This window comes from Nonomuraea sp. NPDC050451 (genome assembly GCF_044458585.1).
Map to the genome: position 1 here is coordinate 340,580 of NZ_JBITHZ010000003.1, position 56,537 is coordinate 397,116.

The window sequence follows — 56,537 nt, forward strand, 5'->3', positions numbered from 1 at the left end:
TCCAGCGCCGCCGACCACCCAGCGCCGCCGACCACCCAGCGCCGCCGACCACCCAGCGCCGCCGACCACCCAGCGCCGCCGACCACCCAGCGCCGCCGACCACCCAGCGCCGCAATCCGACCAGCCCCGGCCTATCAGCTCTCGGCACCTCGGCAGCCCCCCGGCTTCCGTCGGCCCGGCAGCCCATCAGCTCTCGGCAACCCGGTCGGCGCCCCGGCTTCCGGCAACCCGCAGCCCATCAGCTCTGGCAACCCGGCCAGCCCCCGCTCCCGGCCGGCCCCGGCAGCCCATCCAGCCCCCTGGCTCCCGATCGGCCCGCGAGCCCTCCATCCCCCGCGAGCCCTCCATGCCCCGCTAACCCGGCCAGCCCCCTGCTCTCTGAATGCCTACAGCGTCGCCCCAGCACGGCCCCCGCGAACCAACGCTCCGCCCACTGCCTCCAGCCTCACCGACCGCCTTGCCGCTCTTGAACCAGCGCCGTCCAGCCAACCGCGCCTCCCATGACTCAGGTCGCCTTTCCGCGCCCCTCATACGTCAGGTCACGCGAACACCGCTCCATGAGGCCCAAGCCGCGCCCCACCGCCCGCCGACTATGGGAGGAGCAACCCCCAGTACAGCGCCCACGGGACGAACACGACGCCGCCCACCATCAGCAACCCGATCCGCACCCTTTCGCCGGCCGGAGCGGACCGGCGCCACCGTACGCCCGTCAAGACGGTCCCCACGACGGTCGCGATCGCGAGAGCCTGGAGCGCCAGCCAGATGAGGGGCCGCTCCGCCACCAGAGGCCCCGGCGAGGCCAGCTTCCCCCCAGTCATGATCGAGTAGAACAGGTAGAAGAACCCGCCGACGACCACCGTGAACCCACCGGCACTGACCAGCCACGCCCCCTTGACGGGTGCCGCCTCGCCCCGCCCCGCCCGGTTGACGGGCTGCACCCCGCCGCGCCGCCGGACCCGGCGTACCAGGGCCACCACCGGATACCCTCCGAACGCGACCAGGAACAACACCAGCGCCGCCCCCTGAACGCCCGCTGACTCCCACCACCCGGCAGGCGGCACCGCCACAGTGTCGTCCGCCTGGACCGGCGCAGGACCTGTCACCTGCGCTACGGGCGCCCGCCCCGAGGTCGCCTCTCCCACCCAGCTGCCGACCAGCTCCGCATAACCAGGAGCGAGCTCGGGCAGTCGCGTGACACCACCATCAGGCGTCCGATGAGCCGCATGATCGGCATCCGCGAAGAACCGGAACGTGTACTGCCGGTTTCCTCCCTTCTCCAAGGCTTTGGCGAAGATGGGCGGCGTCTCCCGGGGCGGCGTCAGAAGGTCGTGTACGCCCCAGATCCCGAGCACGGGCTGCCGTACGCTCGCGATGACCGGTTCCGGATCGTAGTAGGGCTCGGGAAACATCCCGCCATCCGCGATCATCCGGTACATCGTGGGCTCGGCCCGATCGACGAAGGACCCGCGCACCCCCGCCTTCCGCAACCCGGCCGCCACCGCCCAGGTCTGCTGCCGTAGCGGCTGCAGCGCGTTGGCGCCCACCAGGATCACGAACGAGATGTCCGTGGACCGCGACGCCGCCAGCGGCGCCACCCATCCACCCTCGCTGAGGCCCCAGATCCCGACTTTCGCCGGATCGACCCCCGGTTGCCGCCGCAGCGTCTGCACGGCCCCCAGAGCGTCGTCGGCCAGTTGCGAGTACGACCTCTCGAACAGCGAATACCCCTCGGAACGCTTGTCGTAGATCAGCACCGACAGCCCTTGACGGGCGAACGCCACGGCCTCACCCAGCAGCTTCTCCCGTTTCGTCCCGGTCCCTGCCCCGTGCACCAGCACAACCCCGGCCCGCCCGCTCCGCGCCCGCGCCGGACTGATCACGCTGCCGTGCAGCACCAGCCCGCCACTCCCTCGAAAGCTCACCTCGGCGGCGGCCAGATCGTCGGGCACGTCAAGCCCTCTATCCGGACCAGCGCCGGAGCGCGCTCTGGCGCCACCTCCCAGCTGCCCGGCCCCGAATCCCCGTTGCTGGACCTCCTGTCCGCCGACATGTTCGGCCGACGGTCCGACCGCTAAGCGTTCCGACGGAAAGCTGGAGGGAGCGGGTCCCATGGAAGTGCCGAGCAGTGAAGAACCACCAGTAGGGCCGGCCGCCAGAAGCGTGGCGGCGACGACCGCAAGAATCTTTTCCATACGCCGAACATAGTCTGCAGAGAAACCTCGGCAAAGAGAAGTCTGCAGATATCGTTCGGGAGGACTACCCTCCTCCTCATGAAGGAGGACGAGACGAAGGATGGCGACGAGCCGTTCATCCTCGACGACCCGGCCAGGCTCAAGGCCTTGGCCCACCCCATGCGCCGCCGCATGCTGACCCACCTCAACATCCACGGCCCCGCAACCTCCACCACGTTGGGCGAGTTGCTCGACGCCAAGACCGGCACCACGAGCTACCACCTGCGCCAGCTGGAGAAGTACGGCTTCATCGAGGAGATCCCCGAACGCTCGTCCGGCCGCGAACGCTGGTGGCGCCGCGCCGAGATCCCCAGGGACATGCGCTTCCCCACCCCCGACCAACTGGCCCCGGAGGACCGCGCGGTACTGGGCGAGTTCCTGAGGGTCGGGTTCGAGGAGGACCGCGCCCTCATGGAACGCTTCCCAGCCGCCTACCGCGCCGACCCCGACTGGGCAAAGGGCTCAAGAGGCCTTGCCCGCATGACGAAAGAGGAGCTGAACGAGTTCTACAACGCGTACATCGCGTTGCTCCTGAAATACAGCCACCGACCAGAGGACGCCCCTCCGGACGCCCGCCCCGTCTACGTCCGCCTCTTCACCCTCCCCGCCGACGAGCCCTGACTCACCCCCAAGCCCGCAGTGCCCCATCCGCCGACGAGCCCGACGTATCCGCCCAACCCCACACAACCCCACCGGCCGACGAGCCCTGACTCACCCGCGGGCTTGGACAGCCCCGCTGACCGACGAGTCCTGATCCACGCCCATGCCCGCACAGCCCAACCGGCCGACGAGTCCTGATCCACCCCAGGGCTTGCACAGCCCCGCCAGCCGACAAGCCCTGGCCCACCTCCCATGACCGCACAGCCCCTGCCCGTGAGGGTGCCCTGACAGACCCTCAAGCCCCGCACAGCGCCACCAGCCGACGAGGCCAGACATACCTCCTATGCCGGCACAGCTCACCCGCCGAGGATCCGGGTAAACCCCAACATCACAAGGAGCCCTCTCGCGGAGCACCACCGTCACAGTGGGCACTACGGCAGCGGGCTTTCAAGGCGGATGCCTGTGACGGCAGGTCCCGTTGGGCACGGGGGATCAGTCTCGTAGCCGGCGGTCCCGAGGGGGTGGGGCTGGTTGCCCGGCCCTTGTACGTCAGTCGTTGTCGGGAAGGGCCGCTTGGATGGGGGTGATGTTGCCTGTTCTCACCAGAAAGCCTCGGCCAGGGGGGCCGCCGACCGTTCCGCGGGGTAGGCGGATCGAGAAGATGTCGCCGTCGGCCTGGCTCTGGACGGCCAGGAGCACCCCGGTGCGGGCCTTGCGCGTCTCGGCGACGAATCCGCGATAGGCGACGGCCAGATCCCCGGTCGCGCCGGCGATCAGCAAGCCGTGATCGCCGTCCCGGCCCGATCGGAGCACCTCCTCCAGTGCCATCCCCAGCGGACCGTCCGCGTTGATCAACTCGGCGTCGTCCACCAGCACCACGTACTGCTGTAGCTCCGCGACCAGCTCCGCCAGGTTGGTGGCGTTGCCGTCCAGCACGGCCAGTGCCCCGTCCAGCTCCCTTAACGGGCTGCGTCTGGGGGCGACGGCGATGACGGGTGTGCCCCGGGCGATGAGCGAGCGGGCGGCGGTCAGCAGGACGGACGAGCGGCCGGAGCGGGACGGGCCGGCGATCACGCCGCCGGGCCCGTGGGCCAGCAAGTCGAGCCCGAGCGGCGCCAGGGCGTCGCCGCCGGCACCGATCAGTGCCCACAATGGGGACGGGGGCGCGAATGTCGGGTCCAGGGCGAGCGCCTGGGATGCCGTGATGCGCATGGGGAGGGCGTCCACCCGCAACGGTGACTCGCCTTTCCACTGCCAGCCGCCCTGGCCGGCGCCCGCGGACCGCCCGTGAGCGGGACCCCGCCGAGTGCTCTCCGAACCTGCCGGCGACGTGCGGGCCAGGGATTGGAACGCGGCGACCTGGGCCGGGCCCGAGGGGTCGGGGGAGAGGAGCGCGATGTGGTGTTCCACGATGCCGTGCTCGCCCATCGAGAGGGCTCGGCCGGGCGGCATCGACGCGGGCAGGCCCTTGAGGGGGAAGCCCGCCAGGCCGTAATCGGAGGAGTCCGACAGGCGCAGGAGCAGGCGGTCGTCGAAGACCGTCGAGACCTGGCCGAGCAGGCCCGACCGGTCGCTGGTGACCACGGCCCTGAACCCCACCGCCGGGCCTTCGCGCATGAGCTGGAGCAGCGACTCGATCAGTCGGCCGTAGTCGTAGCTCTCGAAGGCGGCGACGAAGCCCTCCCAGCGATCGAGCATGAACACCAGCCAGGGGAGGCGGTGGCCGGCTTGGCGATATTCGGCCAGGGAGGCGTGCCCGGCCTCGGCCAGGAGCTGCTGACGGCGGCCGACCTCGGCACGCAGGCGGGTGAGCAGGCGTTCGACCCGGTCGATCTGGTCGCGGGTCACGACGGCGCCGCAGTGGGGCATCGCGACCAGGGGCAGGAGCGCCCCGGAGCCGCAGTCGACCGCGTGGACGTGGACGTCTTCCGGGGAGGCGTGGGCCGCGATGGAGCCCGCGATCGTTCGCAGTGCCGTCGATCTGCCGGAGCGGGCGGCCCCCGCAATGAGCAGATGGCCTCCATGGGGCAGGTCCAGCGTCAGAGGGCGCCGGTCCTGTGCCCACGGACGGTCGGTCAGGCCGTAAGGCAGCGGTGGCACCTCGACGAACGCACCCGAGAGGGATGCCGTGCCCTGGAGGTGGTCAGGTTGTGTGCTGCCTGATAGAGGGCCGTTCGCGCCTCCGGAGGAGCGGTGGCTCGATGGTGGATGGAGATGGCCTGGGGTTGCCGGGTGAAGGGGCGTGGGGTGACCCATGGGTGGGTGTCCGGGGAGGCCGAGGGCAGGCTGGACCGAGCCCTTCACGGAGACCTGGATGGGGTCATGGGGGCGGGCGGCGATCCCTGGAATGTGCTTGGAAGTGTCCTTTGGCGGGTTGGGAGCTGTTGTCTGCGGTGCAGGCCCGCCGGAAGGTGAAGAAGTGGTCGCTGGGAAATCTGGGGCGCTGTAAGGCGAGGCTGCGGTTGTCGGGGGTGACGTGGTGAGGGCTGGCAGGTCCAGGACGAGGAGGGTGGGGAGGGGATCGAGCCAAGGGCTGGGCTGGACGGGGACCGCGGCAAGGTGGGTGGCCTCGATGAGGGCGTCGGCGACCAGGGTGAGGTCGGTGACCGTCGAGTCCTCTTCCGGCTCCGGAGGGGGCGGCAGGGGTTTGCCCAACGAGCGCCAGCTCACGTCGAGCACCCTGATGGCGGCGCCCAGCCCGGCGAGCGGGCCCGTCGAACCTGGCGCGGGGCTGCGGCCTCCTACCCTGGCCGTCTGTACGGCGGTCGCGGCCCCCACACCGGAACGGACGTAGCAGCGGCCCGGCGTCGACTTGGAGATGTGGGCGGCGTCCGGGAGGTCGATGACGTCGGAGGACTCGGCGGGCTCGGTCACGCGCAGGGCGATGCGCAACGACGTGTTCGCCTGGATGTCGGCCGTGACCACGCCCGCGGGGCGCTGCGTGGCCAGGATGAGGTGGATGCCCAACGAGCGGCCACGGCGGGCGATGTCGACCAGGCCCGTGACGAAGTCGGGCAGCTCGGCCACCAGAGCGGCGAACTCGTCGATGATCAACACCAGGCGCGGCATGCCCGTGCCCGTGTAGTCCTCGATGTCCTTGGCCCCGGCCGCCGCCAGCAGGCGCTCTCTGCGGCGGATCTCGGCCGCCAGCGAGTCGAGGGCCCGCTGGGTCAGGTGGCCGTCGAGGTCGCTGACCATGCCGACCGTGTGCGGCAGGCGTACACACTCCTTGAAGGCGGCGCCGCCCTTGTAGTCGATCAGTACGAACGTGAGCTGGTCGGGCCGGTTGGCCACCGCCAGCGAGCAGATCAGCGTCTGCAGCAGCTCCGACTTGCCCGCGCCCGTGGTGCCGGCGATCAGGCCGTGGGGGCCGTCGAGCCTGAGGTCGACCGAGAACGGGCCTTCGGGTCCGATGCCGATCAGCGCGCTCGTGGAGCCCTGGGCACGCCATCGCCCGGCCAGCTCCCGTCCGGACGGGCTGGGCAGGCTCATCAGGTCGAGCAGGCGGACGGCGTCGGGGAGATTGCCCGACGGGTCGTCCCTGCTCACGTCGCGGATCGGGGACAGGGCTCTGGCCAGCCGGTCGGACCAGGTGGGGGAGACGAGGTCGCCCAGAATCGGGCCGATGACGTCGAGGCCGCCGCCGCGCAGGCGTACGAGACCGTCGGCGCCGCACGCGGCCACGGTCTGGCACTCCTCGGGCAGCAGGCGCTGGTCGTCGTCGATGGCGAGCGTGAACACCCCTGAACGCGGGCCCTGGCGCAGCACCTGCGGCATGTTGGGCAGGCCGCGCAGCACCTGGGCGCCGTCGAGGATCACCAGGACGTCGTACGGGCGCACGTCGTACGAGGAGAAGGTGGGCTTCTCCGGGCCCCCGAGGTCGTCCCAGCCGGTGGGGATCTTGCCCAGCTCGGGGATCGCGGTGTTCTGGCGTTCGTCGATGAGGGCGGCGAGCTCGGAGACGCGGCGGGCGGCCGACTCGGGGTCGGTGCCGACCAGCGCCACGCACTCCTCGCCGGCGCGCGGCGTACAGTGCGGAAGCCAGCGCATCCAGCCCCAGCGGTGCTCGCCGTCGGCGTGCGCGGAGACGATCACGATGGCCAGGTCACGCGGGCTGTGCAGGGTCGCAGCCTGGGCGATCAGCCAGCTCGCGAGGCTGGTCGCCGCGGCGCGTGGGCCCGTGACGCCCGCCACGCCCAGCCTGCGCATGGGTAGTGCCACAGGAACGGAACGGCACATCGGCGGATCGATGGGCCCGCCCTGCTCCTCCGACAGCTCCAGGTTGGCGGGCAGGTCGGCGAGGCCGACCCTGAGCCGAAGCGAGTCGTTGTCGTGGATCCTGCGCTCCCACAGCCGCCTGCGCGGCCCCGTGGCGGTGAGCAGCACCTGCGCCGGGTCGGGCGCGTCCGACCTGCGGGCCGCCTCGTCCGCCACCCTCGCCTGCTCGACGGCCTCGTCGTACGCCTGGATCTGCTCGTGGTACTCCTTGAGCGCCTTTTTGTGCTGCTTCTTCCCGTGGCGGCGGTCGCTCCACCACTGGCCGATCATGATGACCGGGGTCATGAGGGCGACGAGCAGGTAGTACGGCTGCTTCAGGGCGAACGCGAGCGTCACGCCGAGCACGGCGGGCAGGAGGGCGGCGAGGAGCTGGAGGCGCAGGCCTTCGTTCCTGGAGGGCTCCTTGGGTTTGACGAACTTGCGCTCGGGCTCCGGGCGCCGGAGCCTGGGCGGGCGGTTGTAGGACACGCCGCCCTCGCTCCTGGGTGCCAGGTGGGCGTCCTTGGGCTCGATCGACGTCAGCACGAACACCGACGAACCACACATGAGCACGGCCTGGTCGGGCCATTCGGTCTGCTCCGTGAGCGGACGGCCGTCGAGCTCGGGCACCTCGCCGTAGTCGGCGGCCAGCTCGGCCGCCTCCCGCTCCGCGACCCGGGCCGTGAGCTCGGCGACCTCCTCGGCCCACCTGCCCTTGAGCTTGAGCCTGGGCGCCTCGCCGGGCTGCCGCCAGGCGCGCTCGATGGTGATCGCGTCCGGCGTCACGCGTACGGTCACCGCTTCCGGCGCGAGGGCGGGGTCGGCGGTGGTGATGGCGCACATCGGGTCGGAGCCGATGACGTGCACGCCCAGGCCGAGCCGGTGTACGGCGCCGGCCGCGGGGCCGCCCACCACGCGTACCTCGGCGACGCCGCCCGGCTCCTCGATGAGGGTCTCGCGGGCGAGCGCGGGGTCCAGCGTGACCTTGTCGCCGTCGCGCAGCACGGCGGTGGCCCTGGCGCGGGGGTCGAGCGGGCGGCCGTCACGCCACAAGACCGGCGCCGTCCCTGGGGCGCTCGGCTGCGCTGTGACCGCCTGAGTCGCGGTGCGCTCAGGTCGGCGGGGGTGTGGCACGTGGGCGCCGGTGTCCTGGGGTGCCGACATTCCGTAGGGGGCTCGTGCTCTGGGCAGGCGGACGACCTTCGCCAGCGGCCCGTGATCGTTGAGCGCCTCGCTCACCCTCGCCACTGTGGCGCCGTCGTCGCCGTCGATCACGACGTCACGGTCGCCCTGCCCGCCGAGCACGGTGAGCATGATCCGCATGATGCCGTCTCCTCGCTCGGATCTCGGGCGCCCAAAGGTAGCGCCCGAAGCGAGGCTAGGCGGGTTGGTTGACGGCAATGGCATGGCTGGCTGGGGCTGGGGATGAGGGTGGGCTGGGGCTCCTGATGGTTGTGGATAACCGGTCTCCGCTCTTTGGCGGGGCTGGGTGGCTAATCGGGGGGTGGTGGGTGTGAGGGTGCGGCGTATGGCATTGGTGTCCGTTTGGTTAGGTGGCGGGGCGTTGCGTCCGGCCAGGGCGCGGGTGGGCGGATGGCGGATGTCGGGGCTGGGGCGCACCGGGTGGGTCGAGGGCTGGGGGCACCGGGTGGGGTCGAGGGCGGGGCTTGATGGAGGAGGCGGCGTCAGGGGTGTGGCTGGGCACCGTGGGCGTTGCGCCGGACTGGGCCGTGCGTCGTCTCGCCGACCCGGCGCTGATGGGGGTGGGTGGCGGTGGCGGTGCCGGTGGCGGTGCCGGTGGCGGTGCCGGTGGCGGTGCCGATGGCGGTGCCGATGGCGGTGCCGATGGCGGTGGCGGTGGGCTGCGGGCCGCGTGCCGGCAGAGGCGCCTGCGGTTGAGAGGCGGCTCGGATGAGCGGCTGAGGGTGGGTGGCGGTGCCGGTGAAGGTGGCATATGGCCGGGTGTGGGTGGGAGGGGGGTGGACTGGGGTGAGTGGGTGCGATTTGCGATGGGGCAGATGTTAATGGGTTGAATCGTGGGGCCGGTGTTATTGGGGTGGTGGCTAGCCGGAGAAATGGTTGGTCGTCAACTCGGTAGAAAGAACCGGCATCGATTTTCTGGCATTGGCGTCCCGTCACCTGCGAAACAAGCATGGGTCCTCGCATTCCGCCCCCGCGCGCCCTCCCCGCCCCACATAATGGCGGCAATTCCACGATTCAATTGGGAGCCCCCCACCCATGAGGACCAGTGAAAAGCCTGCCGTCAACGCGGCGGCGGGGTTGTCCGGCCCGGCCTCGCGCAAGCTCCCCGTGCCCCCTCGAGAACGCAAGCCGGCCCTCGCCGCCCTTGCCGTTCTGCTGATTCTGGGCGGCGCGCTGGCCACGACCCTGCTCGTGCTGCGCAGCGGCGACCGCGTCTCCGCGATCCGGGTGACGCAGCAGGTCGGCGCGGGCCAGAAGTTCACTGAGCAGATGCTGGAAGAGGTCCAGATCGCGGCCGACAGCGGCGTCGACTACGTGAGCTGGTCGGAGCGGGGCAAGGTGGAAAACAGCTTCGCGACCGTCACGATCCTGCCCGGCACGCTGTTCACGAGCCGGATGGGAGTCAAGCAGAGCAGCGAGCTCGGCCCGGGAAAGGCGACCGTCGGATTGGCCCTCAAGCCAGGGCAAATGCCGGCCGGTGTGGAGGCGGGCGACCGGGTCCAGGTGATATATGTGCCGAGCCGTTCGAGCCAGGGACAAACGCGGGTACTGGCCGAAAGCGCTCTCGTGTTCTCGGTGGGCGACAAGTCCAGGACGGCGAATTCCGGCCAGATCACGGTAATAGTGGATTCATCAGCGTCGCCGGAAATAGTGGCGTTCGCCTCCAGCGGTGAGATCGCGGTGGCCGAGCTACCGGGGGCACGCTGACGTGGCGCTGATCGTACTGGCCGCTGACAAAGGCGCGCCGGGTGTGACGACCGCGGCGACCGCCCTGGCGGCGGTGTGGCCGCGCCCCGTGCTGCTGGCCGAATGCGACCCGGCGGGCGGTGACCTCGCCTACCGGCTCCCGGCCGCCGACGGCGGCGTGCTGAACCCCGGCAAGGGCCTGCTCACCCTCGGCGCCACGGCGCGGCGCGGGCTCGAGCCCGCCCAGATCCACCAGCACACGCAGAAGATCGTCGGGGGGCTCGACGTGCTGGTCGGGCTCACGCACGGCGAGCAGGCCGCCGGGCTCACCTGGATGTGGGGCCCGCTGGGCAGAGCGCTCGCCGGCATCCCGAACGCCGACGTGATCGCCGACTGCGGCCGCCTCGGCGCGCACGCGCAGCTCGGCGACCTGCTCGCCGAGGCCGAGCAGGTCGTGCTGCTCACCAGGGCCACCCTCGACCACGTCGCCCACCTGCGCGAACGCCTCCAGATCACCAAGGCGCACGGCGTCGCCGTGATCGCCGACCCGCGTAACTACCGCGGCTCCATCGACGACGTACGCAGGATCGTCGGCCCGGCCGTCCAGTACGTCTACGGCCTCGCCCACGACCCCAAGGGCGCCGAGCTGCTGCGCGGCCAGTGGGGCGGGCGGCTCGACCGGTCCCTTCTCATCCGCACCGCGAGAGACCTGGCGGGGAGGCTGGTGAGTCACCGATGATCGATCACTCGCTGGTCAAGCGCTTCCGCCAGGAGGTCGGCGACCGCCTGGCTCACCAGCGCCGGCTCGACCAGGCCAACGGCCTGCCCCCGATGACGGGGGAGGACGAGCGCCAGTTCGCCCGGGCGCTGATCTCCCAGGTCCTGGAGGAGCACGCCCGCAACGAGATCGGCCTCGGCCGCACGCCCCCCACGGTCGAGGAGGAAGAGGCGCTCGCGGCCGGCATCCACGCCGCGCTGTTCGGCGTGGGCAGGCTGCAGCCGCTGCTCGACGACCCCCAGGTCGAGAACATCGACATCAACGGCTGCGACAGGGTGTTCGTCAGCTACGCCGACGGCCAGGAGGTCATGCACGACCCGGTCGCCGAGTCCGACGACGAGCTGATCGAGCTCATCCAGATCCTGGCGGCGTACTCGGGCCTGTCGAGCAGGCCCTTCGACACCGCCAACCCGCAGCTCGACCTGCGCCTGCCCGACGGCTCCCGGCTGAGCGCCGTCATGGACGTCACCGTCAGGCCGGCGGTCTCGATCCGCCGCGCCCGCCTCGGCAAGGTCTTCCTGTCCGACCTGGCGGGCAACGGCACGATAAGTCGGGATGTGGCGCGGTTCCTGACGGCCGCCGTCGCCGCCCGCAAGAACATCATGATCGCCGGATCCACCAACGCCGGCAAGACCACCCTGCTTCGGGCCCTGGCCAACGAGATCCAGCCCAGCGAGCGCCTCATCACCGTCGAACGCGCCCTGGAGCTGGGCCTCGACCAGTTCCCCGAGCTCCACCCCAACGTCGTCGCCTTCGAGCAACGCCTGCCCAACTCCGAGGGCCAGGGCGAGATCTCCATGGCCGAGCTGGTCAGACGCTCCCTCCGCATGAACCCCAGCCGCGTCATCGTCGGCGAGGTCCTCGGCGACGAGATCGTCACCATGCTCAACGCGATGACCCAGGGCAACGACGGCTCCCTGTCGACCATCCACGCCAACTCCAGCATGGAGGTCTTCAACCGCATCTCCACCTACGCCCTGCAGGCCAGCGAGCGCCTGCCCATCGACGCGACCCACATGCTCATCGCGGGCGCCATCGACTTCGTCGTCTTCATCACGAAGCGCAACGACTACAACATCGGCGGCACCCTGCGCCGCTACGTCTCCAGCATCCGCGAGGTCAACGGCTGCGACGGCCGCGTCCTGTCGAGCGAGGTGTTCGTGCCGGGCCCCGACGGCACCGCCGTCCCGCACGCGCCGGTCTCCTGCCTGGACGAGCTCGCCGCCCACGGCTACCTGCCAGGGGGGTGGTGACGAGGTGATCTTCGACCCGTTCGCCCTGCTGGCCGGAGCGGTGGTCGGCGGCGGCCTGTTCCTGTTCTTCGTCTCCCTGTACGGCATGCGCCCCCGCCCGCCCCAGCCCAAGCGCCACCTGCTCAAGATGCTGACCACCCGCACCGCGATAGCCGCGGTGGCGGCCGGACTCGTCCTGATCATCACCGGCTGGCCGGTCATGGCGGTGGGCACGGTGCTGCTCGTGTTCGCCTGGCGCGGCCTGTCGGGCGGGGCGGCCGAGGAGCGCGCCGCCATGCGCCGGCTCGAAGGGCTCGCCGCCTGGACCGAGTCCCTGCGTGACACGATCGCCGGCGCGGCCGGGCTCGAACAGGCCATCCCGTCGTCCATCAGGGCCGCCGCGCCCATGCTCAGGCCCCATCTGCGCGCCATGATCGACCGGCTGCACACGAGGATGGCGCTGCCGGAGGCCCTGGCGTTGTTCGCCGACGAGCTCGACGACCCGTCGGCCGACCTCGTGGTGGCCGCGCTCATCCTCAACTCCCGGCTGCGCGGTCCCGGGCTGCGCGACGTGCTGGGCGCGCTGGCCGTCTCGGCCCGCGAGGAGCTCGACATGCGCCGCCGCGTCGAGGCCGAACGCCGCTCGACCAGGCGCAGCGTCCAGATCGTGGTGATCACCGCGCTCGTCTTCGCCGGGCTCCTCATCCTGTTCAACCCCTCCTACGTGGCCGAGTACGAGGGCCTGCTGGGCCAGGCCGTGCTCGTGGTCGTCGCGGGGCTGTTCGGGGCCGGGTTCGCCTGGATGAGGCGGCTGGCCAGGTTCGACAAGCCGACCCGGCTGCTCATGGGAGGAGGCGGCGGCAATGGTTGAGGGCGCGCTGGGCGGAGCCGTATTAGGGCTCGGCCTGTTCGTACTGCTGCGGGCGCTCTTCCCGGCCCGCCCGGGGCTGGTGGCGCGGCTGCTCGCGCTCGACGCCATGCGCGAGGACGCGGGCGGCCCGAGCATCCAGCTCCTGCTGCCCGAGGAGGAGGTCAGCGCGTTCCGCCGCGGCCTGGGTGCGCGCCTGGCCCGCCTGTACGCCGCCCGCGGCTGGGAGGTCAGGTCGATCAAGGCGGACCTGGCGCTGCTCGGCCGCTCGTTCGAGGCGTTCCTGGCAGGCAAGGTGCTGCTGGCGGCCAGCGGCCTGCTGGCCTTCCCGCTGCTGCTCGGCTGGCTGGTGCTCATGGAGTGGGGCACCTCGCTCGCCATCCCGTTCTGGGCCGCCGTGCTCGTCGCGCTGCTGTTCTTCTTCCTGCCCGACCTCCAGATACGCAAGGACGCGGCCGCCAGGCGGCGCGACTTCCGTCATGTGGTCGGCGCGTTCCTCGACCTCGTCTCCATGAACCTGGCCGGCGGCCGCGGCGTCCCCGAGGCCCTCATGATGGCCGTCTCGGTCAGCGGTGAGCAGCCCAACTGGGCGATGGGCCGCATCCGCGACGCGCTCAGCGGCGCCAGGATCGTCGGCATCACCCCATGGCAGGCGCTCGGCCAGCTCGGCGAGGAGATCAACATCGACGAGCTGCGCGACCTGTCCGCCGCGCTCGGCCTGGTGGCCGACGACGGCGCCAAAGTACGCGCGTCGCTGACGGCGAGGGCCGCGACGCTGCGCCGCCGCGAGCTGGCGGAGATCGAGGGCAGGGCCGGCGAGCGGTCGCAGTCGATGCTCGTGGCCCAGCTGCTGCTCTGCGCCGGTTTCGTGATCTTTCTCAGTTTTCCCGCCGCTATGAAGATGTTGGGGTCCTGATGAACCATCCCTGGATCGTTTACCTCACCGCGTACCTGAGCGTCCGCGTCCATCGCGCCCGCACCGCCCCCACCCGCGGGGCCTCGGCCGTCGAGTGGGTGATCATCACCGCCATCATCGCCGGTGTCGCGCTCGGGTTGGCCACCTTGATCAAGTCGCTGGTCGAAGGAAGGCAGAACGATCTCCAAGGCACCTTCGGCGGTGGCGGTGACACCGGTGGTAATCCGTAGGAGACGCGAGCGGGGCGCGACGGTGATCGAGCTGGCCATCCTCATGCCGGTCATCCTGGCGGTCGCGCTGCTCATCGTGCAGGTCGCGCTCTGGTTCCACGCCCGTCAGGTCGCGGAGGCCGCCGCCCAGGAGGGCGCGCGCGTGGCCAGGGCGGCGCCGTTCGACTCCGGTGACTGGCCGGGCCAGGCCACCGCCAAGGCCACCGACATCATCCGGGCCGTCGGTCCGAAGCTGCTCCAGGGCGCCACGGCCACGACGTCCGAGAAGGAACCGGACGAGCGCTTCGTCACCGTGACCGGCAGCGCCGTACAGGTCATCCCGCTGCTGCCCGAGCTGACGTTCACGATCACCGCCACCGCGGGCGGGCCGGTCGAGTGCTTCCGCCCGGACAACGGCGGCGGGGACTGCTCATGAGGCGGGCAGAGCGCGGCTCCATGGCCGTGGAGACCGTGATGCTGGCCCCGCTCTTCCTGCTGTTCCTCATGTTCCTGGCGGGAGCGGGGGTGCTGGTGGAGTCGCAGGGGCGCGTCAACGGGGCGGCCAGGGACGCGGCCCGGGCCGCGTCGGTGCAGCGCACGCTCGACGACGCCGAGGCCGCCGCCAAGGCCATCGTCGACAGCACGCTGACCGGGCCCTGCGGGTCCCCGTCCGTCTCGCTGGGCGGCTCCGCGTGGGAGCAGGGCGGCCAGGTGCAGGCCGAGGTGAGCTGCGAGCTGGACCTGGGCTTCCTGGGGTTCGGCGGCGTCAAGCGGATGACCGGCACGGCGGTGGTGCCGATCGAGCAGTTCAGGAGGGTCGAATGAGCGAGCGGGGGTCGATGTCGGTGTTCACCGTGCTGTTCTCCGTCGTCGTGTTCCTGCTGGCCGGGCTCCTCGTGGACGGCGGCGCGGCGATCAACGCCCGGCTGCGCGCGGCCGACGTGGCCGAGCAGGCCGCGCGGGCCGGCGCCGACGAGATCGACGTCGACCACCTGCGCTCCACCGGCCAGACCCGGCTGCTGGGCGAGGACCAGGTGTGCGCCAGGGCGGACGAGATCGTCGCCGCGCAGGGCGGCGAGGGCGTGACGCGCGGCGAGTGCGCCGTCGGCCAGGGACAGGCGCAGGTGACGGTCAGCGTGTCGGTGCGCTGGCAGGCGTTCTTCCTGAGCGCGATCGGCTTCCCCGGCGCCGAGATGACCGGGCAGGCCGTCGCCGCACCCGAAGCGAGATAGACCGAAACTCACCGGTCGATGGATCGGCGAGCGTACGAGCACGACCCTGGACGGCGGAAGGGAGAGACGATGCCGACGCGAGAGCCCGCGCGCCCACACGGACGTCACACGCCCGTGCGCGCCAAGGCCAGGCGCAGTGCCGGAGACGTGCTCGCCGGCATCGGATCGCTGATCGTGCTGGTCGCGCTCGTGGGCGGGGTGCCGTACGCGCTGCTCACGTTCGTGGGGCCGCCGATCGCGCCCGAGCTGCTCGACCTCGACCTGCTCACCAGCCGCGTCGGCCCGAGCACCGTCGTGGCCGTGCTGGTGCTGCTGGTGTGGCTGGCCTGGTTCCAGCTGTTCGTGTGCGTGCTGGTCGAGGTGTACGCGGGCGTGCGCAGGGTCGGCATGCCGGCTCGCGTGCCGCTCTCCGGAGGCACGCAGGCGCTGGCCAACAAGCTCGTCGGCGCGGTGCTGCTGCTGTTCACGGCGGGTGCGATGGTCGTGCCGCTGGCCAAGCTGGCACCCACGCCGGCCGCCACGCCCGTGACGGCGGTCGCGTACTCCGCGCCGATCGTCGAGAAGACGACCCTCGACACGCACAAGACCAAGAAAGTGTACGTGGTGCAGCCCCCGCACGGCCGGCACCACGAGAGCCTGTGGGAGATCGCCGAGAAGTGCCTCGGCGACGGTCGCCGATATCCCGAAATTTACCGGCTTAATCAGGCGAAAGAGCAGCCGGACGGCTCCCGCCTGCGCATGGCCGACCTGATCAGGCCCGGCTGGGTGCTCGACATGCCCGACGACGCCAGGCACGCCCACATCGTCCCCGTCGACCAGCCCCGCGAGCAGACCCTGCGCGAGCACCCGGGCAGGGCTTCAGTGGGGCAGCACGCGGACCGGCACGCCGACTCGAAGACCGGCCACGCCGAGAAGAAGGTCGAGGCCAAGCACCGCCAGCCGGATCAGCAGCAGCAACCCGACCGGCCGCAGGCCACCATCCGGCAGAGCCAGACGACCGACCTGACCGACTACCTCGCCACGGCCTCCCTGGCCGCCGCGGGCCTGCTGGTCGTGCTGGCCAGGCGGCGCCGCGAGCAGCTCTGGCGCAGGGTGTTCGGCCGCCGGATCGCACGCCCGCGCGACGACGCCGCCCAGGCCGAGGTCGCGCTGAGGCTGGGCGGCGACGCGCCGGGCGCCCGCATCCTCGACATCGGCTTGCGGCTGCTCGGCGCCGAGCTGGCCGCCCAGAACCGCACGCCGCCCACCGTGTACGGGGCGCACCTGTCGGCCCGCACGCTCGACCTGTGGATCCACCCGCCGGACGGCGACGCGCCGGCGCCGTGGGCGGCCCAGGACGGCGGCCAGGTGTGGCGGTTGCCTGCCCACGAGGGCCGCCTGCTGCCGGAGCGGAGGAGCTCGGGAGGAGAGAGCGGAGCCAACGAGTCCCGAAGCGGCCGCGACCATGAGTACGCGCAGGCAGGTGGGGCGCCGTACCCCGGGCTGGTCTCCATCGGCACGGACGCCGGCGGCCGCGTGCTCATCGACCTGGAAGCCGCGCAGGGCCTGATCAACGTGCGCGGCCCGCAGACCACGGCCGCACTGGCCGCCCTCGCCGTCGAACTGGCCACCAACCGCTGGTCCGACCGCATGCGCATCACGCTCGTCGGCTTCGGCGAGGAGCTGACCGCGATCGCGCCCGACCGCATCAGGGCCGTCGGCGGCCTGGCCGAGGTGCTGCCCGAGCTGGAGGCGATCGCCGCGCCGCGCAGGGAGGTGCTGACCGGGCGCATCACCGGCAGCCCGCGCGACGCCCACTACCTGCTGTCCGCGGTCGCGCCCACGCACGAGGAGGCCCGGCGCCTGGCGCTGCTGGCCCGCAGGGACACCGCCGGTTACGTGCTGGCGGGCGAGGTCCCGCACGCCACCTGGACGCTGGAGATCGGCGACGACGGCCGGGCCAGGATCGCCGAACTGGGCTTCGACGTGCAGGCCCAGCTCCTGCCCCGCCGCCACTACCAGGCCCTGATCGACCTGTTCCGCACGGCCTCCCGGGTCGACGGCGAGGCACTCTCCGAGGCCGAGCCGCTGGCGGGGCTGCACCCGCCCGCCGTCGAGATCAGGATGCTCGGCCCCATCGAGGTCACCGGCCTGCGGCCCCTGGAGGAGGGGCGGCTGGCGCTGGCCGCGGAGCTGCTGGTCTACCTGGCCACGCATCCCGGCGGCGTGCATCCCTCGGTGCTGGGCGGGGTGCTCTGGCCGCGCGGCGTGCAGGACATGGTCAGGGACGCCACGATCGCCAGGGTCGCCGAATGGCTCGGTCCGCAGCACCTGCACACCGACGAGGCCGGCCGGATCAGCCTGGGGCCCGAGGTGCGTACGGACTGGGCGCTGTTCCGCGAGCTCGTACGCCGCTCGCACGGCGATCCGACGGCCAGGGCCGTTCTGCTGGAGAAGGCGCTCGGCCTGGTCAGGGGCCCGCTGCTGAGCGGCCGCCAGCCGGGTAGGTACGCCTGGCTGGCGGCCGAGGACCTGGAGTACGACGTGGCCGCCGAGGTGGCCGACGCGGCCCACCAGCTCTGCGAGCTGCGGCTCGCCCACGGGCAGCCGGACGCCGCGGTGGCCGCCGTACGCGCGGCCCTGCTGCTGGCGGTGGACGACGAGGGCCTCTGGCGCGACCTGCTGCGGGCCACGCACGCCACCGAGGACACCGTACGGCTGCGCGCCGTCGTCGAGGGGCTGACCCGCAGGGCGGCCTCGCACCCGTACGGCGGCGGGATGGCCCCGGAGACCGAGGCACTGATCGAGGAACTGCTGCCCACGTGGCGCATCCATGTGGTGAGGGAGTCGTCGGCATGAGACGAGTCGTGGTGCTGCTGATGATCGTCCTGGCGGGCTGCGGGCAGGCCGAGCGCCCGTACGCGCCCGCGTCGGAGCCCACCCCGGCGAAGCCCTCCGTCGAAGCCACACAGCCGGAGGAGTCGCCGCCGTCCGGCCCCCAGAGCATCGCCATCGGCGACGGCCTGCGCGTGCGGGTGGAGTGGCCGGCGGATCCCGACCCGCTGCTGAAGGTCATCGTCGACCAGTACGTGGGCACCCGCCAGGCGGTCGTCGAAGGGACCCGCGGCTACCGGCGCAATCTCGAGATCCAGGCCGAGGAACAGGCGACGGAGTGGGTGAACCAGTTCATCGACGAGGAACGCTCACTGCGCGGGACCGGCCGGCTCTACAAGCTGCGGGTCAGCGGGCGCATGGGCAAGGGCGCCCAGATCAACGCATGCGTGGACGAGTCGGGGGTGCGGATGATTTCCTCCCGCACCGGCAAGGCGGTCGCCGCTCAACCCGATTGGCTGCGCACCCCTTACAGCCAGAGCGTGGTCGCTCACCGCGGTGACGACGGGGTGTGGCGCATCAGGTCCTACATCACCTCCACAGAGAGATGCACCCGATGAAAGCTTTGCTCGCGGTACTGCTCGCGGTGCCACTGTCGGCCGCTCCGACCCCAGGGCCGCGCGACGTCGATGTCAACGGCAACCAGCGCGGGCGGACGACGACCCTGAGCCTGGAGGCCAGCACCATCAAGATCACCGGTGACGGCAAGGGCGGCTCGGGCGACGGCTATCGCATCCCGCGCCCCTGCTGGTACGAACCCAGCCTGAACGCCGAGGAGATGTACCGGCTGCACACCGAAGGCGTGGGTCCGGCCAGGCGGGCGGGCATCCATGAGGAGAGCCGCCGGGCCTTCATCCAGCAGTTCGAGGAGCAGCGCGGCAAGCCGGGCCGATGGTGGGTGCCGGCGTACAACAAGGCCGATCCGAACGGCGCCGCCTGCTGGGGCGGCCTCGATCTGTTCGTCTTCATGCCCCCGAACACCACGCCGCCGTCCGGGATCACGATCGAGCAGCTGGCGCAGATCGCCAGGGCCGCGCTGACCGTCCCGGAGCCCACGGTCAAGCTGAACCCCGACGCCAAGAGCTTCGTCAACCTCCCGACCTTCGTCTGGCTGGAGAACGTCGGCCAGCCGCGCCGCACGGTCACGGCGTCGATCCCCGGCGTCATGAGCGTGACCCTGGTGGCGACGCTCCAGGACATCAAGATCGACCCGGGCACGACGAAGGACCGGGCCGAGGTGCACGAGGAGGGCTGCGGGCCGTCCGGGAAGCCGTACGAGAAGGGCGCCCAGTTCACCTGCGGCGTGCGTTACCTGCGCTCGGCGATCGACCAGCCGCGCGAGAAGTACACGCTGACCGTCACCACCGTCTGGCCGGTCCAGGTGGCCGACAACGTGGTGCCGTTCCAGTTCGCGCCCGTACAGGTCGGGGCCAGCCGGGACGTGCCGGTCGGCGAGATCCAGAGCAACGTCAGGCCGTGAGCGGGGGTCCGGGGTCGATCAGGACCGGACCACCGCCACCAGCGGGGCCAGCTCGGGCAGCTCCGCCGCCTCGTCGAGCACTTCCTTCAGTACGCCGTCGTGCGTGGGGCGGGCCCGCCCGAGCAGCTCGAACCCGGCCTGCGTGACCTCCGAGTAGATCCCGCGCCGGTCGTCCTCGCACAGGTAGCGCCGGAGCAGGCCGCGGTTCTCCAGGCGCGTCACCAGCCTGGTCGTGGCGCTCTGGCTGAGCACGACGGCCCTGGCGAGCTGCTGCATCCGCATGTGCCAGCCGTCCTGCCGGGCCAGCACGTCCAGCACTGTGTATTCGCTCACACTGAGCGAGTGCTCCTTCTGGAGTGATTTCTCCAGCCTGTCCTCGATTTTCGCGTGCAGCGCCGCGAGGATGCGCCAGCCCTGGGCGCGTGCCTCCACGGCGTCATCGGCTAGGGGCATGTGACAGCCTCCTCGACATCCTTGTATGTTCATGTAGTCGGCGTGTGCAAATAATGTCCACGCTTACTAACGTCGTCTGAGGAGTAGTCTATGCCTCTCGCCCTGTTCGCCCTCGCGATCAGCGCCTTCGGCATCGGAACCACGGAGTTCATCATCAACGGGCTGCTGCCCGAGGTGGCGGCCGACTTCCACGTGACCATCCCGGCCGCCGGCCTGCTCGTGTCCGGCTACGCGCTGGGTGTGGCGGTCGGCGGGCCGCCGCTGACCATGCTCGGCGGGCGCCTGTCGCGCAAGACCATGCTGTTGTCGCTGATGGTGCTGTTCATCGTCGGGAACCTGCTGTCGGCGCTGGCGCCCTCGTACGCGGTGCTGATGGTCGGCCGGTTCCTGTCGGCCTTCGCGCACGGCGCGTACTTCGGGGTCGGCTCGGTGGTGGCCGCCGACCTGGTGGCGCCGCAGAAGCGGGCCAGCGCCATCGCCATGATGTTCACCGGCCTCACGCTCGCCAACGTCCTGGGCGTGCCCCTGGGCACCTGGATCGGTCAGGCGTTCGGCTGGCGGTCCACGTTCTGGGTCGTGGTGGCGATCGGCGTGGCCGGACTCGCCGGCGTCGTCGCCCTCGTCCCCCGGCAGCCGCGCCCGACCGGGAGCGTCGTGCGGGAGCTGGCGACGTTCCGCAAGGCCGGCGTCTGGCTGGCCCTCGGGATGACCGTCTTCGGCTTCGCCCCCGTCTTCGCCGTCATCACGTTCATCGCGCCCATCATGACCGGCGTGGGCGGCTTCTCGCCCGGCGCCGTGCCCGTGGTCATGGCCCTGTTCGGGGTCGGCCTCGTGGTGGGCAACCTGATCGGCGGCAAGCTGGCGGACCGCGCGGTCATGCCCAGCATCTACGGCTCGGTCGCCCTGCTCACCCTGCTGGCCGTGGCGGTGGCCCTGGTGTCGGGCAGCCAAGTGGCCTTCGTGATCACCATCACGCTGTTCGGCGTGGCCGCCTTCGCCACGGTCCCGCCCCTGCAGACCCGCGTCCTGGACGCCGCCGCCGGCGCTCCCACGCTCGCCTCCGCGGCCAACATCGGGGCCTTCAACCTGGGCAACGCGATCGGCTCCTTCGTGGCCGGCCTCACCATCGACGCCGGCTTCGGCTACACGGCACCCGCCTGGACCGCGGCCCTGCTGGGCCTGGCCGGGCTGGCCGTGGCGGGGGCGGCGGGCCTCCAGGCCCGCCGCCTGGTGCCCGCCACCTAGAGAGCGCGGGTTTCGTGGGCGATCAGCCACTCCTTGACCGGCACGCCGTAGTAGTAGCCGCCGTAGCCTCCGCCGCTGGGCAGCACCCGGTGGCAGGGCACGAAGGGCGCGATGAGGTTCTGCGCGCAGGCCGAGCCGGCCGCCCGGGCGGCCGTCCTGGGCATGCCCGCCCGCTCGGCCAGCTCCGCGTACGAGACCGTGGTCCCCGCCTTGACCTCGCGCAACGCGGCATGGAGCCGCTTGCGGGTGGCCGAACCCGGCTGCGAGACCGGAACGGCGTCCAGGGCGTCCAGATCCCCGGCCAGGTACGCCCGGACCGCCGCGGAGGCGTCCCCGAGGTCGTCCACGACCTCCAGGCCCTCCGACTGCAGCTCGGGCGTGAGGCGTACGAACATCTCCGTCGGGTCGGCGGTGAAGCCAGCCGCCACCACCACTCCCTCGCGGGACAGCAGCGACAGCGGCCCCATCGGGGTCGGGATGAGCTGGGCAGCGATCATGATGAGCTCCAGAGGTGCAGGGCGGCGTAGGCCCGCCAGGGCCGCCACCGCTCGATGTGGTCGTCGGGGATGCCCAGGCAGGCCATGCGCTTCTTGAGCACGAGGTCGCCCGTGGGCCACGCGTCCGGGTCGCGCAGCGCCCGGAGCGCGATGTAACTGGCCGTCCACGGGCCGATGCCCGGGACTTCGAGCAGGTCCGACACCGCCTCGGCGGGGTCCTGGCCGCCGTCGAGGTCGAGGCGGCCCTCCACCAGGTGGCCGGCCAGGTGCTTGAGCGTGTCGATCCGGCGGTTGGTCAGGCCCACGCCGGTCAGGTCCGTCTCCAGGAGTTCGGCGGGGGTGGGGAAGAGGGGGCCGGGGGCCTTGGCGACGATGCGGCCGAGGAGGGTGCGGGCGCCGGCCACCGAGATCTGCTGGCCGACCACCGCGCGTACGGCCAGCTCGAAGCCGTCGAACGCGCCCGGCACCCGCAGCCCGGGACGGGCCGTCACCAGGGGCCCGAGCGAGGTCTGCTCAAGGATCTCCGAAATGGCGGACGGGTCGGCGTCGAGGTCGAGGAGGCGGCGGCAGCGCGCCACGACGCGGGCGAGCTGCCGCGTGTCGTCCATCACGACGTCCAGGGCTATGTGGTCCCGTCGTGGTGTGAGCGTGATCGTCCCACCTGGTACGGCTCGCTCGTACGACGTCCGGTCCGCCACCTCCAGCCCCGGAATGGCGCGGGCCGCCAGGAACGCGAAGACCCCCTCCACGTCGTACGGCTCGCGCCGGTGCAGCCGCAGCCGCAGCGTCGCGTCGGAGACCCGCGGGCCCGCCGTGGCCCGCAGCTCGCTGGGCGTGAAGCCGTACGTCTCCCGCATGGTCGCGTTGAACTGCCGCACGCTCCCGAACCCCGCCGCGAACGCCACCTCCGTGACCGGCAGCCCCGTCTCCGTCAGCAGCTGCTTGGCCAGCAGCAGCCGCTTGGTCCGCGCGACCGCCAGCGGCCCGACGCCCAGCTCGGCCACGAACAGCCGGTGCAGGTGCCGCTCGGTGATGTGCAGCCGCTCGGCCAGCCCCGCCACGCCCTGCTCGTCCGCCGCGCCGTCGTCGATCAGCCGCAGCGCCCGGCCGACGAGGTCGCCGCGCACGTCCCAGCCCGGGTCGCCGGGCGAGAGCTCCGGACGGCACCGCTTGCACGGCCGGAACCCCGCGGCCTCGGCCGAGGCCGCGTGCCGGTAGAAGCGCACGTTCCTGGACGATGGCGTACGCGCCGGACAGATCGGACGGCAGTAGATGCGCGTCGTCGTCACCGCCGTGTAGAAGCGCCCGTCGAACCGGGCGTCCCGGGCGGAGACGGCCCGGTAGCAGGAGTCGAAGTCGAGCTGGAGTGGTGACATGCCTCCGACACTAGGCGCTCCCCGACAGCGCTGACTGGCGGAAATCGGACGTGAGCGTCGAACGGCAGGTCAGCAGGCCGAGCCGGGTGACCGGCGGAAATCGGACACCCGGGCCGCGGCTACTTGGACGAGACGCCCACCCCCAGGTCGAACTCCCGGTAGACCCGGGCCCAGAAGCCGTCGCGCAGCCACACCCGGGCCTCCGGGTAGGGGCGCAACGAGTGGCCGAGCTCCTTCTCCGCCTCGATCAGCAGCTCGGTGTCGATCACGGTCGGCAGGATGGGCCCGGGCAGCAGGTCGCGGATGTTGTCGCGGCCACGGGTGAGGATCCACTTCTGTGCCACGTGCTCGCCCACGTCCTCCACGCGCGGGCGGCTCGGGCCGAGCTTGGCCACCTGGCCGGGCTTGGCGTGCGGCTTGACCGGCGTGCGCCCGGCGAAGACCTGGGCGGGCGACGGGGCCGCGGCGGGCGGGGTGACCGGGACGGGCTGGGGAGCACGGCTGAAAAAGGGCCTCAGGAAATCAGCGGAGATCACTTCCACGGTGTCGGACTCCCACACCAGGCGCTCGGCCTGGTTGGTGCCGTACGGCGGCTCGACGCCCCAAAGATGGATCCGCACCCCGTACGCCTGCGCCGCCTCGACCGCCGGAACCATGTCCTCATCGCCTGCGAGCAGGATCGTGTCGGTGACCGCGTGATGCCGGGCCAGCGCCTCCAGATCGCTCCTGATCTGCGCGTCCACGCCTTTCTGCTGGCCGCGGGCGTTCAGGTTGCCAAGCCGCACCTTGACCCAAGGGAGCTGGGCGATGACCCGCTGGTCGACGGTGGGCACACGGTCGCGGGCTGCGTCATACCAATAGATCCGCAGAAGTTCGCCGGAAGTACGTTCCTCTGCATGTTTCTGTAGACTCTGGATGAGCTCATCGGCGGCCACCCGATATTCTTTGCGTTCCTTCGCGCCGAGCAGCACTTCACCCGCCGCCGCGTACAGATAACCGACATCCACTAGGACGGCGTACTTGGCTGCCACAGGATGCGGCATGAGGTCTGGGATGGCCATGTCGTCCTCCAGGCCGCGGTGTTAGTTGATCGGCTGACTATATACGCCTACTTTCTCTAGATAGTCCCAACTCCCGGGGAACTTGACACCCGATTCCCAGGATCTATCTAGGGTAGAGCGCTCATCCGCCAAGCCGACTTCCCTGGGACGACAGGCTTACGCATACCTCTGGCGGGGTTTCGCCACGTTTGGCGACGCGGCTCCGGTGACGCCTCGGGTTCGGCGTGCGAGGTCTGTCGCGCGGCGAGTACGGCAACCAACGCCGCGATCTCCTCGGGCGTGGCGTCCCCCCGGACAATCCGCAGATCCGGCGTCACAGCGGGATGTTCCCATGCTTCTTCGGCGGGAGCGTCGCCCGCTTGTTCCTGAGGGCCCGCAGCGCCCTGACGACCTGGGCCCGGGTCTCGGACGGCCGGATCACCGCGTCCACGTAGCCGCGCTCGGCCGCGATGTACGGATTGGCCAGCGTGTCCTCGTACTCGGTGACGAGCCGGGCGCGTTCGGCCTCGGCGTCGTCGGAGGCGGCGAGTTCGCGCCGGTAGAGGATGTTGACCGCGCCCTGTGCTCCCATGACCGCGATCTGGGCCGTCGGCCAGGCCAGGTTGATGTCCGCGCCGAGGTGCTTGGAGCCCATGACGTCGTACGCGCCGCCGTACGCCTTGCGCGTGATCACCGTGATCAGCGGCACCGTGGCCTCGGCGTAGGCGTACAGGAGCTTGGCGCCCCGGCGGATGATTCCGTTCCATTCCTGATCGGTCCCTGGAAGGAATCCCGGGACATCCACAAATGTCAGTATCGGAATATTAAAGGCATCACATGTTCGAATAAATCGGGCGGCCTTCTCCGATGCGTTGATATCCAGACATCCCGCGAAATGCATGGGCTGGTTGGCCACGACCCCGACCGCCTGGCCGTCCACCCGGCCGTACCCCACCACGATGTTCGGCGCGAACAGCGCGTGGACCTCCAGGAACTCCCCGTCGTCCAGCACGTGTTCGATGACCCGGTGCATGTCGTACGGCTGGTTGGCCGAGTCGGGGATCAGCTCGTCGAGCTCCGGATCGGGCTCCAGGTCGGTGGCGGGCTCGAAGACGGGGGCCTCGTCCAGATTGTTCGACGGCAGGTACGACAGCAGCGCCTTGACGTACTCCAGCGCGTCGTCCTCGTCGGCGGCCTGGTAGTGGGCCACGCCCGACTTCGTGTTGTGCGTGTGCGCCCCGCCGAGCTCCTCGAACGTGACCTCCTCGCCCGTCACGGTCTTGATGACGTCGGGTCCGGTGATGAACATCTGGGACGTCTGGTCCACCATCACCACGAAGTCGGTCAGAGCGGGGGAGTAGACGTGCCCGCCGGCCGCGGCGCCCATGATGAGCGAGATCTGCGGGATCACGCCGGAGGCGTGCACGTTGCGCTTGAAGATCTCCGCGTAGAGGCCGAGCGCGACCACGCCTTCCTGGATGCGCGCGCCGCCGCCCTCGTTGATGCCGATGATCGGGCACCCCGTCTTGATCGCCAGGTCGAGCACCTTGACGATCTTCTCGCCGTACACCTCGCCGAGCGAGCCGCCGAACACCGTCACGTCCTGCGAGAACACGCACACCTGCCGGCCGTCGACCGTGCCGTGCCCGGTGATGACGCCGTCGCCGTACGGCCGCCGCTTCTCCAGCCCGAACATCGTGGACCGGTGCCTGGCGAACTCGTCGAACTCCACGAACGAGCCCTCGTCCAGCAGCGCGAGCACCCGCTCCCTGGCGGTCATCTTGCCCTTGGCGTGCTGCTTGTCCACGGCCGCCGCGGAGCCCGCGTGCGCGGCCTCGTCGAGCCGCCGCTCCAGGTCGGCGATCTTCCCTGCGGTGGTATGGATGTCTGGCTTGTCCGGCATCTCCTCGGCAGCAGTGCTCATGCGCGCAAGGCTAGTCCTTCCTCCTAGAGTGGATCCATGACGGATGCGGTTCGCACGCAGGGGCTGTTCAAGCGCTACGGGCCGCAGATCGCGGTGGCGGGCGTCGACCTCGTGGTCCCGTCGGGGAGCTTCGCGGGCCTGGTCGGGCCCAACGGCGCGGGCAAGACGACCACGCTCAGCATGATCACCGGGCTGCTCCGTCCCGACGGCGGCACGGCCGAGGTCGACGGGTTCCACGTGTGGCGCGACCCCGTGGAGGTCAAGACGCGCATCGGGGTGCTGCCGGAGGGGCTGCGGCTGTTCGAGCGGCTGTCGGGCCGCGAGCTGCTCCTCTACAACGGCCGGCTGCGCGGCATCCCCAAGGCCGACGTCGAGCAGCGCGCGGGCGAGCTGCTGGCCGTGATGGACCTGACCGACGCCGCCGACAAACTCGTCGTCGACTACTCCACCGGCATGCGCAAGAAGATCGGCCTGGCCGCCGCGCTGCTGCACAACCCGTCCGTGCTGTTCCTGGACGAGCCGTTCGAGGGCGTCGACCCGGTCAGCGCCAACACGCTCACCGACGTGCTCCGGCGCTTCACGGCGTCCGGCTCGACGGTGATCTTCTCCAGCCACGTGATGGACCTGGTCGAGCGGCTGTGCGACTGGGTGTCGGTGATGAGCGCGGGCCACATCGTGGCGCAGGGGCCGCTGGCGGACGTACGCGGCGGGCGCAGCCTCAACCAGGCGTTCCTCGAGCTGGTCGGCGGGTCGCGCGACAACGGCGAGGGCCTCACGTGGCTCGGCGCCAACCCCAGGTGACACCCGTGAGCCCCGGAGCACCCGAGGAGTCCCGTTGACCACCGTGGCCCTGTTCGCGCAGCTCAAGCTCCGGCTGCTGGCCGGAAACCTGCGCGGAGACCTCCAGCGCAAGCTCGGCTTCGTCTTCACCCTGCTCATCGCCACCGGCCTGGCCGTGCTCGGCTTCTTCCTGATGAGCCTGCTGCGGCTGGCGCCCCACGACGTCGCCGCCGACCTGGTGATCGTCGCGTTCACGTCCTTCCTCATCGGCTGGATGATCGTGCCGCTGATGGCCTTCGGCCTGGACGACACGCTCGACCCGGCGAAGCTGTCGCTCCTGCCGCTGCGCACCGGGCAGCTCGCGGTCGGCATGTTCACCGCGTCCGTGACCGGGGTCTGGCCGGCCGCCATGCTGATCGTCACGGCCGGCGCGCTGGTGGGGCTTGCGACGGGCGTCGGCGGCGTGCTGCTCGGGGTGCCGGCCGTGCTGCTGCAGGTCGCGCTGTGCGTGGTGACGTCGCGGCTGATCACCACCTCGCTGTCCAGCGCGCTGCGCACCCGGCGGGGTCGTGACGTGCTGGCCGTGGCCGCGCTGCTCGTGGTGGTGCTCGCGCAGCTGCCCAACCTCGTGATGAACCGCGGCCTCGGCGACCCCGGGGCCATGCTGCGCCAGCTGGCGGGCGTGCTCAGGTGGACCCCGCCGGGCATGGCCGCGCACGCGATGGCCGACGGCGGCCTGGCCGGGCTGGCCGAGCTCGCGCTGGTGGCGGTGATCGTGGTGGTGCTCGGCTGGCTGTGGATCAAGGCGCTGGGCCGGGCCCTGGTGACGCCCGACGTCTCCACCCAGGCCGCGTCCGTGCGCAAGGAGAGCGGCCTGGTCGACAGGTTCCTGCCGGACGGGCCGCTGGCGGCCGTGGTGACGAAGGAGCTGAAGTACATCAGGCGCGAGCCCAGGTTCCGCGTCGGCTGGTTCAGCGCGATCGTGGTCACCGCCGTGCTGGCGTTCTCGCTGAGCAGGAGCACGGGCGGCGCGGAGGGCGTGCCGATCGTCCTCACCTGCGTCGGCGCCCTGATGATCGCGCTGCAGTCGGGCAACGCGTTCGGCATCGACGGCCGCTCGTTGTGGATGAACGCCGTGGTGTTCGGCTCCGAGCGCGGGCTGGCCACCGACCTGGCGGGGCGTCATCTGGCCAACGCGCTGATCGCCGTGCCGCTGCTCACCGTGATCGCCGTGGCCACCGGGCTGTTCACCGGCCATCCCGGCATGATCGTCCCGGCGGCGCTGGCCGGGTGGGGCGCGCTCGGCGTCGGGCTCGGCGTCGGGTCGGTGACGAGCGTGGTGGTCCCGTACACCGTGCCCGAGCGGATGAACGCCTTCAGCGGCGCCGCGCCGGGGCAGGGCGGCCAGGCGTTCGCCTCCGCCATGGGCGCCACGCTCGGCATCGCGCTGCTGTCGCTGCCGTTCGTGGTGCCGCTGGCGTTCGGCTGGTTCTGGGTGTGCGCGGTGGCGCCCTTCTACGGGCTGCTGGCGGAGGCGCTCGGCAGGCGCCTGGCCGCCAGGATCGGATTCGCCCGGATGCCGGAGCTGCTGGAGGCTGTTTCCAAAGGTAGTTGAGTGGTCTAGTCCAATTGGCGAGACCGGTCTACGGCTTCCCGGAGCGACTCGATACCCTTCGAAGCATGATTGACCAGGGGCTCGAGCGTCGCAGCGCCGCCGTTACCGAGATGCCGGACGAGCTACGCCACGATGTGCGCCTGCTCGGCAAACTGCTCGGCCAGGTGCTCGCCGAACAGGGTGGCGAAGACCTGCTGGCCGACGTCGAACGGCTGCGCAAGGCCGTCATCGCAGCACGTAAGGGCGAGGTCTCGGCCGACGAGATCACCGCCATGGTCGCCGAATGGGAGATCGAGCGGGCCGTGGCGGTCGCCCGCGCGTTCACCTGCTATTTCCACCTGGCCAACCTGGCCGAGGAACACTACCGGATCCGCACACTACGCGAGCGGGACGCCGAGGGCAGGGTCCAGCGGGAGTCGCTGGCCCAGGCCGTACAGGAGCTGGGTCACGAGCGGGTGACCGAGCTGCTGGGGGGCCTGGAGCTGCACCCGGTGCTCACCGCGCACCCCACCGAGGCACGCAGGCGCGCGGTCGTCACCGCCATCCAGCGCATCAGCGGCCAGCTCACCGAGTACAACATGCCCGGCCGCGGCGCCAGCGAGCGCGCCGAGAACAAGCGCCGCATGCTGGAGGAGATCGACCTCCTGTGGCGCACGGCCCAGCTCCGCTCGACCAAGCTCGACCCGCTCGACGAGGTGCGCACCGCGATGGCCGCCTTCGACGAGACGCTGTTCCGCATGGTGCCGCAGGTCTACCGCTCGCTGGACGCCGCGCTCGACGAGCGCACCGGCACCCGCCCGCCGCAGGCCAGGCCGTTCATCCGGTACGGCAGCTGGATCGGCGGCGACCGCGACGGCAATCCCAACGTCACGGCCAGGGTCACCCGCGAGACCATCCAGATCCAGTCCGAGCACGTGCTGACAGCCCTGGAGACCGCCTGCACGCGCATCGCCCGCACGCTGACCGCCTCCGTCCAGCTGGCCGTGCCCTCGTCCGCGCTCAAGTCGGCGCTGTCCGAGGCCGTGGACGCCTACCCCGACGTGGTCTCCGAGCTGGCCACCCGCTCGCCGCGCGAGCCGCACCGGCAGTGGCTGCTGTTCGTGGCCGCGCGCATCGCCGCGACCCGCCGCCGCGACCTCGACCTGGCCTACCGGGCGCCGGCCGAGCTGCTGGACGACCTCCGCCTGGGGCAGGAGTCGCTGGCCGCCTCGGCGCCGCGGCAGGCGTACGGGGAGCTGCAGCACCTCATCTGGCAGGTCGAGACGTTCGGCTTCCACCTGGCCGAGCTGGAGGTGCGCCAGCACTCCCAGGTCCACGCGGCCGCCCTGGAGGAGATCAGGGCGGGTGGCGAGCTGTCGGAGCGCACCGAGGAGGTGCTGGCCACGATCCGGGTGATCGCCTGGATCCAGGAGCGGTTCGGGACCGCGGCCTGCTCCCGGTACGTGGTCTCCTTCACCCGCTCGGCCGACGACATCGCGGCCGTCTACGAGCTGGCCAGGCACGCGCTCGGCGAGCGGGCGCCGGTGCTCGACGTCGTGCCGCTGTTCGAGTCGGGCCAGGACCTGGCCAATTCGCCGGACGTGCTGACCGGGATGCTCGAGATCCCGGCGATGCGGGAGCGCCTGGAGGCCACCGGGCGGCGCATGGAGATCATGCTGGGCTACTCCGACTCGGCCAAGGAGCTCGGCCCCGCGGCCGCCACGCTCCGGCTCTACGAGGCGCAGGAGGAGCTGACGGCCTGGGCGGCCAAGCACGACGTGAAACTGCGGATGTTCCACGGCCGTGGCGGCGCGCTGGGCCGCGGTGGCGGCCCGGCCAACCGCGCAGTGCTGGCCCAGGCACCAGGTTCGGTCGCCGGCCGGTTCAAGGTCACCGAGCAGGGCGAGGTCATCTTCGCCCGCTACGGCCACATCGCCATCGCCCGCCGCCACCTGGAGCAGGTGGCCAACGCCGTGCTGATGGCCTCCTCGCCCATGGTCGGCGCCCGCACCGCGGCCGCCGCCGAGCGCTTCCGGGGCCTGGCCGAGCAGGTGGCCACGGCGTCGGAGGAGGCCTACCGCGCGCTGACCGAGGCGCCGGGCTTCCCCGAGTGGTTCGGCCTGGTCAGCCCGTTGGAGGAGATCGGCACGCTGCGCCTGGGCTCGCGCCCGGCGCGCCGCGGGCTCGGCGCGCCGCGCTCGCTCGACGACCTGCGGGCGATCCCGTGGGTGTTCGCGTGGGCGCAGACGCGGGTCAACCTGCCCGGCTGGTACGGCCTGGGCACCGGCCTGGCCTCGGTCGGCTCCCTGGAGGAGCTGCGGGCGGCGTACGCGGAGTGGCCGCTGTTCAACGCGATGCTCGACAACGCCGAGATGTCGCTGGCCAAGACCGACCGCTCGATCGCCAAGCGCTACCTGGCGCTGGGCGGCCGGGAGGACTTCGCCCGGCAGGTCATGGAGGAGTACGACCGGACCCGCGACCTGGTGCTGCGGGTCACCGGCCACACGCGGCTGCTGGAGAACCGGAAGGTGCTCTCGCGCGCCGTCCAGCTCCGCGACCCGTACGTGGACGCGCTCTCCCACCTCCAGCTGCGGGCCCTGCGCGCGCTGCGCACCGGAAACCCGTCGGAGCAGGAGCGCGAACGCCTGTCCACGCTCCTGCTCCTGTCGGTCAACGGCGTCGCCGCCGGCCTGCAGAACACCGGCTGAGCCGGTCCGTCGCCGCCCTCGCTCCTCCTCTCCGAGGAGCGCGGGCGGTCTAGCGGAGGCCCTCGAAGAAGGCGATGACGTCGGACGTGAGGGCCTCCGTCGCGGTGTGCGCGGTGTAGTGGCCGTGCGCCGGGGCCGGCAGCGTCTTCCAGGAGACGATGTTGGCGTGGTCGCGCTCGGCGAAGCGGCGGATCGACTTGAAGTCGCCCTCGGCCATCGCCAGCGCGGTCGGCACGGTGGTGGGCTCCTTGGGCTGCTCCATGCGGGCGTTCTCCCAGTACTGCCGGATCGCCGAGCCGGCGGTCCCGGTGAACCAGTAGATCGCGGCGCTGGTGAGCACGAAGTCGTCGTCCAGGTCCTCGTCGAAGAGCTGGGCGAGCCAGCCCAGGAGCCCGGCGGGGGAGTCGGCCAGGGCGTGGGCGAGGGTCTGCGGCTGCTGCGAGTGCAGCACGTTGAACGCGCCCTTCTCCTTCCAGAACCAGTCGAGCACGGCCAGCCCCGCCTGCTCCTCCTCGCTCAGCCCGGCGAACTCGGCCGGGTCGCCGGAGGGGAAGGAGAACAGCTGCGTGACGTGCACGCCCACGACGTGGTCCGGGTCGATCCTGCCGACCTCGGGCGAGATCATCGAGCCGCCGTCGTTGCCGACCGCGCCGTAGCGGGTGTAGCCGAGGCGGGCCATCAGCTCGGCCCACGCCCTGGCGATGCGCTGGTTGTTCCAGCCCAGCTCGTTGGCGGGGCCGGAGAAGCCGTAGCCGGGGACCGACGGGATGACCAGGTGGAAGTGGCGGGACAGGGGCTCGATGGCGTCGAGGTATTCGGCGATCGAGCCGGGCCAGCCGTGGGTGAGGATCAGCGCCAGGGCGTCGGGGTTGTCGTTCCGTACGTGGATGAAGTGGATGTTCTGCCCGTCGATCTCGGTGGTGAACTGCGGGTGGGCGTTGAGCCTGGCCTCCTGCGCGCGCCAGTCGAAGCCGTCACGCCAGTAGCCGACCAGGCGCTTGACCCGCTCGACGCTGACGCCCTGGTCGGAGCCGGGGATCTCGTGGGTGAAGCGGGTCAGGGCGAGGCGGGCCTGGAGGTCGTCGAGGTCGGCCTGGGGGATCTCGACGCGGAAGGGGCTGATGCTCATGACGGACTCCCGGAACAGACGGAACGGTTTGTTCTGTTCCAGAATAGCAGAACGGAATGCTTCATTCCATAGGTACCCGCTCCGGTCCCGCGTAGACGTTGCAGCGCTCTCCGCGCAGGAACCCCACGAGCGTGATGCCGAACTCCCTGGCCAGCTCCACCGCGAGCGACGACGGCGCCGAGACCGCGCACACCGCCGGGATCCCCGCGGCCAGCGCCTTCTGCATGATTTCGTAGCTGGCCCGCCCGCTGACCATGAGCACGTGCTCGGCCAGCGGCAGCCGCTCGCTCAGCCCCGCCCAGCCGACCAGCTTGTCCACCGCGTTGTGGCGCCCCACGTCCTCCCGCACCGCCACCAGCGTGCCCGTGGCCGAGAACAGCCCGGCCGCGTGCAGGCCGCCGGTCTTGCCGAACCCGCCCTGGGCGGCGCGGAGCGCCTCCGGCAGGCCGTACAGGAGCTCGGGGGTGAGGGCGAGCAGGCCCCTGGGGACCGGCTTGCAGCGGTCGTGCAGCGCCTCCAGGCTGGCCGAGCCGCAGACGCCGCACGCGCTGGAGGTGAGGAAGTGGCGATCCAGCGCGGGCAGGTCGGGGATGGGGCCGCGCAGGCGCACGGTCACCGTGTTGTAGCGGGCCTCGGGCGGGAGGTCCTCGTCGGTGCAGTACGCGATGGCGGCGATGTCGCCGGGACCGGCCAGGCCCTCGCCGTGCAGGAACCCGGCGGCCAGCTCGAAGTCGTGCCCGGGGGTGCGCATGGTGATGGCCACGGTCTTGCGCGTGCCGTCGGGCGCGGTGAGCCGGATCTCCAGCGGCTCCTCGGTGGCCAGGTAGTCGCGCCGTTCCCTGGTGGCGGAGCCGGACAGCTCCATGATCCTGATGCGCGTGGTGGGCCCTGGACGCGTGTTCACAGCGGCCGCACGGTGACGAGGGCGTTGTAGTCGGGGATCCGCGCGTCCGGGGAGCGGCGGGACTCGTCCAGCAGGACGTTGCCCTCGGGCCAGTGGATCTGCAGGTTGCCCGGCACGAGCGGGGCCCGCAGGATCTTGCCGCGGTAGGTGCGCTCGCCGGAACGCAGCTCGACCGGGGCGCCGTCGGGCAGGCCCAGGCGGTCGGCGTCGTACTCGCTCATCAGCACGGCCTCGCGCATCGCGCCGTTGAAGCCGTCGCGGCGCTCGTGGACCATGCTGTTGAACTGCTTGCCGCGCCTGGTGGCCACCATGAACGAGCCGTCGGGGCGCTTCAGCGCCGGAGGCCGGACGGCGCTGAAGCGGCCCAGCCCGTCGGGGGTCTGGAAGCGGCCGTCGGCGAACAGGTGGCGGCCGCCGTACTGGACGTTGTCGCCGAACTTCCGCAGGTCCGCGATGCCGCGGTAGAAGGGGACGGCGCGCTCGATCTCGGCCCGGATCTGCGGCGTGCCAGTAAAGGCGATTTTTGCTGAAATTTCGGGGTTTGTGCGGGCGGCCAGCTCCGTGAAGATCTTCCACTCCGGCCACGCCTCGCCGATGCGTGGCCCCTCGACCTCGGGGGAGAAGATGATCCGGCGCTCGGTGGAGGTCTCGGTCACGCCGCCGACCATCTCGTAGCGGGTCTGCGCGGGCAGCAGCAGCACGTCGCCCTCGCTCGGCACCAGCATCTGCGACGACAGCACGATGTCGATGTGCACCCGCAGTCGCAGCCGCGACAGGGCCTCGCGGCAGTAGTCCGGGTCGGGCAGGACCTCCAGGAAGTTGCCGCCGCTCGACACCAGCGCGTCGAGGTCGCCGCGGTGGGCCGCGTCGATCATGTCGGTCGCGGTCAGACCGGGCGTGGCCGGGACCTCGAACCCCCACATCTCCGTAAATTTCGCGGCGTTCTCTGGCGTGATCGGCAGCCCGCCGGGCAGGCCGGTCGCGTACGCGCCCATCTCGGCCCCGCCCTGCACGCCGCTGTGCCCCCGGATCGGCATCAGCCCGCACTTGTCGCGCCCGACGAAGCCCCTGGCCAGCGCCAGGTTCACGATCGAGCGGACGTTGTCCTCACCGTAGGCGTGCTGCGTGATGCCCATCGACCACACGAGCACCGCCGACCTGGCCTCGCCCAGCAGCGTGGCCAGGCGGAGCATGTCGTCGCGGGAGGCCCCGGACAGCGCCTCCAGCTCCTCCCACGACTGCCCCGCGAGCTCCCGCCGCAGCTCCTCGAAGCCCGTGGTCCGCTGGTCGACGAACTCCTTGTCCACCCAGTCGTTCTCGATCAGGTGCTTGAGCACGCCGTTGAGGAAGCCGATGTCGCCGCCCACGTTCACCCCGAAGAACTCGTCGGTGATCTTCGTGCCGAACAGGGCGGACTCGGCGTTCGACGGCACCCAGTACTTGTCCATGCCGGGCTCGCGATAGGCGTTGACCATCGCGATCCGGGTGCCGGCCTTCTTGGCGTGGTAGAGGTACTTCATCGCGACCGGCTGGTTGTTGGACGGGTTCGAGCCGATGAAGACGATCAGGTCGGAGCCGATCCAGTCGGTGTACGAGCAGGTCGTGGCCGCCGCGCCGATGGTCTGCTTGAGCGCCACCGTGGAGGGCGAGTGGCAGATCCTGGCGGCGTTGTCGACACTGTTGGTGCCGAGCGCGCGCACGGCCTTCTGGGCCGCGTAGTAGTTCTCGTTGGGCACGCCGCGGCTGGTCAGGTAGGCGCCGAAGCGGGCGTCACGCAGGCCCTCGGCGGCCACGCCCAGCGCCTCGTCCCACGAGATCCGGGTGAAGCCGGGCTCGCCCGCGCGGCGCAGCATGGGGTACGGTAGCCGCCCCAGCTCGCGGAGCTCGGCGCTCTTCTTGCCGACAAGCCCAGAAATATCCCGCAAAAGTGTGGTGTCCAGGGCGGGCATGGTGTTCAGCGGCAGCAGCCGCAGCCTGATGTTGCACAGATGGATCTCGTCCATCGTCCAGTCGCGCATGCCATGCGTGCCCAGCGCGCACCCGTCACAGGTGCCCTGGTTGAGTATCCGCCACGCGTAACCCCGGTTGCCCTTGACCGACCTGAAAGCCTTCCACAGCTCCAGGTAGTTGTTCGGCTTGCGCAGCCCGATGCCGAACGGTCGCCAAGAGGCCCAGTTACGCGGATCCAGGAGCTTGCTCATCGAAAACCTCCAAGGAGATCCTCACCCTTAGGCGGGGAGAAATCGGACCCCTGCGGGGCAGGACAGGGATAGGCGATTCGCCATCAGGTGGACCGCTGCTTCGAACACACACACGATAATTAGCCGATCTCGCGTTACGATGTGAGGCATGGCGCAGGTCGTGAAGCGGGCCTACAAGTACCGCTTCTACCCGACTCCGGACCAGGCCGACGAGCTTGCCCGGACGTTCGGCTGCGTCCGCCTTGTCTACAACAAGGCGTTGCAGGAGCGCACTCGCGCCCACACCCTGGAAGGGCGTCGTGTCTCCTATGTGGAGTCGTCGGCGCGGCTGACTGAGTGGAAGCGCAGCGGCGACTACGACTTCCTGTCGCAGGTCTCTTGCGTCCCGTTGCAGCAGGCGCTGCGCCACCTTCAGGCGGCGTTCGCGAACTTCTTCGCCAGGCGGGCCAAATACCCCGCTTTCAAGAGTAAGAAGAAGTCGCGGTTGTCGGCGGAGTACACCCGCTCGGCCTTCCGCTGGCGCGATGGCTGGTTGACTCTGGCCAAGATGGACGCTCCGTTGAACATCGTGTGGTCGCGCCCACTGCCGCAAGGTGCGAAGCCGTCCACGGTGACCGTGTCCAGGGACGCGGCTGGGCGCTGGTTCGTGTCCCTGCTGGTGGAGGAGGAGATCGCCCCGCTGGTTCCTGCCGCTCGGTCGGTCGGGGTGGATGCGGGCATCACGGCTCTGGCCACGCTCTCCACCGGCGAGAAGATCGTCAACCCGAGGCATGAGCGGGCCGACCGGCGTAAGCTGGCCACGGCCCAGCGGGCGCTTGCCCGCAAGGTCAAGGGCAGCGCGAACCGGGCCAAAGCTCGCATTCGCGTCGCCCGGGTCTATGCTCGCATCGCCGATCGCAGGCGGGATCACCTGCACAAGGTCACCACACGGCTTGTTCGCGAGAACCAAGTGATCGCCGTAGAAGACCTGACCGTCCGCAACATGGTCAAGAACCGTTCGCTGGCGCGGGCCGTCTCCGACGCCTCGTGGCGGGAGCTGCGTTTCATGCTGGAGTACAAGGCCGCCTGGTATGGGCGCACGCTGGTGGTGGTGGATCGCTGGTTCCCGTCCAGCAAGCTGTGCTCGGTGTGCGGGGCCCTGCAGGACACGATGCCGCTGAACATCCGGGAGTGGGTGTGTGCCTGCGGCGTGGTGCATGACCGGGACGTCAATGCCGCGAAAAACGTGCTCGCCGCCGGGCTGGCGGAGAGCTGAAACGCCTGTGGAGCTGGTGTAAGACCTCAGCGAGAGTCCTCTCGGGCGGGCGACCGGCGGTGAAGCAGGAAGGCCGACTGGTGACGGTTGGAACCCCCTCCCCTTCAGGGAGGGGAAGATGCCAACTCTCCATTTTCCTCCTGGCTGCAAAGATAGAGGGGTGCCCGACTCGCGTTACTCCGACCTCGACCGTCCGCCGCTCTCCGAGGCGGCGCTCAACCGCGCGCTGGTCCGCCCCGGCTCCCTGTGGACCGGCGTCACCGTCGTGGAGAGCACCGGTTCCACCAACGCCGACCTGGCCGAGGCCGCCCATGCCGGAGCCCCGGAGGGGACGGTGCTGGTGGCGGAGTCTCAGCTGGCGGGCCGCGGCCGGCTGGGCCGCATCTGGACGGCGCCGCCGCGCTCGGGCCTGACGTTCTCGATCCTCCTCAAGCCGGACGTGCCGGCCACCGCACAGGGCTGGCTGACACTCCTGTACGGCGTCGCCGCCGCCTCCGCCCTGCGCCGCCTGGCGGAGGTGGACGTACGCGTCAAATGGCCCAACGACCTGCTGATCGGTGAGCGCAAGCTGGCCGGGATCCTGGCCGAGCGGGCGGAGGACGGCGTTGTCGTCGGCATGGGCCTGAACGTGTCGCTCAGGCCGGAAGAGCTGCCCGTCGAGACGGCCACGTCGCTGGGCATCGAGCAGGCGGCCTGCCTCGACCGTGACCCGCTGCTCAGGGCCGTGCTCAGGGAGGTCGAGAGCCACTACAGGGAGTGGACCGACGCGAAGGGCGACGCCGAGGCGTGCGGGCTGCGCCCGGCGTACCTGGCGGCCAGCGCCACGGTCGGGCGGCAGGTCAGGGTGGAGCTGCCGGGCCGGCAGGCGGTCACCGGAACGGCCACGGGGATCGACCCGTTCGGGCACCTGCAGGTGGAGTCGGAGGGCGAGCGCTACACGCTGAGCGCGGGCGACGTGGTGCACGTCCGCCCGGCGGACTGACCTGATCCGCCGGGAGCGTAGCCGCCGCGCGGCGATGGTGGCACGATTTGGCCATGACCCTTCCCGACCATCATCTGACGCAGGGTGAGCGGCGCATCCGGTCCTTCCATCCCCATTGGAAGCGGCTCGTGCTCCCCTTCCTCGCGCTGGTCCTCGTCGTCGCGGCCGCGGGCGCGGCGATGTTCTTAATCCCCGGCGGCTGGGAATACGCGTTCTACGCCAGGATCGCCGTCGTCGTCATCGGCCTCATCCTGCTGACGATCTGGTCGCTCGTCCCCTACCTGCGGTGGGTCAACACCGGCTACGTGCTCACCACCCACCGCTTCACGATCAGCACCGGCGTGCTCAACAAGTCGACCGACGAGATCCCGATCACCAAGGTCAACACGGTCAGCTCCGACCAGACGTTCCCCGAGCGCCTGCTCGGCTGCGGCACGCTGACCGTCGAGTCGGCGGGGGACCGGGGCGAGATCGTGCTGCGCGACATCCCCAAGATCCAGGACGTCCGTACCGACCTGTTCAGGCTCGTCGAGGACGCCTCCGACGGCGAGCTCGACGGCCGCTGACGCGTGAGCCGCCCGCCCAGCCGGCCGACCGCCGAAGAGATCGAACGCCTGCTCGTCGGCTCGCCGGCCCGCTTCACGAACGAGCAGGTCACGGCCAGGGCCGGGGTGTCGCAGGAGCTGGCCGAGCGCATCTGGCGCGCGCTCGGGTTCGCGCAGCGGGCCGACGACGCCGTGGCGTTCACCGAGGCCGACGTGGCGGCGCTGCGCCGGGTGCGCCGGATGCTCGACGGCGGCACGCTCGACGAGCAGACCGTCATCCGCATGGCCCGCGCGCTCGGCCAGACCACCGCCCGGCTGGCGCAGTGGCAGGCCGAGATCATGATCGGCGCGATGCTGCCCCCGGAGCCCTCGGAGGACGACCTGGCCAAGGTGCTCGGGGCGGCGCAGGAGCTGATGCCCGACTTCGAGCAGGTGCTGGTCCACGTCTGGCGGGCCCAGCTCGCCGCCGCCGGCACCCGGCTGCTGGCCATCGCCGACGGCAACGACGAGCTGGTGCCGACCCGGGTGACGATGGCGGTGGGGTTCGCGGACCTGGTCTCGTTCACCAGGCGCAGCCGCGAGCTCGACGAGAAGGAGCTGGCCGAGCTGGTCGAGGGGTTCGAGGCGCGGGCCTCCGACGTGGTGGCCTCCCACGGCGCCCGGCTGGTCAAGACGCTGGGCGACGAGGTGCTGTTCACCGCCCCGAGCCCGGCCCAGGCCGCGGGCATCGCGCTCGACCTGGTCGAGTCGGGCGTCGAGCTGCGCGTCGGCCTGGCGTACGGGCCGGTCCTGCCCACCATGGGCGACGTCTTCGGCACCACCGTCAACCTGGCCGCCAGGCTCACCGCCATCGCCCGGCCGGGCACGATCCTGGTCGATTCCGCGCTGGCCGAAGGGCTCGAAGGGTTCGATCTGCAGAAGATCAGACGCCGGCCCGCGAGAGGGCTCGGCGTGGTCCAGCCCCATCTCTTGCGGAGATCATCCTCCTGACACAAGATGGCTGGCATGCCGTACGAAGTGCAGGGCGTCGTCGCCCGGGCCAAGGGCCAGGAAGTTTCGCTCGAGACGGTCGTGGTGCCGGACCCAGGTCCCGGTGAGGCGGTCGTCAACGTGCAGGCCTGCGGGGTCTGCCACACCGACCTGCACTATCGCGAGGGCGGGATCAACGACGACTTCCCGTTCCTGCTCGGACACGAGGCGGCGGGCGTCGTCGAGGCGGTGGGCCCCGGCGTCACGGAGGTCGCGCCCGGCGACTTCGTGATCCTCAACTGGCGCGCGGTGTGCGGCCAGTGCCGGGCGTGCCTGCGCGGCCGCCCGTGGTACTGCTTCGCCACCCACAACGCCACGCAGAAGATGACGCTCAAGGACGGCACGGTGCTGTCGCCCGCGCTGGGCATCGGCGCGTTCCTGGAGAAGACGCTGGTCGCCGCGGGCCAGTGCACCAAGGTCTCCGCCGAGGCGCCCGCGCAGGTCGCGGGCCTGCTGGGCTGCGGCGTCATGGCGGGCATCGGCGCCGCGATCAACACCGGCGGCGTGACGCGCGGCGACTCGGTCGCCGTCATCGGCTGCGGCGGCGTCGGCGACGCCGCGATCCTCGGCGCCTCGCTGGCCGGGGCCGCGAAGGTCATCGCCGTCGACGTCGACGACCGCAAGCTGGGCTGGGCGCGCGACTTCGGCGCCACCCACACCGTCAACTCCCGCGAGAGCGACCCGGTCGAGGCGATCCGCGACCTGACCGGCGGCTTCGGCGCCGACGTGGTCATCGAGGCGGTGGGCCGCCCCGAGACGTACAAGCAGGCCTTCTACGCCCGCGACCTGGCCGGCACGGTCGTCCTGGTCGGCGTCCCCACCCCTGACATGACGCTGGAGCTGCCGTTCCTCGACGTCTTCGGGCGAGGTGGCGCGCTGAAGTCCTCCTGGTACGGCGACTGCCTGCCCTCCCGAGACTTCCCGATGCTCATCGACCTGTTCCTGCAGAACCGGCTGCCGCTCGACAAGTTCGTCTCGGAGACGATCGGGATCGGGCAGGTCGAGGAGGCGTTCGCGAAGATGCACCGCGGCGAGGTGCTGCGTTCGGTGGTGACGTTCTGATGATCGACAGGGTCATCACCTCGGGCACGTTCTCGCTGGACGGCGGCACCTGGGACGTCGACAACAACGTCTGGCTGATCGGCGACGCCCGCGAGGTCGTCGTCATCGACGCCGCCCACGACGCCGCGCCGATCGCCGAACGGGTGGGCGGGCGCACGGTCAAGGCCATCGTCTGCACGCACGCGCACAACGACCACATCAACGCCGCCAAGCCCCTCGCCGACCGCACCGGGGCGCCCATCCGGCTGCACCCCGCCGACCAGGTGCTGTGGGAGCAGCAGTACGGGGACGCGGTGGCGTACGAGCCGCTGGCCGACGGCGAGAAGATCGAGGTCGGCGGCATCGCGCTGGAGGTCGTCCACACCCCCGGCCACGCGCCCGGCGCGGTGTGCCTGTACGCCCCCGACCTGGGCGCCCTGTTCAGCGGCGACACGCTCTTCAAGGGCGGCCCGGGGGCGACCGGCCGGTCCTACAGCTCGTTCGACACGATCATCGACTCGATCAGGGAGCGGCTGCTGACCCTGCCTCCGGAGACCGTCGTGCACACGGGCCACGGCGACTCCACCACCATCGGCTTGGAGGCGCCCCACCTGGAGGAGTGGATCACCCGAGGTGGATAGCCTGATGTGGCCGACCTAACATAGGCAAGCCTTACCGAAGTGGGGTAGCTTAGGTGTGCCTAACCTAAAGGCGCCCCCAACTTCGCTTGCGAGAGGCCTGTCCCCGGATGTACGTGTGCATTTGTCGTGCCGTGACGGAAAACGAGGTGCACGACTGCATCGCCTCGGGGGCCAAGAGTGCCAAGCAGATCCGCGACACCACTGGTGCCGGTGGTGACTGTGCCCGATGTGTACGGAAGATCTGTGCAATCCTGAAACGGTCTGAAGAACTGACGACCGCATAGCGAGGGGCCCGTTCCATGCAGGGCGACAAGCAGATCATCGAGCTGCTCAACGAGCAGCTGACCGCCGAGCTAACCGCGATCAACCAGTACTTCCTGCATGCCAAGATGCAGGAAAACTGGGGATACACGAAACTCGCCGAGCACACCCGTGCGGAGTCGATCGACGAGATGCGCCACGCGGAGCGTCTGACCGATCGCATCCTCTTCCTGGAGGGTCTGCCCAACTATCAACGCCTGGGCACTCTGCACATCGGGCAGACCGTGGAGGAGCAGCTCAGGGCGGACCTCGAGGTCGAGCTCTCAGTCGTGCAGCGCCTACGCCCGGCGATCGCGCTCATGCGCGAGAAGGGCGACATCACCTCGGCCCGGATCTTCGAGGAGATCCTGGAGGACGAGGAGTCGCACATCGACTATCTGGAGACGGAGCTCAGCCTCATCCGCAGCCTGGGAGAGCAGCTCTACCTGGCCCGCTACGCCGAACCGCCGTCGTCCGACGACTGAGCGGCACTGCGGCACCGAAGGCGCCCCGTCCCCGGATGGGGCGTCTTCGCGTTACCGCCAGAGCCACGCCTGCTCCCCGGTGCCCCTGCACGTCCACTGGATGATCCACTTACCCTTCTTGCGCTCGCCCTTGCCGACCGCCAGGCACAGGCCGGTGGCCCGGTTGCGCAGGCGCTGCATGTCGTCGTAGATCCACTCCTGCTCGATCCCGCCGTCGGTGCACGGCCACTGGATCGCGTACTTGCCCTTGACCGTGGAGCCGTGCGCGATCGCCAGGCACATGCCGGTCTTGGCGTTGATGAGCTTGCGCCCCTTGTAGATCCACTGCTGGTCCTTGTTGCCGGAGCAGGTCCACTGGATCACCTTCTTGCCGGCCTTCACCTCGCTCTTGCCCACGGCCAGGCAGAGGTCGGTGGCGCCGTTCATCAGCCGCCCGCCGGCCCCCGCCGAGGCGGGAGCGGCGGCCAGGGACAGCGCCAGGGCGGCGGTGGCGGCGACGGCGAACATTCTGGTGGGGGTTGCGACCACGTCTGATGACCTTCCTGTGAAGTATTGATCACTGAGACGCGCGCGATTCCCGTTTTGTTGTGATCGGCTGCCGTATGGGCTTCAGCTCTGGGGCGAGCAGTTGGAGGCGGTGGTTTCGGAGATGATGTCCTCGTACACACCGACCTTGTAGCTGATGAGGTCCAGGCAGCGGTTGAGATCGCTCATCTGGCGCAGCACGCGCTCCCGGTGCTCCAGCATGATGGTGAGGCGCTCCGCCTCGTTCCCGGTCCCGTTCCTGACGAGGTCGGTGTACTCCCGGATCGCGGGCAGCGGCATCCCCGAGGCGCGCAGGATGATGCAGGTGGTCAGCCAGTGCGCGTCCGCTTCGCTGTAGATCCGCCGTCCGCCCGGCCCGCGGCGCACGGGATTGAGCAGGAGGCCCTCACGCTCGTAGAAGCGCAGCGTGTGCACGCTCAGCCCGGTGAGTTCGGCGAGTCGGCCGATGCTGATCTCCGATGACATGCCGCCCAGAATACGATTCGAGCTCTAGCCGCCGAGGATGGTGTACGTTGTCCCGGCCTCAGCGTCCCAGCTCAGCGTGTCCCCGGAGCGGCGCGGGCGCACGTCGCCGGAGACCCGGCAGCGTCCGGCGAGGGCCGTCCGTACCGTGAGTGGCCCCGAGCGCCCCACGTGCAGCGTGATCCGCTCGGCGGCGCCGTCCCGCCACGAGACGTCCACGGTCACGTCGCCCCGGGCACGCAGCCCGCGCACCGACCCCGTGGGCCAGGCGGAGGGCAGGGCGGGCAGTACGTGGATCTCGCCGTGCTGGCTCTGCACCAGCATTTCCGCCATGCCGGCTGTAGCCCCGAAATTTCCGTCGATCTGGAACGGCGGGTGCGTGTCCCACAGGTTGTCCAGCGTGGACGTCCTCAGCTGCTCACTCAGCATCCGGTGCGCGTGGTCCCCGTCGAGCAGCCGCGCCCAGAAGTTGATCTTCCATGCCTTGCTCCACCCGGTGCCGCCGTCCCCACGGGCGGTCAGTGACACCTTGGCCGCCTCGCCCTCGCGGCTGCCCGCGGCGATCTGCCGGCCGGGATGCAGGCCGAACAGGTGGGACACGTGCCGATGCGTGTTCTCCGGGTCGTCCCGGTCGGCCTTCCACTCCTGGAGCTGCCCCCAGGACCCGATCCGCAGCCCAGGGTCCAGCTCCGCCAGCGCGTCCCGTACCCGCTTGCCGAACTCGGTGTCGCCCAGGACGTCGGCGGCCTCCGCCACGTTCGTGAACAGGTCCCAAATGATCTGCTGGGACATCGACGCCCCGGCCGAGAAGTCCCCGTGCTCGGGGGAGTAACTGGGCGAAACGACCAGCGTCCCGTCACGGGGGTCGGTGCGCAGCGTGTCCAGCCAGAACTCGGCCGCCCCCTTCATCACCGGATAGGCGGTGTCGCGAAGATACCCGGCGTCCGCGCTGAAGCGATAGCGGTCGTAGAGCTGCTGCGCGAGCCAGGCCCCGGCCTCCGGGAACCAGAACGACGTGGCCCAGTCGTGCACGCCGGTGAAGCCGAACGGGTTCGTCTCGTTGTGCACCAGCCACCCGCGCGCCCCGAACATCTTCCGCGCCGTGATCTCACCCGGCTTCACCAGGCTCTCGACATAGTCGACGTACGGCTGAGCCGTCTCGGCCAGGTTCGTCTGGTCGGCGAGCCAGTAGTTCATCTGCAGGTTGATGTTGACGTGGTAGTCGCCGGCCCAGGGCGGGGTGGTGGAGTCGTTCCAGACGCCCTGCAGGTTCGCGGGCAGCGATCCGGCCCGCGAGGAGGCGATCAGCAGGTAGCGGCCGTAGGAGAAGAAGAGGGCTTCGAGCGCGCGATCGTCGGCGCAGGCGCCCCCGGTGTAGGCCGCCCGGAGCCGGTCCGTGGGGACCGACGGCGCCCGCTGGCCGATGTCCAGCCGTACGCGGTCGAACAGCTCCCGGTGATCGGCCTGGTGGGCGCGGCGCAGGGCCTCGTACCCCTGCGCCACCGCCTTGTCCACGGCGGCGGTGACAGCGGCGTGCGGGTCCTCTCCGCGGTACTCAGGATGGATGGAGGCGTAGTCGGTGCCGGCCGACAGCACGAACACGGCGCTGTCAGCCCCGGTGACCGTGATCCGGTCGACCCCGTCCGTACGGCTGCCGCCCTCGGTGACCACCCGTACCTGGGCCTCGAACGTCATCCCGTTGTCCGCGAGCCGCCCGCGGATCGTCAGCCGCCCGTCCGAGACGCTGATCCGCCCGTCCTCGTGCGGCGAGGACACCCGGAGCGTGAACGACACCCGGCCCGGCCGATCGGCCGTGACACGCCCGGCGATGACGTTCCCGGGGTGACTGGCGAAGTACTCGCGCGAGTGCCGCACCCCGTCCGCCGTGTACGTCACCCTGGCCACGGCCTCGCTCAGGCTCAGCTCCCGGCGGTAGCCGGCGGGGGAGCCGGGCTGCCCGGCCAGGTCCAGCCAGAGGTCGCCGAAGGGCTGGTACGCGCCGAAGCCCGACTTCGGCTGCCCCAGCGCGGCGGCCACGTCCTCCGGCGCGATCCGCCCGTCGCGGTCCAGCGCCTCCTGGACCCCGGCGATCGCGTCCGGCCGGGGAGAGGCCCAGTCGCCGAAGTCGTATCCCTCCCGCGACCCCGGGCCGCCCGTCCACAGGCTCTTCTCGTTGAACTGGAGCCGCTCGGTGTCCGTCCCGCCGAACACCATCGCCCCGAGCGCGCCGTTCCCGATGGGCAACGCCTGCGTCTCCCAGTCGGTGGCCGGCCGGTCGTACCAGAGGGTCAGATCAGTCACGGGGGACAACGTTAACAACATTGTTTATTCCGGACGGCAGGGGGCCAGGGACTCCATTGCTTTTGTTCCCCGGTAATCGCGGTAATTTAATCCCGACTAACCGATATTTAGCCGCGTTTGCCCAGGTCAATGGATAGGTCAACTGCGAGTCAAACCGCGCGCTGTGCCCGGGAAACGATCGCTTAAGGTCCTACGATCGCTTCATGACCTGCGTACTTCTCGCCGAGGATGACACCTCGATCTCCGAGCCGCTCGCGCGTGCATTGCGCCGTGAGGGCTATCAGGTCGAGGTGAGCCCCGACGGCCCGCAAGCCCTGGAAAGGGCGCTGTCGGGCGGCATCGATCTCATCGTTCTTGACCTTGGACTGCCCGAAATGGACGGTTTGGAGGTGGCTCGTCGCATCCGGGCCGAAGGCCACGGCACTCCGGTCCTGATTCTCACCGCTCGCGTCGACGAGGTGGACACCGTCGTCGGCCTCGACGCCGGCGCGGACGACTACGTGACGAAGCCGTTCAGGCTCGCCGAGCTGCTCGCCCGGGTACGGGCGCTGCTCCGGCGCGGCACCTCCGAGACTCCGGTCGTCCAAGGCGTCCGTATAGACGCCGACTCCCGCCGCGCGTGGATGGGGGAAAAGGAGCTGCATCTGACAACGAAGGAATTCGACCTGCTGCGTGTGCTCGTTCGCGACGCCGGAAAGGTGGTCACGCGGGAGCAGATCATGCGCGAGGTCTGGGACACGAACTGGTGGGGTTCGACCAAGACCCTCGACATGCACATCTCCTGGCTACGCCGCAAACTCGGCGACGACGCCGCGAAGCCGCGTTACATCACGACCGTCCGGGGAGTCGGCTTCCGGTTCGAACGCGAGTAGGAGATGCGCCGCCGACTGCTCTCCTCAACCCTGGTCGTCGCGGTCATCGCGGTTCTGCTGCTGGGGGTCCCCCTGGGTGTCGTCGTCAGCCGGCTGATCGTCGACGAGGCGGCTCAGGAGCTCGGGGCGGAGGCCAAGCGCCTCGTGGGAGAGGTCGAGTACGCCCGCGTCCAGGAGACGCCGCTCGACCCCCAGCAACTGGAGCAGAAGTATCCCGGCAGGTACATCCAGATCTGGGAACGCGGAACCCCCTTGCGGGTGACCGTGGTCGGCAGCGCACCGCCGTCCGGTCACCTGATGACCGAGGACGCGCAGACCAACACCGGCGTCTATGTCCGCATAAGTCGCGATCGCGACCAGGTTGAACAGGACGTACGGGCCCGACTCATGCTCATCGTGGCCCTGGCCGTCGCCGCCCTGGCGGTGGCCGTGAGCCTGGCCGTCGTACAGTCCCGGCGGCTGACGCTGCCCCTGCAGGACCTGGCGAAGATCGCCGAGCGGCTGGGCTCCGGAGACGCCCGGCCGAGCAAACACCGTTACGGCATCCCCGAGCTCGACCGGGTGGCCCAAGTGCTCGACCGCAGCGCGACCCGCATCTCCGACCTGCTCACCCGCGAGCGGGAGTTCGCCACCGACGCCTCCCACCAGCTCCGCACCCCGTTGACTGGTCTCACCATGCGCCTGGAGGAGATCGTGTCCGCCGCGGACGAGCCGGAGGTCGTACGGGAGGAGGGAGAAGCGGCGATCGTGCAGGCGGAGCGGCTCACCGCCGTGATCGACGAGCTGCTGGCGGCGGCGCGGCGCCAGCGCCACGCCCAGGCCGAGCCGGTCTCCATCGACGACGTGATCATCCAGCAGATCAGGGAGTGGGAGCCGGTGTTCCGGGAGGCGGGGCGTACCCTGCGGCTCGAAGGCGCCCGCAGCCTGAAGGCGATGGCCACCACCGGCGGCTTCGGCCAGGTGATCGCGTCCCTGCTGGAGAACTCCCTGCGCCACGGCGGCGGCGACGTCACCGTCACGTCCACCAGCGGCGACAACTACGTGGTGATCGAGGTCGCGGACGAGGGCCCGGGCATCGCCGACGAGATCGCCCCCAAGATCTTCGAGCGGAACGTCAGCGGCGGCGGAGGCACCGGCCTCGGGCTGACGCTCGCCCGCGCGCTGGCCGCGGCCGACGGCGGCAGGCTCGAGCTGGTACGGCGCCGCCCGGCGACGTTCGCCATCTTCCTGCGCCCGGCCGAGGACGACGGCGCGAGGACGCGGGTGGTCAGCGGTCCTGCTTGACCCCGGTCTCGGGCAGCTCCATCGGGATCGGCTCGGTGGCCTCCAGGAACACCCACTTCTTGTACGACCAGTAGCGGAACAGCGTGCCGAGCCCGACGCCCACGATGTTGGCGATGTTGATGCTGAGCGCGTCGTGCCGGTCGAGCGTGTAGGTGGTGAAGCCGATCGTCAGCATGCCGAACAGCAGCGCGATGCCGTTGAGCAGGAAGAACAGGAAGTATTCGCGTCCCAGGCCGCTCTGGTCGCGGTGCCGGAACGTCCAGAAGCGGTTGCCGACGTAGGCGAAGGTCGTGGAGATCGTCGTCGCCACGACCTTGGACGTCAGCGGCCCGAGTCCGAGCACCACGTTGCAGAGGTTGAGGAGGCCGAAGTCGATCAGGAAGGCGACGGCGCCGATGCTGCCGAACTTGGCCAGCTCGTGCACAAGTGAGGAGAACCGCTCGTAGAGGCGCTTTGCGAAGTCCACGTCTCTGCTCGGTCCCTTCCCTCGGCGAGCCTGACTCAACTCAGCGTACCGGCCACCATGTAGGCCCGACGTCAGGCTGGTGAACTTACCACTTAGAAATATCGTCCTATGCCCGGCATTTACGACAGTTGGGCATTACGCTGCTCTGCATATCTCTGCACATCGCCCGCGACCCGGCATAGCGGGCGGAGCGGAACGCTGGGCGGTCGTGCCTGCGAAGGCGACCCGGAACGGCCGCCCAGCCCGGGGGAGTCCGGGAAAGTCGTTCCGTCCCGGTAAGCTCACCTGGCGTGAGTTCCTACAGCCCCATCGGGCCGGTCGTCGGCATCGTCGGCGCAGGCCAGCTGGCCAGGATGTCGCAGCCGCCGGCCATCGCGCTCGGCGTCGAGCTGCGGGTGCTGGCCAACTCTCCGGAGGAGAGCGCCGCACGAGTGATCGTCGACACGCGCGTCGGAGACTACCGCGATCTGGACGATCTGCGCGAGTTCGCCAAGGGCTGCGACGCGATCACGTTCGACCACGAACACGTGCCCACCGAGCACATCCGGGCCCTGACCGAGGCCGGCCACGCCGTGCACCCCGGGGCCGACGCCCTCGTGCACGCCCAGGACAAGGCCGTCATGCGCGAGCGGCTGACCGCGATCGGCGTGCCGTGCCCGGCTTGGGCGCGCGTGTCGTCGCCCGAAGAGGCCACGGGCTTCGCGGAGCGGCACGGCTGGCCGATGGTCCTGAAGGCGGTGCGCGGCGGCTACGACGGCCGCGGCGTGTGGGTGTGCCGGTCGGCCGAGGAGGTCGCGGAGGCGTTCGCGACCGGGGTCGAGCTGCTCGCGGAGGCGTTCGTGCCGTTCGAGCGGGAGCTGGCGGTGCTGGTCGCCCGCTCGCCGCACGGGCAGGGCGTCAGCTACCCGGTCGTGGAGACCGTGCAGCAGGACGGCATCTGCGTCGAGGTCATCGCGCCCGCCCCCGGGCTGGACCCCGAATACTCCGCGCAGGCGCAGCGCATCGGCCTGAAGATCGCCCATGAGCTGGGCGTGACCGGGCTGCTCGCGGTCGAGCTCTTCGACACGCCGAACGGGCTCGTGGTCAACGAGCTGGCCATGCGCCCGCACAACAGCGGCCACTGGACCATCGAGGGCTCGACGACGTCGCAGTTCGAGCAGCATCTGAGGGCGGTGCTGGACCTGCCGCTCGGCTCGCCCAAGATGACCGCCCAGGTCGTCGTCATGGCCAACCTGCTCGGCGGCGAAGAGCCCGACCTGTTCAAGCGCTACGAGCACGTGCTGGCCCACGACCCGGGCATCAAGCTGCACTTCTACGGCAAAGAGGTGCGCCCTGGCCGCAAGATCGGCCACGTGACCGCCCTCGGCTCCAACCTCGACGAGGTGCGCGCCCGCGCCCGCCACGCCGCCGTCTACCTCACCACCGGGGAGTACACGTGAGAGAGCGAAGCGAACGAACGATGAGACACAGCACCGTCCCTGCAGTCACGATGCCGACGAAGGCGGCATCGTGACCGTAGGCATTGTGATGGGGAGCGACTCCGACTGGCCGGTCATGAAGGCCGCCGCGGAGGCGGTCGCCGAGTTCGGCGTGCCCTTCGAGGCGGACGTGGTCTCGGCGCACCGCATGCCGACCGAGATGATCGACTACGGCCGCCAGGCCGCCTCCCGAGGCCTCAAGGTGATCATCGCCGGGGCCGGGGGAGCCGCGCACCTGCCCGGCATGCTGGCCTCCGTCACGCCGCTGCCGGTGATCGGGGTGCCGGTGCCGCTGAAGTACCTCGACGGGATGGACTCGCTGCTGTCGATCGTCCAGATGCCCGCCGGGGTGCCGGTGGCGACGGTGGCGGTCGGCGGGGCCCGCAACGCGGGGCTGCTGGCCGTACGCATCCTCGCCGCGTCCGACTCCGGGTTGCGGGAGCGGATGGAGGAGTTCCAGGTGCGGCTGAAGGAGCAGGCGTACGCCAAGGGCGAGAAGCTCCGCGCGGAGGCCGCAAGTCTCGGGTCGTGACGGGGGGTGCGCCTACGGCGGCCGGGGGCTGTCGTAGGCGGGGGATTGATTCGTCAGGGGCGGCCGAGGGCGCGGTAGTGCCATCCGGCGGACCGCCACGTCTCGGCATTCAGGGCATTACGCCCGTCCACGATGCGCCGGGTCGCGACCACGGCCCCCAGCTCCTCGGGGTCGAGCTCCACGAACTCCTGCCACTCGGTGAGCAGGAGCACCACGTGCGCTCCTCGTACCGCGTCGAGGGCTGATTCGCCGTAGTTCAGCTCGGGGTGAGCCTTACGGGCGTTGCCGAGCGCGATGGGGTCGTACACGGTGACCTGTCCGCCCTGGTGGCCGATGGTCACGGCGACGTCCAGCGCGGGGGAGTCGCGGATGTCGTCCGAGTTCGGCTTGAACGCGGCGCCCAGCACGCCCACGGTGCACCCGTGGAACGAGCCTCCGGCCAGCTCCCTGGCCAGATCGACCATGCGGGCGCGCCGCCGCATGTTGATGGCGTCCACCTCGCGCAGGAACGTCAGCGCCTGGTCCGCTCCCAGCTCCCCGGCCCGCGCCATGAAAGCCCTGATGTCCTTGGGCAGGCAGCCGCCGCCGAACCCGAGGCCCGCGTTCAGGAACCGCCCGCCGATCCTGTCGTCGTACGACAGCGCCTCGGACAGCTGCTTGACGTCGGCGTGCGCGGCCTCGCAAACCTCTGCCATCGCGTTGATGAACGAGATCTTGGTGGCCAGGAACGCGTTCGCGGCCGTCTTGACCAGCTCGGACGTGGCGAAATCGGTCACCACGAACGGAACCTCGCCCAGCGGCTCGTACACCTCGCGCAGCACCTTCTCCGCCCGCTCGGTGCGAACGCCGAGCACGATGCGATCCGGGTGCAAGGTGTCCTCGACCGCGTACCCCTCCCGCAGGAACTCGGGGTTCCAGGCCAGCTCGGCCTGTCCTCCGGCGGGCGCGAGGCGGGCGAGCTTATCCGCGAGCCGCTCGGCGGTGCCGACCGGGACGGTGGACTTGCCCACGACCAGGCACTGGCGGTCGAGGAAGGGGGCGAGGGACTCGATCGCGTTGTCCATGTACGTGACGTCCGCGGCATATTCGCCGCGTTTCTGGGGAGTGCCCACGCAGACAAAGTGCACGTCGCCGAAGGCGGCTGCCTCCTCGTACGAGGTGGTGAAGCGAAGGCGGCCGGATTCGAGCCCACGGCGGAGCACGGGCTCGAGCCCGGGCTCGTGGATCGGGAGCTCCCCTTGGTTGAGTCTGCGGATCTTGTCGGCGTCGATATCAAGGCCCAGGACGTCGAATCCGAGGTCAGCCATGCACGCCGCATGGGTGATGCCCAGGTATCCGGTCCCGATCACCGTGAGGCGATATGGCACGAGTGAGCTCCTTTCGATCGCGCAGGCATGCTACCGGCCCTCGCTACCTCGTACGTGCCACCTGCACCTCTTCGCAAACCGTACCGACTAGTAACAAGGAGGTCGGACCTCCTAATATCTGACACATGAGCTTCCCCCTCTACGCCCCCGCCGAAGAGCACGACCTGCTCAGGGAGACGATCCGAGCCCTGGCCGACGAGAAGATCGCCCCGCAGGCCGCGGCGGCCGACGAGAACGAGGAGTTCCCCTGGGAGGTCTACAAGGCGCTCGTCGCGGCCGACTTCCACGCCGTGCACATCCCTGAGCAGTACGGGGGCGCCGGGGCGGACGCGCTGGCCACGGTGATCGTCATCGAGGAGGTCGCCCGCGCCTGCGCCTCGTCCTCCCTCATCCCGGCCGTCAACAAGCTCGGCACGGTCCCGCTCCTGCTGTCGGCCTCGGAGGAGCTGAAGTCCCGCTACTTGTCCGCGGTGGCCGGCGGCGAGGCGATGTTCTCGTACGCGCTGAGCGAGCCGGAGGCGGGCTCGGACGCGGCGTCGATGAAGACCCGGGCGGTCCGGGACGGCGACGACTACGTCCTCAACGGCACCAAAATGTGGATCACCAACGCCGGTGTGTCGGAGTACTACACCGTGATGGCGGTGACGGACCCGTCGGCCGGGGCACGCGGAATCTCCGCCTTCGTCGTCGAAAAGTCCGATGAGGGCGTCTCCTTCGGCCCCAAGGAGAGGAAGCTCGGCATCAAGGGCTCGCCCACCCGCCAGGTGATCCTGGAGGACGTCCGCATCCCCGCCTGGCGCATGATCGGCGCGCCGGGCACCGGCTTCAAGACCGCCCTGGCCACCCTCGACCACACCCGCGTCACCATCGCCGCCCAGGCCCTCGGCATCGCCCAGGGCGCCCTCGACTACGCGATCGGCTACGTCAAGGAACGCCGCCAGTTCGGCCGCCCGATCGCCGACTTCCAGGGCCTGCAGTTCATGATCGCCGACATGGCCATGAAACTGGAGGCGGCCCGGCAGCTCACGTACCACGCGGCCGCGAAGTCGGAGCTCGCCATGAACGGCGAACCCCAGAAGGACCTGACCTTCCTGTCCAGCGCCGCCAAGTGCGCCGCCTCGGACGCGGCCATGGAGATCACCACGGACGCGGTGCAACTGCTGGGCGGCTACGGCTACACGAAGGACTTCCCGGTGGAGCGCATGATGCGCGACGCCAAGATCACCCAGATCTACGAAGGCACCAACCAGATCCAACGCCTGGTCATGGCCCGCCAACTCCTCAAGTAAGGGAGCCAGAGGCACGGTCCTCACGGTAGGGGCGCTTCGCGCCAGGAGGCTCGGGCTGTGACATTGGGGGGCGCGGCCCCCCAAACCCCCAGCCAAGCCCCGCTTCGCCGACTCGTTGAGCACGCGAGCCATAGAGAGAAGCTTGGCCAAGGGGCAAGGCGCTGAGGCCACCCGCGAGGTCCTCTTCGTAAGCTCGGGGAGGTGGGGCCGTCCGGAGCTCAGTCCTTCGCCGCGAGGCCGAGGTCGAACCGCACCTCGACCTCGTCGCTCAGCTTGAGCGCGCCGAACAGCGCCGAATAGGGCCGAATCCCCCACCGGGACTGCACGATGGCCGCCGAGCCCCGTACGCGGTCATTGGCGACCATGCCCTGGACCGTCACCACCCGGGTCATACCGACGATGGTGAGGTCGCCCTCGATGTGGAACGACTCCGCGGTCCCGTCGACCCGGGTCGATCGGAAGGTGATCGCCGGATATCGGCCGGTGCGCAGGATCTTCTCCCGGATGATTCGCTCGATCTCCTCGCGGTCGGAGTTCGTGAGCGGCTTGACGCCGCCCGTCCCCGTCCGGACCTCGAGTGACCCCGCGTCGACCTCGACGGTCAGCGAGGAGTTGGCCGGGGTGGCGGTGTCGATGGTGGCGTCGCCGCTCCAGCGCGTGGCCTCGATGGTGAGATCGTGGCCCGCCTTGGCGCCCAGCCCGGTGCGGGTCGTATGGATGAGGAGCCGGCCGGAATCGGGGCCGAACGTGTAGCTACCAGCGGTAATGCTCACCTTGCCAGGCTAGCTCGCACCACGTGTCCGCCCTGTGGCCAGTGTCCGCCGACGCGGTCGGAACCTACTGGCAGGCGGTGGAGATGCCGCCGCGTCCCCAAGTGCAGCCGTCGACCTTCTTGAGGTCGCTGCTCCGGTAGAGGCCGGCCGTGTCCCCGTCGTTGTTCCAGACGTACCATTTGCGACCCCAGTACAGGGTGGTGGAGGTGTTGGTCCCCTGGCCCGAGCGTACGGTCACTGATTTGCCGGGCTTGAGGGTGAATCTTGGGAATCGGTATTTGTAGCCGGTCGTGTCCCGCAGGATCCAGTTCTCGAGCTGGATGCCTTGCCTGCTCGTGTTGCGCAGCACCGCGTATTCGCCGTTGAGCGAGACGTTGCCGCCCCGGTCGGACCCCGGCGAGTCGTAATACACCTTGACGATCTGCACGACCGGGGTCGCGGCCTGAGCGGGCGTACCGGCTGACGGGAGGACTACGGCCGCGGCGCCGATCGCCGCGAGGAGACGCTTGAGCACTGCGGGCTCCGTATGGCTGGGGATGGAACGTGACATCAGTGGGACGGCTGCTGCGATCGCCGGGTTGGCGATCGCCGGCGTCCGCATCCGGCCATCTTCCGAAAGGCCATCTCCGCGAATGTCCCGTCTGCCCCTATGTCACCATGCGCCACCATTTGCACACAGTTGGCAGATCAACTACGGTCCCTGACTACTGTCAACCCTCTGTGTGCATGTGTGGAGTGATCAAGTGAAGAACCGTAGAGCGGGGACCGGCGTCGCCCTCACCGCAGCCGTGACCGTGGGTGTCCTGGGCTTCACCGCCGTGTCGCCGGCCTACGCGTCCCCCGGCACCCCGACTCCGACGCCGTCCTCCTCCACCACCCCGACACCCAAGGGCCTCTTCACGCCCCTGAAGTACCAGCTCAACCTCAAGGGCCAGCGCCAGGAGACCAACTACTTCTGCGTCCCCGCCTCGTCGTCGATGAGCCTGTCGACCTTCGGCGTCAACGTCAGCCAGTCGACCCTCGCCAAGAAGATGAAGACCACGGCCTCCGCCGGCACCAGGGGCGTGAACGCGCTGCCGGTGGTCAACGCCTACCTCAAGTCGCGCGGCTACAAGGTCACGAGCCCCACCGACGCGGACGGCAACGCGGTCGTGCTCATGAACCGGGTCTCCGGGAACATCGGGGACCTGCGCCGGGCGCCGGTGCTCGCGGTGTGGATGGAGCAGCTGCCCTGGAACAAGGGCAAGATCAAGGGCACCAAGGTGGGTCACGCCATCATCGCCTACGGTTACGACAAGACGGCGGGCACCGTCACCGTGTACGACCCGTGGAAGCCGACCGGCGGCACCCACACCATCAAGGCCTCCGTCCTGGCCGGCATCCTGCAGCCGGGCGGCAACATGTACTACATCTCCAAGCTCTGAGTCGACGCGGGCGGTGCGGCCCGAGGCAGGGAGCGGAAGGGGTACGTACGGGATGAGCGGGGAACCGGCCACCGGGATGCTGCATCACGTCGAGATCTGGGTGCCCGACCTGCCGCGGGCCGTCGCGAGCTGGCAGTGGCTGCTGGAGGCGCTCGGCTACACCCTCCACCAGGACTGGGAGCACGGCCGTAGCTGGCGGCTGGGAGCCACGTACCTGGTGCTGGAGCAGTCGCCCGCCCTCAGCGCCGACCGGCACGACCGCTGCCGCCCCGGGCTGAACCATCTGGCCTTCCACGTGGGAAGCCGCGCCGAGGTCGATGCGCTGGCCGGGCGGGCGCCCGCGAACGGCTGGACGTTGATGTTCCCCGATCGGCACCCGTACGCGGGCGGGGAGCATCACTACGCCGCATACCTGGAGGACGGGGACGGCTTCGAGATCGAGCTGGTCGCGCACGACCCCCAGGGCAACCGTCAGCCTCTTGAGGACCCGTGAACAGGATTACAGAACTATGCGCCGCAACGACCGGCGGCCGCGACGTCCGGTGCGTCGCTCGGCGTGGTCAGTGGGCGGCGCCGGCAGGGGAAGAGTTTTCTCCTGCAGGCGTTGGCCGAGGCGACCGGCGGGATGTATTTCGCTGCCACCGAGGCGACGGAGGCCGAATCGTTGCGGCTCTTCACCGAAGCTCTCACGCGATTCACCCGGCAGGTCGTGGAGATCCCCTTCCGGGACTGGAACGACGCCGTGCCCTATATGTTTCGCGCTTTTCGAGATCGACCCATGCCGCTGATCATCGACGAGTTTCCGTTCCTGTCCAGGGTCTCGCCCGCGCTGCCGTCCATCATTCAACGTGAGCTCGGTCCCGGTGGAAGCGGCCGGGAGAGTGCCACGCGGCTGATTCTCTGCGGATCGGCCATGTCCGTGATGGGTGGGCTTCTTTCCGGGCAGGCACCGCTGCGCGGGCGGGCCGGCCTGGAGCTCATGCTCCACCCGTTTCGATATCGGGACGCGGCGGAGTTCTGGGGGATCACGGATTCCCGGCTGGCCGTGCTGGTGCACGCGATCGTGGGCGGAACACCCGCCTACCGTTACGAGTTCACGCAGGGTGACGTGCCGGAGAGCCTCGATGACTTCGACTCCTGGGTCGTCCGTACGGTGCTCAACCCGCAGATGCCGCTTTTCCGTGAGGCGCGGTATCTCCTGGCCGAAGAGTCGGACATCCGCGATCCGGCGCTTTATCACTCTGTGCTGGCGGCGATCGCCAGCGGGAACTCCACCAATGGTGGAATCGCCAACTATGTGGGGCGCAGGTCCGATCAGATCACACATCCGCTCACAGTGCTGGAGGACTGTGCACTGGTCAGGCGGGAGCCGGACCTCTTCCGCTCGGGACGCGCCCGTTACCGCATCGTGGAGCCGTTGATCACCTTCTATGAGGCGATCATGCGGCGCCGCTGGTCGGAGTTGGAGATCCATCGGGCCGAGGCCGTATGGCAGGCGGTCAGGCAGACGTTTCTCGCCCAGGTCGTCGGGCCGCACTTCGAGGCGCTGTGCCGTGATTTCGCACTGGACGCGGGAGAGTCCGTTTTCGGCCAGTTTCCGGCTGAGATCGGAGCGGGCGTCGTGCCCGATCCGGCCAACAGGGGCCACATCGAGGTCGACGTGGTGGCGCTGGCCGCGCAGGAGCCCGGGAAGCCGCGGCGGATCCTGTCGCTCGGTGAAGCCAAGTGGGGTGAGGTGATGGGCCGCGATCATGTCAAGCGCCTGGCCAGGGCGCGCGAGTTGCTGGAGCGAAAGGGGTATGACACCCGCGATACCGTGCTCACCTGCTATGGAGGGTCGGGGTTCAGCGACGAGCTGAATGCGGCCGCGGGCGAGGATCCTCGGGTGGCGCTGGTGGGGCTTGAGCGGCTGTATTGCCGCTGAATGGGTAGTTCGGGGCGACTTCACTGCCAGTTCATGCATATGTCAGACAACGACATTCGGTCGGTATACCGTCAGGTTTCGGTCTGATCCCTAACCGAAGACGGGTACCGCAACATGCGCAAAGTCC

Annotated in this window: 52 protein-coding genes and 1 pseudogene (1 of these 53 cut by a window edge); 35 read left to right on the top strand and 18 right to left on the bottom strand. The window is 70.3% G+C overall.

Annotation, left to right across the window (positions count from 1 at the left end; genetic code table 11):
- Positions 1-590: 590 nt before the first annotated feature.
- Positions 591-1,949, bottom strand: coding sequence for an alpha/beta hydrolase family protein (locus tag ACIBI9_RS12820; protein WP_397222146.1), 1,359 nt, complete (start codon positions 1,947-1,949; stop codon positions 591-593).
- Between the two features lie 321 nt (positions 1,950-2,270).
- On the opposite strand from ACIBI9_RS12820, the gene ACIBI9_RS12825 reads away from it, so the two are divergent.
- Entirely contained in the window at positions 2,271-2,852 is a 582-nt protein-coding gene (locus ACIBI9_RS12825; RefSeq protein WP_397222147.1) for an ArsR/SmtB family transcription factor, read from the top strand.
- A 528-nt stretch (positions 2,853-3,380) separates the two neighbouring features.
- Here ACIBI9_RS12825 and ACIBI9_RS12830 read toward each other — a convergent pair.
- Positions 3,381-8,411, bottom strand: coding sequence for an FtsK/SpoIIIE domain-containing protein (locus tag ACIBI9_RS12830; RefSeq protein ID WP_397222148.1), 5,031 nt, complete (start codon positions 8,409-8,411; stop codon positions 3,381-3,383).
- Positions 8,412-8,855: 444 nt separating this feature from the next.
- On the opposite strand from ACIBI9_RS12830, the gene ACIBI9_RS12835 reads away from it, so the two are divergent.
- The 13 genes from ACIBI9_RS12835 to ACIBI9_RS12895 all read left to right on the top strand — a co-directional run bounded on the left by ACIBI9_RS12835 (position 8,856) and on the right by ACIBI9_RS12895 (position 19,563).
- Positions 8,856-8,987, top strand: coding sequence for a hypothetical protein (locus tag ACIBI9_RS12835; RefSeq protein ID WP_397222149.1), 132 nt, complete (start codon positions 8,856-8,858; stop codon positions 8,985-8,987).
- Between the two features lie 339 nt (positions 8,988-9,326).
- Complete coding sequence (locus tag ACIBI9_RS12840) at positions 9,327-9,998, top strand: hypothetical protein (RefSeq protein WP_397222150.1); 672 nt, start codon at positions 9,327-9,329, stop codon at positions 9,996-9,998.
- Complete coding sequence (locus ACIBI9_RS12845; protein ID WP_397222151.1) at positions 9,961-10,716, top strand: hypothetical protein; 756 nt, start codon at positions 9,961-9,963, stop codon at positions 10,714-10,716. Before ACIBI9_RS12840 ends, ACIBI9_RS12845 begins: the two co-directional genes overlap by 38 nt.
- The gene (locus tag ACIBI9_RS12850) at positions 10,713-12,008 is read left to right on the top strand and encodes a CpaF family protein (RefSeq protein WP_397222152.1); all 1,296 of its coding nucleotides are present in this window, start codon (positions 10,713-10,715) and stop codon (positions 12,006-12,008) included. Before ACIBI9_RS12845 ends, ACIBI9_RS12850 begins: the two co-directional genes overlap by 4 nt.
- Positions 12,009-12,012: 4 nt before the next feature.
- Positions 12,013-12,858 carry a type II secretion system F family protein gene (locus ACIBI9_RS12855; protein WP_397222153.1) on the top strand — a complete coding sequence of 282 codons (846 nt, stop codon included), beginning with the start codon at positions 12,013-12,015 and terminating at the stop codon, positions 12,856-12,858.
- The gene (locus ACIBI9_RS12860) at positions 12,851-13,771 is read left to right on the top strand and encodes a type II secretion system F family protein (RefSeq protein WP_397222154.1); all 921 of its coding nucleotides are present in this window, start codon (positions 12,851-12,853) and stop codon (positions 13,769-13,771) included. Before ACIBI9_RS12855 ends, ACIBI9_RS12860 begins: the two co-directional genes overlap by 8 nt.
- Complete coding sequence (locus ACIBI9_RS12865; protein WP_397222155.1) at positions 13,771-14,001, top strand: hypothetical protein; 231 nt, start codon at positions 13,771-13,773, stop codon at positions 13,999-14,001. Before ACIBI9_RS12860 ends, ACIBI9_RS12865 begins: the two co-directional genes overlap by 1 nt.
- Positions 13,988-14,416, top strand: a complete 429-nt coding sequence (locus ACIBI9_RS12870; protein WP_397222156.1) for a TadE family protein — start codon at positions 13,988-13,990, stop codon at positions 14,414-14,416. The genes ACIBI9_RS12865 and ACIBI9_RS12870 overlap by 14 nt, the downstream gene beginning before the upstream one ends.
- On the top strand, positions 14,413-14,805 hold the full coding sequence (locus ACIBI9_RS12875; protein WP_397222157.1) for a TadE/TadG family type IV pilus assembly protein: 393 nt from the start codon (positions 14,413-14,415) through the stop codon (positions 14,803-14,805). The genes ACIBI9_RS12870 and ACIBI9_RS12875 overlap by 4 nt, the downstream gene beginning before the upstream one ends.
- Positions 14,802-15,212, top strand: a complete 411-nt coding sequence (locus ACIBI9_RS12880; protein WP_397222158.1) for a pilus assembly protein TadG-related protein — start codon at positions 14,802-14,804, stop codon at positions 15,210-15,212. The genes ACIBI9_RS12875 and ACIBI9_RS12880 overlap by 4 nt, the downstream gene beginning before the upstream one ends.
- Positions 15,213-15,281: 69 nt before the next feature.
- Positions 15,282-18,050 (top strand): BTAD domain-containing putative transcriptional regulator, encoded by a 2,769-nt coding sequence (locus ACIBI9_RS12885; protein WP_397222159.1) that lies wholly within the window; start codon positions 15,282-15,284, stop codon positions 18,048-18,050.
- Entirely contained in the window at positions 18,047-18,643 is a 597-nt protein-coding gene (locus ACIBI9_RS12890) for a hypothetical protein (protein ID WP_397222160.1), read from the top strand. Before ACIBI9_RS12885 ends, ACIBI9_RS12890 begins: the two co-directional genes overlap by 4 nt.
- On the top strand, positions 18,640-19,563 hold the full coding sequence (locus ACIBI9_RS12895; protein ID WP_397222161.1) for a hypothetical protein: 924 nt from the start codon (positions 18,640-18,642) through the stop codon (positions 19,561-19,563). The genes ACIBI9_RS12890 and ACIBI9_RS12895 overlap by 4 nt, the downstream gene beginning before the upstream one ends.
- A gap of 18 nt (positions 19,564-19,581) precedes the next feature.
- On the opposite strand, the gene ACIBI9_RS12900 is transcribed toward ACIBI9_RS12895, so the two are convergent.
- Positions 19,582-20,016 (bottom strand): MarR family winged helix-turn-helix transcriptional regulator, encoded by a 435-nt coding sequence (locus ACIBI9_RS12900; protein ID WP_397222163.1) that lies wholly within the window; start codon positions 20,014-20,016, stop codon positions 19,582-19,584.
- Positions 20,017-20,106: 90 nt separating this feature from the next.
- On the opposite strand from ACIBI9_RS12900, the gene ACIBI9_RS12905 reads away from it, so the two are divergent.
- Complete coding sequence (locus ACIBI9_RS12905) at positions 20,107-21,261, top strand: MFS transporter (protein WP_397222164.1); 1,155 nt, start codon at positions 20,107-20,109, stop codon at positions 21,259-21,261.
- Here the strand turns inward: ACIBI9_RS12905 and ACIBI9_RS12910 are convergent.
- The 5 genes from ACIBI9_RS12910 to ACIBI9_RS12930 form a co-directional block, all read right to left on the bottom strand.
- Positions 21,258-21,758 carry a methylated-DNA--[protein]-cysteine S-methyltransferase gene (locus tag ACIBI9_RS12910; protein ID WP_397222165.1) on the bottom strand — a complete coding sequence of 167 codons (501 nt, stop codon included), beginning with the start codon at positions 21,756-21,758 and terminating at the stop codon, positions 21,258-21,260. The two genes, ACIBI9_RS12905 and ACIBI9_RS12910, sit on opposite strands and share 4 nt — an antisense overlap.
- Complete coding sequence (locus ACIBI9_RS12915) at positions 21,755-23,134, bottom strand: AlkA N-terminal domain-containing protein (protein ID WP_397222167.1); 1,380 nt, start codon at positions 23,132-23,134, stop codon at positions 21,755-21,757. Before ACIBI9_RS12915 ends, ACIBI9_RS12910 begins: the two co-directional genes overlap by 4 nt.
- Before the next feature lie 119 nt (positions 23,135-23,253).
- Complete coding sequence (locus ACIBI9_RS12920; protein ID WP_192790143.1) at positions 23,254-24,195, bottom strand: NYN domain-containing protein; 942 nt, start codon at positions 24,193-24,195, stop codon at positions 23,254-23,256.
- Between the two features lie 107 nt (positions 24,196-24,302).
- The gene (locus ACIBI9_RS12925) at positions 24,303-24,512 is read right to left on the bottom strand and encodes an acyl-CoA carboxylase subunit epsilon (protein WP_397222168.1); all 210 of its coding nucleotides are present in this window, start codon (positions 24,510-24,512) and stop codon (positions 24,303-24,305) included.
- Positions 24,509-26,098, bottom strand: a complete 1,590-nt coding sequence (locus tag ACIBI9_RS12930; RefSeq protein WP_397222169.1) for an acyl-CoA carboxylase subunit beta — start codon at positions 26,096-26,098, stop codon at positions 24,509-24,511. Before ACIBI9_RS12930 ends, ACIBI9_RS12925 begins: the two co-directional genes overlap by 4 nt.
- 36 nt (positions 26,099-26,134) lie before the next feature.
- Here ACIBI9_RS12930 and ACIBI9_RS12935 point away from each other — a divergent pair, with 36 nt between their 5' ends.
- The 3 genes from ACIBI9_RS12935 (at position 26,135) to ACIBI9_RS12945 (ending at position 31,180) form a co-directional block, all read left to right on the top strand.
- Entirely contained in the window at positions 26,135-26,899 is a 765-nt protein-coding gene (locus ACIBI9_RS12935) for an ABC transporter ATP-binding protein (protein ID WP_397222170.1), read from the top strand.
- A gap of 43 nt (positions 26,900-26,942) precedes the next feature.
- On the top strand, positions 26,943-28,493 hold the full coding sequence (locus ACIBI9_RS12940) for a hypothetical protein (RefSeq protein WP_397222592.1): 1,551 nt from the start codon (positions 26,943-26,945) through the stop codon (positions 28,491-28,493).
- A 65-nt stretch (positions 28,494-28,558) separates the two neighbouring features.
- Positions 28,559-31,180, top strand: coding sequence for a phosphoenolpyruvate carboxylase (locus ACIBI9_RS12945; RefSeq protein ID WP_397222171.1), 2,622 nt, complete (start codon positions 28,559-28,561; stop codon positions 31,178-31,180).
- A 49-nt stretch (positions 31,181-31,229) separates the two neighbouring features.
- Here the strand turns inward: ACIBI9_RS12945 and ACIBI9_RS12950 are convergent, their stop codons facing one another.
- From ACIBI9_RS12950 to ACIBI9_RS12960, 3 genes are all read right to left on the bottom strand, one after another.
- Complete coding sequence (locus ACIBI9_RS12950; protein ID WP_397222172.1) at positions 31,230-32,309, bottom strand: epoxide hydrolase family protein; 1,080 nt, start codon at positions 32,307-32,309, stop codon at positions 31,230-31,232.
- Between the two features lie 61 nt (positions 32,310-32,370).
- On the bottom strand, positions 32,371-33,213 hold the full coding sequence (gene fdhD / locus ACIBI9_RS12955) for a formate dehydrogenase accessory sulfurtransferase FdhD (RefSeq protein WP_397222173.1): 843 nt from the start codon (positions 33,211-33,213) through the stop codon (positions 32,371-32,373).
- Positions 33,210-35,414 (bottom strand): FdhF/YdeP family oxidoreductase, encoded by a 2,205-nt coding sequence (locus tag ACIBI9_RS12960; RefSeq protein WP_397222174.1) that lies wholly within the window; start codon positions 35,412-35,414, stop codon positions 33,210-33,212. The genes fdhD and ACIBI9_RS12960 overlap by 4 nt, the downstream gene beginning before the upstream one ends.
- A 148-nt stretch (positions 35,415-35,562) precedes the next feature.
- On the opposite strand from ACIBI9_RS12960, the pseudogene ACIBI9_RS12965 reads away from it, so the two are divergent.
- From ACIBI9_RS12965 to bfr, 8 genes and pseudogenes are all read left to right on the top strand, one after another.
- Positions 35,563-36,755: pseudogene (locus ACIBI9_RS12965) on the top strand (RNA-guided endonuclease InsQ/TnpB family protein); the annotation flags it as partial.
- A 74-nt stretch (positions 36,756-36,829) separates the two neighbouring features.
- Positions 36,830-37,651 carry a biotin--[acetyl-CoA-carboxylase] ligase gene (locus tag ACIBI9_RS12970; RefSeq protein ID WP_397222176.1) on the top strand — a complete coding sequence of 274 codons (822 nt, stop codon included), beginning with the start codon at positions 36,830-36,832 and terminating at the stop codon, positions 37,649-37,651.
- A gap of 53 nt (positions 37,652-37,704) precedes the next feature.
- Positions 37,705-38,217, top strand: coding sequence for a PH domain-containing protein (locus ACIBI9_RS12975; RefSeq protein ID WP_397222177.1), 513 nt, complete (start codon positions 37,705-37,707; stop codon positions 38,215-38,217).
- Positions 38,218-38,220: 3 nt separating this feature from the next.
- Entirely contained in the window at positions 38,221-39,186 is a 966-nt protein-coding gene (locus tag ACIBI9_RS12980; protein ID WP_397222178.1) for an adenylate cyclase regulatory domain-containing protein, read from the top strand.
- Between the two features lie 15 nt (positions 39,187-39,201).
- Positions 39,202-40,287: an S-(hydroxymethyl)mycothiol dehydrogenase gene (locus ACIBI9_RS12985; RefSeq protein ID WP_397222179.1), complete on the top strand. Its 1,086-nt coding sequence runs from the start codon at positions 39,202-39,204 to the stop codon at positions 40,285-40,287.
- Complete coding sequence (locus tag ACIBI9_RS12990; RefSeq protein WP_397222180.1) at positions 40,287-40,907, top strand: MBL fold metallo-hydrolase; 621 nt, start codon at positions 40,287-40,289, stop codon at positions 40,905-40,907. The genes ACIBI9_RS12985 and ACIBI9_RS12990 overlap by 1 nt, the downstream gene beginning before the upstream one ends.
- A 107-nt stretch (positions 40,908-41,014) precedes the next feature.
- Positions 41,015-41,191, top strand: a complete 177-nt coding sequence (locus tag ACIBI9_RS12995; protein WP_138669932.1) for a bacterioferritin-associated ferredoxin — start codon at positions 41,015-41,017, stop codon at positions 41,189-41,191.
- Positions 41,192-41,206: 15 nt separating this feature from the next.
- Complete coding sequence (gene bfr / locus ACIBI9_RS13000) at positions 41,207-41,692, top strand: bacterioferritin (RefSeq protein WP_344996864.1); 486 nt, start codon at positions 41,207-41,209, stop codon at positions 41,690-41,692.
- A gap of 51 nt (positions 41,693-41,743) precedes the next feature.
- Here bfr and ACIBI9_RS13005 read toward each other — a convergent pair whose 3' ends face one another.
- The 3 genes from ACIBI9_RS13005 to ACIBI9_RS13015 all read right to left on the bottom strand — a co-directional run bounded on the left by ACIBI9_RS13005 (position 41,744) and on the right by ACIBI9_RS13015 (position 45,001).
- Positions 41,744-42,220 (bottom strand): RICIN domain-containing protein, encoded by a 477-nt coding sequence (locus tag ACIBI9_RS13005; protein WP_397222181.1) that lies wholly within the window; start codon positions 42,218-42,220, stop codon positions 41,744-41,746.
- Between the two features lie 81 nt (positions 42,221-42,301).
- Complete coding sequence (locus tag ACIBI9_RS13010) at positions 42,302-42,703, bottom strand: MerR family transcriptional regulator (RefSeq protein ID WP_397222182.1); 402 nt, start codon at positions 42,701-42,703, stop codon at positions 42,302-42,304.
- A 24-nt stretch (positions 42,704-42,727) separates the two neighbouring features.
- Positions 42,728-45,001 carry a glycosyl hydrolase family 95 catalytic domain-containing protein gene (locus tag ACIBI9_RS13015; RefSeq protein WP_397222183.1) on the bottom strand — a complete coding sequence of 758 codons (2,274 nt, stop codon included), beginning with the start codon at positions 44,999-45,001 and terminating at the stop codon, positions 42,728-42,730.
- 203 nt (positions 45,002-45,204) lie between these two features.
- On the opposite strand from ACIBI9_RS13015, the gene ACIBI9_RS13020 reads away from it, so the two are divergent.
- Together ACIBI9_RS13020 and ACIBI9_RS13025 are read left to right on the top strand one after the other, a co-directional pair.
- Positions 45,205-45,873 (top strand): response regulator transcription factor, encoded by a 669-nt coding sequence (locus ACIBI9_RS13020; protein WP_043620820.1) that lies wholly within the window; start codon positions 45,205-45,207, stop codon positions 45,871-45,873.
- A 3-nt stretch (positions 45,874-45,876) separates the two neighbouring features.
- On the top strand, positions 45,877-47,157 hold the full coding sequence (locus ACIBI9_RS13025; RefSeq protein WP_397222184.1) for an ATP-binding protein: 1,281 nt from the start codon (positions 45,877-45,879) through the stop codon (positions 47,155-47,157).
- Here ACIBI9_RS13025 and ACIBI9_RS13030 read toward each other — a convergent pair.
- The gene (locus tag ACIBI9_RS13030; RefSeq protein ID WP_397222185.1) at positions 47,141-47,623 is read right to left on the bottom strand and encodes a GtrA family protein; all 483 of its coding nucleotides are present in this window, start codon (positions 47,621-47,623) and stop codon (positions 47,141-47,143) included. The two genes, ACIBI9_RS13025 and ACIBI9_RS13030, sit on opposite strands and share 17 nt — an antisense overlap.
- Positions 47,624-47,913: 290 nt before the next feature.
- On the opposite strand from ACIBI9_RS13030, the gene ACIBI9_RS13035 reads away from it, so the two are divergent.
- Together ACIBI9_RS13035 and purE are read left to right on the top strand one after the other, a co-directional pair.
- Positions 47,914-49,062, top strand: a complete 1,149-nt coding sequence (locus ACIBI9_RS13035; RefSeq protein WP_397222186.1) for a 5-(carboxyamino)imidazole ribonucleotide synthase — start codon at positions 47,914-47,916, stop codon at positions 49,060-49,062.
- Between the two features lie 88 nt (positions 49,063-49,150).
- The gene (gene purE, locus ACIBI9_RS13040; protein ID WP_397222593.1) at positions 49,151-49,633 is read left to right on the top strand and encodes a 5-(carboxyamino)imidazole ribonucleotide mutase; all 483 of its coding nucleotides are present in this window, start codon (positions 49,151-49,153) and stop codon (positions 49,631-49,633) included.
- 53 nt (positions 49,634-49,686) lie between these two features.
- Here the strand turns inward: purE and ACIBI9_RS13045 are convergent, their stop codons facing one another.
- Complete coding sequence (locus ACIBI9_RS13045) at positions 49,687-51,000, bottom strand: UDP-glucose dehydrogenase family protein (protein WP_397222187.1); 1,314 nt, start codon at positions 50,998-51,000, stop codon at positions 49,687-49,689.
- Positions 51,001-51,125: 125 nt separating this feature from the next.
- Here ACIBI9_RS13045 and ACIBI9_RS13050 point away from each other — a divergent pair, with 125 nt between their 5' ends.
- Positions 51,126-52,289, top strand: a complete 1,164-nt coding sequence (locus ACIBI9_RS13050; RefSeq protein ID WP_397222188.1) for an acyl-CoA dehydrogenase family protein — start codon at positions 51,126-51,128, stop codon at positions 52,287-52,289.
- Positions 52,290-52,507: 218 nt separating this feature from the next.
- Here the strand turns inward: ACIBI9_RS13050 and ACIBI9_RS13055 are convergent, their stop codons facing one another.
- Positions 52,508-53,062 carry a YceI family protein gene (locus tag ACIBI9_RS13055; RefSeq protein WP_397222189.1) on the bottom strand — a complete coding sequence of 185 codons (555 nt, stop codon included), beginning with the start codon at positions 53,060-53,062 and terminating at the stop codon, positions 52,508-52,510.
- Between the two features lie 64 nt (positions 53,063-53,126).
- A complete protein-coding gene (locus tag ACIBI9_RS13060) occupies positions 53,127-53,576 on the bottom strand; it encodes a lamin tail domain-containing protein (RefSeq protein WP_397222190.1) in 450 nt (149 codons plus the stop codon).
- Between the two features lie 229 nt (positions 53,577-53,805).
- Here ACIBI9_RS13060 and ACIBI9_RS13065 point away from each other — a divergent pair, with 229 nt between their 5' ends.
- From ACIBI9_RS13065 to ACIBI9_RS13080, 4 genes are all read left to right on the top strand, one after another.
- The gene (locus tag ACIBI9_RS13065; RefSeq protein WP_397222192.1) at positions 53,806-54,486 is read left to right on the top strand and encodes a C39 family peptidase; all 681 of its coding nucleotides are present in this window, start codon (positions 53,806-53,808) and stop codon (positions 54,484-54,486) included.
- A 52-nt stretch (positions 54,487-54,538) separates the two neighbouring features.
- A complete protein-coding gene (locus ACIBI9_RS13070) occupies positions 54,539-54,979 on the top strand; it encodes a VOC family protein (protein WP_397222193.1) in 441 nt (146 codons plus the stop codon).
- Positions 54,980-55,090: 111 nt separating this feature from the next.
- Positions 55,091-56,410, top strand: coding sequence for an ATP-binding protein (locus ACIBI9_RS13075; protein WP_397222194.1), 1,320 nt, complete (start codon positions 55,091-55,093; stop codon positions 56,408-56,410).
- Positions 56,411-56,524: 114 nt separating this feature from the next.
- Positions 56,525-56,537, top strand: partial view of a hypothetical protein gene (locus tag ACIBI9_RS13080; RefSeq protein ID WP_397222196.1) — the beginning only. It continues 1,121 nt past the right edge of the window; the window shows 13 of its 1,134 coding nt (coding positions 1-13); the start codon lies at positions 56,525-56,527; the stop codon falls past the right edge of the window.

Bases quoted from the DNA above. Each gene is read 5' to 3' on its own strand.
- ACIBI9_RS13070 (WP_397222193.1), top strand. From the start codon at position 54,539: ATGAGCGGGGAACCGGCCACCGGGATGCTGCATCACGTCGAGATCTGG.
- ACIBI9_RS12910 (WP_397222165.1), bottom strand. From the start codon at position 21,758: ATGATCGCTGCCCAGCTCATCCCGACCCCGATGGGGCCGCTGTCGCTG.
- bfr (WP_344996864.1), top strand. From the start codon at position 41,207: ATGCAGGGCGACAAGCAGATCATCGAGCTGCTCAACGAGCAGCTGACC.
- ACIBI9_RS12860 (WP_397222154.1), top strand. From the start codon at position 12,851: ATGGTTGAGGGCGCGCTGGGCGGAGCCGTATTAGGGCTCGGCCTGTTC.
- ACIBI9_RS12930 (WP_397222169.1), bottom strand. From the start codon at position 26,098: ATGAGCACTGCTGCCGAGGAGATGCCGGACAAGCCAGACATCCATACC.
- ACIBI9_RS12990 (WP_397222180.1), top strand. From the start codon at position 40,287: ATGATCGACAGGGTCATCACCTCGGGCACGTTCTCGCTGGACGGCGGC.
- ACIBI9_RS12825 (WP_397222147.1), top strand. From the start codon at position 2,271: ATGAAGGAGGACGAGACGAAGGATGGCGACGAGCCGTTCATCCTCGAC.
- ACIBI9_RS12830 (WP_397222148.1), bottom strand. From the start codon at position 8,411: ATGCGGATCATGCTCACCGTGCTCGGCGGGCAGGGCGACCGTGACGTC.
- ACIBI9_RS12975 (WP_397222177.1), top strand. From the start codon at position 37,705: ATGACCCTTCCCGACCATCATCTGACGCAGGGTGAGCGGCGCATCCGG.
- ACIBI9_RS12885 (WP_397222159.1), top strand. From the start codon at position 15,282: ATGCCGACGCGAGAGCCCGCGCGCCCACACGGACGTCACACGCCCGTG.
- ACIBI9_RS12960 (WP_397222174.1), bottom strand. From the start codon at position 35,414: ATGAGCAAGCTCCTGGATCCGCGTAACTGGGCCTCTTGGCGACCGTTC.
- ACIBI9_RS12895 (WP_397222161.1), top strand. From the start codon at position 18,640: ATGAAAGCTTTGCTCGCGGTACTGCTCGCGGTGCCACTGTCGGCCGCT.
- ACIBI9_RS12850 (WP_397222152.1), top strand. From the start codon at position 10,713: ATGATCGATCACTCGCTGGTCAAGCGCTTCCGCCAGGAGGTCGGCGAC.
- ACIBI9_RS12915 (WP_397222167.1), bottom strand. From the start codon at position 23,134: ATGTCACCACTCCAGCTCGACTTCGACTCCTGCTACCGGGCCGTCTCC.
- ACIBI9_RS12950 (WP_397222172.1), bottom strand. From the start codon at position 32,309: ATGAGCATCAGCCCCTTCCGCGTCGAGATCCCCCAGGCCGACCTCGAC.
- ACIBI9_RS12900 (WP_397222163.1), bottom strand. From the start codon at position 20,016: ATGCCCCTAGCCGATGACGCCGTGGAGGCACGCGCCCAGGGCTGGCGC.
- ACIBI9_RS13010 (WP_397222182.1), bottom strand. From the start codon at position 42,703: ATGTCATCGGAGATCAGCATCGGCCGACTCGCCGAACTCACCGGGCTG.
- ACIBI9_RS12945 (WP_397222171.1), top strand. From the start codon at position 28,559: ATGATTGACCAGGGGCTCGAGCGTCGCAGCGCCGCCGTTACCGAGATG.
- ACIBI9_RS13025 (WP_397222184.1), top strand. From the start codon at position 45,877: ATGCGCCGCCGACTGCTCTCCTCAACCCTGGTCGTCGCGGTCATCGCG.
- ACIBI9_RS12995 (WP_138669932.1), top strand. From the start codon at position 41,015: ATGTACGTGTGCATTTGTCGTGCCGTGACGGAAAACGAGGTGCACGAC.
- ACIBI9_RS12920 (WP_192790143.1), bottom strand. From the start codon at position 24,195: ATGGCCATCCCAGACCTCATGCCGCATCCTGTGGCAGCCAAGTACGCC.
- ACIBI9_RS12880 (WP_397222158.1), top strand. From the start codon at position 14,802: ATGAGCGAGCGGGGGTCGATGTCGGTGTTCACCGTGCTGTTCTCCGTC.
- ACIBI9_RS13050 (WP_397222188.1), top strand. From the start codon at position 51,126: ATGAGCTTCCCCCTCTACGCCCCCGCCGAAGAGCACGACCTGCTCAGG.
- ACIBI9_RS12905 (WP_397222164.1), top strand. From the start codon at position 20,107: ATGCCTCTCGCCCTGTTCGCCCTCGCGATCAGCGCCTTCGGCATCGGA.
- ACIBI9_RS12935 (WP_397222170.1), top strand. From the start codon at position 26,135: ATGACGGATGCGGTTCGCACGCAGGGGCTGTTCAAGCGCTACGGGCCG.
- ACIBI9_RS12840 (WP_397222150.1), top strand. From the start codon at position 9,327: ATGAGGACCAGTGAAAAGCCTGCCGTCAACGCGGCGGCGGGGTTGTCC.
- ACIBI9_RS12875 (WP_397222157.1), top strand. From the start codon at position 14,413: ATGAGGCGGGCAGAGCGCGGCTCCATGGCCGTGGAGACCGTGATGCTG.
- ACIBI9_RS13020 (WP_043620820.1), top strand. From the start codon at position 45,205: ATGACCTGCGTACTTCTCGCCGAGGATGACACCTCGATCTCCGAGCCG.
- ACIBI9_RS12865 (WP_397222155.1), top strand. From the start codon at position 13,771: ATGAACCATCCCTGGATCGTTTACCTCACCGCGTACCTGAGCGTCCGC.
- ACIBI9_RS12890 (WP_397222160.1), top strand. From the start codon at position 18,047: ATGAGACGAGTCGTGGTGCTGCTGATGATCGTCCTGGCGGGCTGCGGG.
- purE (WP_397222593.1), top strand. From the start codon at position 49,151: ATGGGGAGCGACTCCGACTGGCCGGTCATGAAGGCCGCCGCGGAGGCG.
- ACIBI9_RS12985 (WP_397222179.1), top strand. From the start codon at position 39,202: ATGCCGTACGAAGTGCAGGGCGTCGTCGCCCGGGCCAAGGGCCAGGAA.